Source organism: Acidobacteriota bacterium, assembly GCA_020845575.1.
Lineage (GTDB): Bacteria > Acidobacteriota > Vicinamibacteria > Vicinamibacterales > Vicinamibacteraceae > Luteitalea.
The window spans coordinates 57,672-109,958 of record JADLFL010000018.1; the positions used below are offsets into that span (position 1 = coordinate 57,672).

At 67.9% G+C, this 52,287-nt stretch carries 47 protein-coding genes, 1 tRNA gene and 1 pseudogene (1 of these 49 cut by a window edge); 25 read left to right on the plus strand and 24 right to left on the minus strand.

What is annotated here, in order from left to right; genetic code table 11:
• Together IT182_05505 and IT182_05510 are read left to right on the plus strand one after the other, a co-directional pair.
• Positions 1 to 1,545, plus strand: the 3' portion of a protein-coding gene (locus IT182_05505; GenBank protein ID MCC6162788.1) for a fused MFS/spermidine synthase. The gene continues 597 nt to the left of window position 1, outside the view; only the last 1,545 of its 2,142 coding nucleotides appear in the window; the start codon falls outside the window, past its left edge; it ends in the stop codon at positions 1,543 to 1,545.
• Between the two features lie 29 nt (positions 1,546 to 1,574).
• On the plus strand, positions 1,575 to 2,414 hold the full coding sequence (locus IT182_05510) for a heme-dependent peroxidase (GenBank protein ID MCC6162789.1): 840 nt from the start codon (positions 1,575 to 1,577) through the stop codon (positions 2,412 to 2,414).
• On the opposite strand, the gene deoC is transcribed toward IT182_05510, so the two are convergent.
• Together deoC and IT182_05520 are read right to left on the minus strand one after the other, a co-directional pair.
• Positions 2,408 to 3,295 carry a deoxyribose-phosphate aldolase gene (gene deoC / locus IT182_05515; protein ID MCC6162790.1) on the minus strand — a complete coding sequence of 296 codons (888 nt, stop codon included), beginning with the start codon at positions 3,293 to 3,295 and terminating at the stop codon, positions 2,408 to 2,410. The two genes, IT182_05510 and deoC, sit on opposite strands and share 7 nt — an antisense overlap.
• A gap of 35 nt (positions 3,296 to 3,330) precedes the next feature.
• Positions 3,331 to 3,792, minus strand: a complete 462-nt coding sequence (locus IT182_05520) for an RpiB/LacA/LacB family sugar-phosphate isomerase (protein MCC6162791.1) — start codon at positions 3,790 to 3,792, stop codon at positions 3,331 to 3,333.
• Between the two features lie 196 nt (positions 3,793 to 3,988).
• Here IT182_05520 and hpt point away from each other — a divergent pair, with 196 nt between their 5' ends.
• Positions 3,989 to 4,540: a hypoxanthine phosphoribosyltransferase gene (gene hpt, locus IT182_05525; GenBank protein ID MCC6162792.1), complete on the plus strand. Its 552-nt coding sequence runs from the start codon at positions 3,989 to 3,991 to the stop codon at positions 4,538 to 4,540.
• A 42-nt stretch (positions 4,541 to 4,582) separates the two neighbouring features.
• Here hpt and IT182_05530 read toward each other — a convergent pair whose 3' ends face one another.
• Positions 4,583 to 6,013: an amidohydrolase gene (locus tag IT182_05530; protein MCC6162793.1), complete on the minus strand. Its 1,431-nt coding sequence runs from the start codon at positions 6,011 to 6,013 to the stop codon at positions 4,583 to 4,585.
• Positions 6,014 to 6,022: 9 nt separating this feature from the next.
• The gene (gene ychF, locus IT182_05535) at positions 6,023 to 7,120 is read right to left on the minus strand and encodes a redox-regulated ATPase YchF (protein ID MCC6162794.1); all 1,098 of its coding nucleotides are present in this window, start codon (positions 7,118 to 7,120) and stop codon (positions 6,023 to 6,025) included.
• 14 nt (positions 7,121 to 7,134) lie between these two features.
• Between ychF and upp the strand changes: the two genes are divergently transcribed.
• Complete coding sequence (upp, locus tag IT182_05540; GenBank protein MCC6162795.1) at positions 7,135 to 7,875, plus strand: uracil phosphoribosyltransferase; 741 nt, start codon at positions 7,135 to 7,137, stop codon at positions 7,873 to 7,875.
• Positions 7,876 to 7,882: 7 nt separating this feature from the next.
• Here the strand turns inward: upp and IT182_05545 are convergent, their stop codons facing one another.
• On the minus strand, positions 7,883 to 9,250 hold the full coding sequence (locus tag IT182_05545; protein ID MCC6162796.1) for an acetylxylan esterase: 1,368 nt from the start codon (positions 9,248 to 9,250) through the stop codon (positions 7,883 to 7,885).
• Positions 9,251 to 9,472: 222 nt separating this feature from the next.
• Here IT182_05545 and IT182_05550 point away from each other — a divergent pair.
• From IT182_05550 to IT182_05565, 4 genes and pseudogenes are all read left to right on the plus strand, one after another.
• Positions 9,473 to 9,547 (plus strand) — tRNA-Val (locus tag IT182_05550).
• A gap of 144 nt (positions 9,548 to 9,691) precedes the next feature.
• Positions 9,692 to 9,895 carry a type II toxin-antitoxin system HicA family toxin gene (locus IT182_05555; protein ID MCC6162797.1) on the plus strand — a complete coding sequence of 68 codons (204 nt, stop codon included), beginning with the start codon at positions 9,692 to 9,694 and terminating at the stop codon, positions 9,893 to 9,895.
• Positions 9,896 to 10,166: 271 nt separating this feature from the next.
• Positions 10,167 to 10,268: pseudogene (locus IT182_05560) on the plus strand (DUF2442 domain-containing protein).
• A 133-nt stretch (positions 10,269 to 10,401) separates the two neighbouring features.
• Positions 10,402 to 10,584: a hypothetical protein gene (locus IT182_05565; GenBank protein ID MCC6162798.1), complete on the plus strand. Its 183-nt coding sequence runs from the start codon at positions 10,402 to 10,404 to the stop codon at positions 10,582 to 10,584.
• Positions 10,585 to 10,592: 8 nt separating this feature from the next.
• Here the strand turns inward: IT182_05565 and IT182_05570 are convergent, their stop codons facing one another.
• Positions 10,593 to 12,941 carry a tetratricopeptide repeat protein gene (locus IT182_05570; protein MCC6162799.1) on the minus strand — a complete coding sequence of 783 codons (2,349 nt, stop codon included), beginning with the start codon at positions 12,939 to 12,941 and terminating at the stop codon, positions 10,593 to 10,595.
• Positions 12,942 to 13,152: 211 nt separating this feature from the next.
• Positions 13,153 to 13,725 carry a CHRD domain-containing protein gene (locus IT182_05575; protein MCC6162800.1) on the minus strand — a complete coding sequence of 191 codons (573 nt, stop codon included), beginning with the start codon at positions 13,723 to 13,725 and terminating at the stop codon, positions 13,153 to 13,155.
• Between the two features lie 296 nt (positions 13,726 to 14,021).
• Here IT182_05575 and IT182_05580 point away from each other — a divergent pair, with 296 nt between their 5' ends.
• From IT182_05580 to IT182_05590, 3 genes are all read left to right on the plus strand, one after another.
• A complete protein-coding gene (locus IT182_05580) occupies positions 14,022 to 14,519 on the plus strand; it encodes a c-type cytochrome (protein MCC6162801.1) in 498 nt (165 codons plus the stop codon).
• A gap of 183 nt (positions 14,520 to 14,702) precedes the next feature.
• Positions 14,703 to 15,092, plus strand: coding sequence for a MarR family transcriptional regulator (locus IT182_05585; GenBank protein ID MCC6162802.1), 390 nt, complete (start codon positions 14,703 to 14,705; stop codon positions 15,090 to 15,092).
• A gap of 115 nt (positions 15,093 to 15,207) precedes the next feature.
• Positions 15,208 to 15,756: a YceI family protein gene (locus IT182_05590; GenBank protein MCC6162803.1), complete on the plus strand. Its 549-nt coding sequence runs from the start codon at positions 15,208 to 15,210 to the stop codon at positions 15,754 to 15,756.
• Here IT182_05590 and IT182_05595 read toward each other — a convergent pair.
• The 3 genes from IT182_05595 to IT182_05605 all read right to left on the minus strand — a co-directional run bounded on the left by IT182_05595 (position 15,750) and on the right by IT182_05605 (position 20,257).
• Complete coding sequence (locus IT182_05595; protein MCC6162804.1) at positions 15,750 to 18,161, minus strand: metallophosphoesterase; 2,412 nt, start codon at positions 18,159 to 18,161, stop codon at positions 15,750 to 15,752. The two genes, IT182_05590 and IT182_05595, sit on opposite strands and share 7 nt — an antisense overlap.
• Positions 18,162 to 18,186: 25 nt before the next feature.
• On the minus strand, positions 18,187 to 18,984 hold the full coding sequence (locus tag IT182_05600; GenBank protein ID MCC6162805.1) for a DUF1080 domain-containing protein: 798 nt from the start codon (positions 18,982 to 18,984) through the stop codon (positions 18,187 to 18,189).
• A 181-nt stretch (positions 18,985 to 19,165) separates the two neighbouring features.
• Positions 19,166 to 20,257, minus strand: a complete 1,092-nt coding sequence (locus IT182_05605) for a hypothetical protein (GenBank protein ID MCC6162806.1) — start codon at positions 20,255 to 20,257, stop codon at positions 19,166 to 19,168.
• Between the two features lie 157 nt (positions 20,258 to 20,414).
• On the opposite strand from IT182_05605, the gene IT182_05610 reads away from it, so the two are divergent.
• The 4 genes from IT182_05610 to IT182_05625 all read left to right on the plus strand — a co-directional run bounded on the left by IT182_05610 (position 20,415) and on the right by IT182_05625 (position 24,315).
• Positions 20,415 to 20,909 carry a DUF4333 domain-containing protein gene (locus IT182_05610; protein ID MCC6162807.1) on the plus strand — a complete coding sequence of 165 codons (495 nt, stop codon included), beginning with the start codon at positions 20,415 to 20,417 and terminating at the stop codon, positions 20,907 to 20,909.
• A 429-nt stretch (positions 20,910 to 21,338) separates the two neighbouring features.
• Positions 21,339 to 22,244: a YhgN family NAAT transporter gene (locus IT182_05615; GenBank protein ID MCC6162808.1), complete on the plus strand. Its 906-nt coding sequence runs from the start codon at positions 21,339 to 21,341 to the stop codon at positions 22,242 to 22,244.
• 83 nt (positions 22,245 to 22,327) lie between these two features.
• A complete protein-coding gene (locus tag IT182_05620; protein ID MCC6162809.1) occupies positions 22,328 to 23,815 on the plus strand; it encodes a DNA-3-methyladenine glycosylase 2 family protein in 1,488 nt (495 codons plus the stop codon).
• A complete protein-coding gene (locus tag IT182_05625) occupies positions 23,812 to 24,315 on the plus strand; it encodes a methylated-DNA--[protein]-cysteine S-methyltransferase (GenBank protein ID MCC6162810.1) in 504 nt (167 codons plus the stop codon). The genes IT182_05620 and IT182_05625 overlap by 4 nt, the downstream gene beginning before the upstream one ends.
• A gap of 116 nt (positions 24,316 to 24,431) precedes the next feature.
• Here the strand turns inward: IT182_05625 and IT182_05630 are convergent, their stop codons facing one another.
• From IT182_05630 to IT182_05640, 3 genes are all read right to left on the minus strand, one after another.
• Positions 24,432 to 25,706, minus strand: a complete 1,275-nt coding sequence (locus tag IT182_05630; protein ID MCC6162811.1) for a hypothetical protein — start codon at positions 25,704 to 25,706, stop codon at positions 24,432 to 24,434.
• A gap of 105 nt (positions 25,707 to 25,811) precedes the next feature.
• The gene (gene serA, locus IT182_05635; protein MCC6162812.1) at positions 25,812 to 27,068 is read right to left on the minus strand and encodes a phosphoglycerate dehydrogenase; all 1,257 of its coding nucleotides are present in this window, start codon (positions 27,066 to 27,068) and stop codon (positions 25,812 to 25,814) included.
• Between the two features lie 55 nt (positions 27,069 to 27,123).
• Positions 27,124 to 28,719, minus strand: a complete 1,596-nt coding sequence (locus IT182_05640) for a peptide chain release factor 3 (protein MCC6162813.1) — start codon at positions 28,717 to 28,719, stop codon at positions 27,124 to 27,126.
• 147 nt (positions 28,720 to 28,866) lie between these two features.
• Here IT182_05640 and IT182_05645 point away from each other — a divergent pair, with 147 nt between their 5' ends.
• The 4 genes from IT182_05645 (at position 28,867) to IT182_05660 (ending at position 34,435) form a co-directional block, all read left to right on the plus strand.
• A complete protein-coding gene (locus tag IT182_05645; protein MCC6162814.1) occupies positions 28,867 to 29,406 on the plus strand; it encodes an NfeD family protein in 540 nt (179 codons plus the stop codon).
• Between the two features lie 15 nt (positions 29,407 to 29,421).
• Positions 29,422 to 30,966 carry a flotillin family protein gene (locus IT182_05650; GenBank protein ID MCC6162815.1) on the plus strand — a complete coding sequence of 515 codons (1,545 nt, stop codon included), beginning with the start codon at positions 29,422 to 29,424 and terminating at the stop codon, positions 30,964 to 30,966.
• Between the two features lie 38 nt (positions 30,967 to 31,004).
• Entirely contained in the window at positions 31,005 to 32,660 is a 1,656-nt protein-coding gene (locus IT182_05655) for an amidohydrolase (protein MCC6162816.1), read from the plus strand.
• 122 nt (positions 32,661 to 32,782) lie between these two features.
• On the plus strand, positions 32,783 to 34,435 hold the full coding sequence (locus tag IT182_05660) for an amidohydrolase (GenBank protein ID MCC6162817.1): 1,653 nt from the start codon (positions 32,783 to 32,785) through the stop codon (positions 34,433 to 34,435).
• Between the two features lie 72 nt (positions 34,436 to 34,507).
• Here IT182_05660 and IT182_05665 read toward each other — a convergent pair whose 3' ends face one another.
• The 6 genes from IT182_05665 to IT182_05690 form a co-directional block, all read right to left on the minus strand.
• A complete protein-coding gene (locus tag IT182_05665) occupies positions 34,508 to 34,963 on the minus strand; it encodes a hypothetical protein (GenBank protein ID MCC6162818.1) in 456 nt (151 codons plus the stop codon).
• A 118-nt stretch (positions 34,964 to 35,081) separates the two neighbouring features.
• On the minus strand, positions 35,082 to 36,122 hold the full coding sequence (locus IT182_05670) for an MCE family protein (GenBank protein MCC6162819.1): 1,041 nt from the start codon (positions 36,120 to 36,122) through the stop codon (positions 35,082 to 35,084).
• Positions 36,123 to 36,126: 4 nt separating this feature from the next.
• The gene (locus IT182_05675) at positions 36,127 to 36,975 is read right to left on the minus strand and encodes an ATP-binding cassette domain-containing protein (protein ID MCC6162820.1); all 849 of its coding nucleotides are present in this window, start codon (positions 36,973 to 36,975) and stop codon (positions 36,127 to 36,129) included.
• Between the two features lie 3 nt (positions 36,976 to 36,978).
• Positions 36,979 to 37,689 (minus strand): ABC transporter permease, encoded by a 711-nt coding sequence (locus IT182_05680; GenBank protein MCC6162821.1) that lies wholly within the window; start codon positions 37,687 to 37,689, stop codon positions 36,979 to 36,981.
• A 74-nt stretch (positions 37,690 to 37,763) separates the two neighbouring features.
• Positions 37,764 to 39,785, minus strand: a complete 2,022-nt coding sequence (gene uvrB / locus IT182_05685) for an excinuclease ABC subunit UvrB (protein ID MCC6162822.1) — start codon at positions 39,783 to 39,785, stop codon at positions 37,764 to 37,766.
• A 79-nt stretch (positions 39,786 to 39,864) separates the two neighbouring features.
• Positions 39,865 to 40,824 carry a VWA domain-containing protein gene (locus IT182_05690; protein MCC6162823.1) on the minus strand — a complete coding sequence of 320 codons (960 nt, stop codon included), beginning with the start codon at positions 40,822 to 40,824 and terminating at the stop codon, positions 39,865 to 39,867.
• A gap of 183 nt (positions 40,825 to 41,007) precedes the next feature.
• Here IT182_05690 and IT182_05695 point away from each other — a divergent pair, with 183 nt between their 5' ends.
• Positions 41,008 to 42,459 (plus strand): DHH family phosphoesterase, encoded by a 1,452-nt coding sequence (locus tag IT182_05695; protein ID MCC6162824.1) that lies wholly within the window; start codon positions 41,008 to 41,010, stop codon positions 42,457 to 42,459.
• A gap of 6 nt (positions 42,460 to 42,465) precedes the next feature.
• Here IT182_05695 and IT182_05700 read toward each other — a convergent pair whose 3' ends face one another.
• Genes IT182_05700 through IT182_05710 form a run of 3 tightly spaced genes read right to left on the minus strand, consistent with a single transcriptional unit; the run spans position 42,466 to position 45,525 of the window.
• Positions 42,466 to 43,635: an aminotransferase class I/II-fold pyridoxal phosphate-dependent enzyme gene (locus IT182_05700; GenBank protein MCC6162825.1), complete on the minus strand. Its 1,170-nt coding sequence runs from the start codon at positions 43,633 to 43,635 to the stop codon at positions 42,466 to 42,468.
• On the minus strand, positions 43,632 to 45,023 hold the full coding sequence (locus IT182_05705; protein MCC6162826.1) for a hypothetical protein: 1,392 nt from the start codon (positions 45,021 to 45,023) through the stop codon (positions 43,632 to 43,634). The genes IT182_05700 and IT182_05705 overlap by 4 nt, the downstream gene beginning before the upstream one ends.
• 34 nt (positions 45,024 to 45,057) lie before the next feature.
• Positions 45,058 to 45,525 (minus strand): transcription elongation factor GreA, encoded by a 468-nt coding sequence (locus IT182_05710; protein ID MCC6162827.1) that lies wholly within the window; start codon positions 45,523 to 45,525, stop codon positions 45,058 to 45,060.
• A gap of 128 nt (positions 45,526 to 45,653) precedes the next feature.
• On the opposite strand from IT182_05710, the gene IT182_05715 reads away from it, so the two are divergent.
• The 5 genes from IT182_05715 (at position 45,654) to IT182_05735 (ending at position 49,566) form a co-directional block, all read left to right on the plus strand.
• Positions 45,654 to 46,469, plus strand: a complete 816-nt coding sequence (locus IT182_05715) for an RNA methyltransferase (GenBank protein MCC6162828.1) — start codon at positions 45,654 to 45,656, stop codon at positions 46,467 to 46,469.
• A gap of 76 nt (positions 46,470 to 46,545) precedes the next feature.
• Positions 46,546 to 47,832: a replication-associated recombination protein A gene (locus IT182_05720; GenBank protein ID MCC6162829.1), complete on the plus strand. Its 1,287-nt coding sequence runs from the start codon at positions 46,546 to 46,548 to the stop codon at positions 47,830 to 47,832.
• Between the two features lie 49 nt (positions 47,833 to 47,881).
• Entirely contained in the window at positions 47,882 to 48,151 is a 270-nt protein-coding gene (locus tag IT182_05725; protein MCC6162830.1) for a UPF0175 family protein, read from the plus strand.
• On the plus strand, positions 48,148 to 48,636 hold the full coding sequence (locus IT182_05730; GenBank protein ID MCC6162831.1) for a DUF3368 domain-containing protein: 489 nt from the start codon (positions 48,148 to 48,150) through the stop codon (positions 48,634 to 48,636). The genes IT182_05725 and IT182_05730 overlap by 4 nt, the downstream gene beginning before the upstream one ends.
• Positions 48,637 to 48,789: 153 nt before the next feature.
• Positions 48,790 to 49,566 carry a methyltransferase domain-containing protein gene (locus tag IT182_05735; GenBank protein MCC6162832.1) on the plus strand — a complete coding sequence of 259 codons (777 nt, stop codon included), beginning with the start codon at positions 48,790 to 48,792 and terminating at the stop codon, positions 49,564 to 49,566.
• 71 nt (positions 49,567 to 49,637) lie between these two features.
• Here IT182_05735 and mutL read toward each other — a convergent pair whose 3' ends face one another.
• Both mutL and IT182_05745 read right to left on the minus strand, forming a co-directional pair.
• The gene (gene mutL / locus IT182_05740) at positions 49,638 to 51,479 is read right to left on the minus strand and encodes a DNA mismatch repair endonuclease MutL (protein ID MCC6162833.1); all 1,842 of its coding nucleotides are present in this window, start codon (positions 51,477 to 51,479) and stop codon (positions 49,638 to 49,640) included.
• Between the two features lie 151 nt (positions 51,480 to 51,630).
• The coding region (locus IT182_05745) for a pyruvate, phosphate dikinase (GenBank protein MCC6162834.1) at positions 51,631 to 52,287 on the minus strand (657 nt) is incomplete at its 5' end.

The following is a 52,287-nucleotide window of genomic DNA, read 5'->3' on the forward strand; positions in this document are numbered from 1 at the left end:
GTCGCATTCGCCGCCGCCATGCTGGCGTGCGCGTGGATGGCGGGGACGGATCCGGGCACCGGGCACCGGGCAGCGGGCACCGGAACACGGCCGGACACCGGGGACGGGACAGTGCGCACCGGAGAACAGTCGGGCACCGGCAGCGCGGCGGACGCTCGTGGCGGTGCCGCGGCGATGGCGCTCGCGGCGGTGCTGGCGGCCGTGCCGGCGGCGCTGCTGCAGGCGACCACGACCCTGCTCACGCAGGACATCGCGGCGGTGCCCTTCCTCTGGATGTTGCCGCTGGCGGTGTATCTCCTCACGTTCATCGTGGCGTTCGAGCGCCCCGCGGTGTGCCCGCGCGCGCCGCTGGCCATCGCGCTGGCCATCGGCGGTCTCCTGTCGATCTGGCGAGGACCGGCAGGCGTGGCGCTGGTCCTCGCGCTGGCCACCATGGCAGTCGCAGGGTTGGCGCTGCACGGTGAACTCGCACGCCGGGCACCACCAGCCGACAGGCTCACGCGGTACTACCTCGCAGTCGCGGCGGGCGGCGCGGGCGGCAGCGCGCTCGTGGCGTTCGGCGCACCGCTCACGTTCGCGCGCGTCATCGAGTATCCCGTGACCCTCGTGGCGGCGCTCGTCACGCTCGCCCTCGTCGTGTGGAGCGACAGGCACACGTCATCACACCCGCAGAAACAGCGCCTGCTTGCGCAAGGGTTGATGCTCGCGGCACTGGTGCTCACTGCAGCGACCGATATCGAATCCCGACTGGTCGCCATGCAGACGACGCACGCGTCGCGCAGCTTCTTCGGCACCGTTCGCGTGCGCGATCTCCGTACCGCCGACGGCGCGCACATACGACACCTGATCCACGGCACGACGCTGCACGGCATGCAGATACTGGACGACAATCGCCGGCTCGAACCGACGGCCTACTTCAGGCCCACGAGCGGGATCGGCCGCGCGATGGCGGCGCTTCGCGCGCGCCGCGAGCCACTGCGCGTGGTGGTCGTCGGTCTCGGGATCGGCACGCTGGCCGCATACGGCCGCGAGGGCGATCGCCTCACGTTCATCGAGATCGATCCGCAGGTCGCGGCGTTGTCGGCGGGCCCGAGTCCGGCGTTCACGTTCCTGCGCCAGGGGCCGGCCACGACCGACATCGTCGTTGGCGACGGACGGCTCGTGCTCGAACAGCAGCCGCCCCTTCACGCCGATCTCCTCGTCGTCGACGCGTTCAGCAGCGACGCGGTGCCCGTGCACCTCATCACCGTCGAAGCACTCGGGCAGTACGAACGGCATCTGCGCGACGCACGAGGGCTCATCGCGATCCACGTATCCAACCGCTACCTCGACCTCGTCGACGTCGCCGTCGCCACCGCGCACGCGCACGGGCTGACCGCCGTCCACATCGAGGACGCAGCCACGACACTCACCAGTCGCGCGTCGGACTGGGTCCTCCTCGCACGCGATCCCGCCAGTGTCACGCCCTTTGGGGCCGTCGCCTCGTCCAACGCACACCCCTGGACCGACACATGGAGCGCCCCGTGGCAGGCCAGGAAGCGGTGAGCGGCATCACTCGCGCTACCCTATCCCCGATGCTGACTGCGCCTGAATCGCTCGAAGGCTGGTGCCTGCTGCACCAGATGTTCCGCGTCAACTGGTCGTCACTGCAGGACGCGACGCCTCACGACTGCGCCACGCTGGCGAGCGGTCTCCAGGACTTCCTCACGGGCGTCACGCCCGACGATGGGAGCTCGATCGCCGTGGCGATGCTCGGACACAAGGCCGACCTGATGCTCGTCCACGCGCGGCGCTCGTTCGACGCGCTCGTGCAGGCGCAACTCGACGTGGCACGCCTGCCGATGGCCGAAGTGCTCGAATCCGCGACGTCGTACGTGTCGGTCGTCGAGCTCGGCATGTACGAGATGACGGCCAAGATCGACGAGCAGCTGAAGGCGCGCGGTCTGACGCACGGCTCCGACGAGTATCGTGCGGCGATGAAGGAGGCGATGGACGCCCAGCACGGACGCGTGAGCGGGCGCCTGTTCGCGCCGTTCCCGGCACGCCGCTACGTCTGCTTCTACCCGATGGACAAGCGGCGCGGCGAGATCAAGAACTGGTACGGCGCGCCGTTCGAGAAGCGCGCGGCGATGATGCGTGAACACGGACACATCGGCAGGCTGTACGCCGGCGCCGTGACGCAGATCATCTCCGGATCGATCGGGTTCGACGACTGGGAATGGGGCGTGGACCTGTTTGCCGACGACCCGATCGTGTTCAAGAAGCTGATTTACGAGATGCGCTTCGACGAGGCGAGCGCCGACTACGGCGAATTCGGCCCGTTCTACACGGGGGTGCAATTCTCCGCGTCGCAGGTCGCGACATGGCTGGAGGGCCGGACGCCCGCGCTCCTGCCTGCAGGCGCGGGTCAGTAACCCGACGCGCCGCTTACCGGCGCAACGGTCGCGCCCTTCGATTCCTGCACGATCTTGACGCCGGCGCTCGCGCCAATGCGCGTGGCGCCGGCCTTGACCATCTCCTGCGCACCGCTCAGGTCGCGCACGCCGCCAGCGGCCTTCACGCCCATCTCCGCGCCCACCACGCGCCGCATCAAGGCGACGTCGGCAGGCGTCGCGCCCGCACGCGCGAAGCCCGTGGACGTCTTCACGAACGTCGCGCCCGCGGCCTTGGCGAGCGTACAGGCGGTGACCTTTTCCTCGTCGGTGAGCAGCGCCGTCTCGATGATCACCTTGCTCACCACACCTGCCGCGCGGCACGCGTCGACCACGGCATCGATGTCCAGTTGCACCGTACGCACGTCGCCGGACTTGAGCGCGCCGATGTTGATCACCGTGTCGACCTCAGTCACGCCGTCGAAGATCGCGCGACGCGTCTCGTACTGCTTCACGTCCGGCGTCGTGGCGCCGAGCGGGAATCCCACCACCGTACACACGCCCACGGGACTCCCGTGCAGCAGGCGCGCCGCGAGCGTGATCCACGTGGGATTGAGGCACACCGTCGCGAAGCCGTGTGCGCGCGCTTCGGCGCACAGCGTCTCGATCTCGGCCTGCGTCGCGTCGGCCTTCAGCAGCGTGTGGTCGATCAGTCCGGCAACGGTCCCCGCCGGCGCACCTGACGCCTGCAGCCCGAGGCGGCTCGCGCCCGCATCGAGCACGCCGCGCAGTCGATCCGGGCAGCAGTCGACGTGCACGCTGTGGCACGTACACCTGCCCCCCGGCGCACCGCCCGTCGCGCGCAGCACTTCCTCGGTGACAATCTGCACCAGCCGTTCGATGTCCAGCGTCGAGTAGCTCATTCCGTATCCGGTACGACCACGCTCGGCGAGCGGGCCTACCCGTCCAGCCGTTTCAGTTTCAGCACTCTCCGGATGTAGCGCGGTTCGGTCATGGACGTCGTGAAGAACGTCACGGCGATCGCCAGCGCATCGCTCGTGGAGACGAGCGTGGCCCCGAGCGCGAGGACGTTGGCGCCATTGTGCTGCCGCGCGTAGCGGGCCAGCGTCTCGTTGAAACACAACGCCGCACGCACGCCCCGCACCTTGTTGGCCGCCATCGTCGATCCGAGCCCGGCGCCGTCGATCACGATGCCCGCATCGGCCTCGCCACGCACCACCACGAGGCCGACCTGCTCGGCGATGTCCGGGTAGTCGACGGGCGCTGGCGATGCGCCCTCTGGTCCGACAGCCTGTACGGCAAGTCCTCGCCCGCGCAGCGCAGACACCAGGAACTGCTTCAGCGCCACGCCCGTGTGGTCGCTGCCAACGACGACACGCCTGACGTCGGCCACGGGCATGAGATCCGCGCCGTCACCGTCGACGACCTGGTCGGCGCGCAGGACCGTGATCCGCCTGTCGCGTAGGGTGTCGGCGGCCAGCGGCGTGACGTGGCCGCCCGGCAACAGCTCCACCGTGCTGCCCTCGGGCAGCATGCGGGCGTCGGCCTCCGTGATCATCGCGAAACGTGCCATGTGTGCTAGCCTGCGCCGGCCGATGACTCTCGATCCCGAGTCCCTGCCCGACCACCCTGCCCCGCTGCTCACGCAGGAGGCGATCGCCATCAGGGTCGCCGAGATCGCCGCGCAGATCCGCGCTGATTATGCCAGCACCCGCGACCTCCACCTGATTTGCGTGCTGAAAGGCGCCTTTGTCTTCTTCTCGGACCTGGTCCGCCAGCTCGATCGTCCGGCCACGCTGGACTTCATCGTGGCGTCGAGCTACCACAAGGCGACGCGGTCGTCGGGTGAAGTACGCCTGATCAAGGACCTCGACACCGGCATCGAAGGGCGGCACGTGGTGATCGTCGAGGACATCGTCGACACGGGCCTCACGCTCACGTACCTGCAGGACATCCTGCGCGCGCGCGGCCCGGTGTCCGTGAAGACAGCGTGCCTGCTCAGCAAGCCGTCGCGGCGCGAGGTCGACGTGATGGTCGACTACACGGGATTCACGATCGAGGACCGCTTCGTGGTCGGCTACGGCCTCGACTACGCCGAGAAGTACCGCAACCTGCCCTACATCGGCGTCCTCGACGCCAGGACCTGAGCGGCCGATGAGAGATGGAGCGAACGGGCGTCAGTCCGCTGGTCAGCGCAACGCCGCGCGCACGCGGTCGGCCATGCGTTGGGCGTCGGCGAGGACGGCCTTCGCGTCGAGCGTCCTCACGATGCGGTCGTGCATGAGGATGCGGCCGTTGACCACCGTCGTGCGCACGTCGCTGGCCTTGGCAGCGTAGACCACCTGCGCGATTGGATCGAACATCGGCTGCAGGTGCGGCTGCGTGGTGTCCACGACGATGACGTCGGCGCGGCGCCCTGGCGTGATCTGTCCCAGGCGATCGGCCATGCCGATGGCCCTCGCGCCACCGCGCGTGGCCATGTCGAGCACGAATGACGCTGGCGCGACTGTCGGATCCGCGCGCACCACTTTCTGCAGAAACGCCGCCTGTCGCATCGCCTCGAACATGTCGAGGTCGTTGTTGCTCGCGGCACCATCGGTCCCGAGACCGACGGTGACGCCCGCCGCGGCGTAGTCGCCGAGCGGCGCGGTCCCGCTCGCCAGCTTCATGTTGCTTTCGGGATTGTGCGAGATGGCCGTCCCCGACTCGGCCACAAGCCGGATGTCGTTCGGGCCGAGCCACACACCGTGCGCACCGATCACGTGAGGTCCGAGCAGCGCCAGCTTCGCGAGATATCCGGTCGGCGACAGCCCGAGCGTTCTGATTGCGTCTTCGCGTTCGGTGCGCGTCTCTTCCAGATGGATCAGCAACGGCACTCTCCGCTCGCGTGCCAGACGATCGGTGGCACGCAGCGTGTCGGCGCTGAGCGTGTACATCGAATGCGGTGCGACGGCCGGCGTCACGAGCGCGTCGCCCTTGTACCTGGCGATGAACGTCTGCGCGCGTGCGAGTGCCTCCTCGGGCGTTCTCGCGTCTCCGACCGGGAACTGGATGATCGTCTGGCCGAGCACACCGCGCAGACCGGCTTCCTTCGCCGCTTCGGCGACCTCCTCCTCGAAGTAGTACATGTCGACGAAGGTGGTCGTGCCGCCGAGGATCATTTCGAGCGCCGCGAGGCGCGTGCCCGCGCGTACGAACTCGGGCGACACCGTCTTCCCTTCCGCCGGGAAGATGTACTTGGACAGCCAGTCCTGCAGGTTCAGGTCGTTGCCGAGCCCGCGATACAGCACCATCGCGGCGTGCGTGTGTGTATTGATGAGCCCCGGAAGCACGACCTGCCCTGTCGCGTCGACCGTCTCGGCAGGTGAGAATGCCGCGGCAATCTCCTCCGGTGTCCCCACGCCGACGATGTCGGTACCCGCAACGGCGATCGCCCCGGGCGAGAGGACATGCCGCGCATCGTCCATCGTGACGATGGTGCCGCCGGTGATGACCAGCGACGCCAACTGTCGTCCGTCCTGCGCATCGGCGGCCGGCCGGCACGCACTACCCGCTGCCATGGCGAGCGTCGCGACCACCCGCAGGCACACACGCGTCAACGCGTTCCGCTCGATGCGCATCATGCGTCCCTACACGTTGAAGCGGAACAGAAGGACGTCGCCGTCCTGCACGACGTACTCCTTCCCTTCCGATCGCACCAGCCCCTGCTCGCGAGCCGGCTTCCAACCACCCACTCGCACGAAGTCGTCGTACGCCACGGTCTCGGCGCGGATGAACCCCTTCTCGAAGTCCGTGTGGATCACGCCGGCGGCGGCCGGTGCCTTGTCGCCCGCGTGGATCGTCCAGGCGCGCACTTCCTTCTCGCCCGCCGTGAAGTAGCTGCGAAGGCCGAGCAGGATGTAGGCCGCGCGCGCGAGCCGATCGAGTCCTGATTCCTCCAGCCCGAGCGACGAGAGGAACTCCAGGCGATCCGCCGCGTCGAGTTCGGCCAGTTCGGCCTCCACCTTCGCGGAGAACACGACGACGCCGGCGTTCTCGTGCTCCTCGGTGATGCGTGCGCGGAGTTGCTCGACCAAGGCGTTGCCCGTCGCGGCCTCGTCTTCGCGCACGTTCGCCGCGTACAGCACGGGCTTGGACGTCAGCAGATTGAGCGCCTTGAAGGCAGGCACGAGTTCGTCCGACGGCTCGTACAACCGCGCCGGCTTGCCGGCTTCGAGCAGCGTCTTGACGGCCTCGACCATCGCGACTTCGGCCTTGGCCGCGGCGTCGCCCGATCGCGCCATCTTCACCGACTTCTCCAGGCGCTTCTCCACCGTGGCGAGATCCGACAGCCCGAGCTCGATGTTGATGATTTCGCGATCGCGCACCGGATCGGGTGCGCCCATCACGTGCTGGATGTTCTCGTCCTCGAAGCAGCGCACCACGTGGACAATCGCGTCGACCTCGCGGATGTTGTGCAGGAACTGGTTGCCCAATCCCTCCCCCTGACTCGCGCCCTTCACGAGGCCGGCGATGTCCACGAACTCCACGGACGCCGGCACCACCCGTTCCGGCGATACGAGCTTTTCGAGGCCGGTCAGGCGCGGGTCCGGCACCATCACGATGCCCGTGTTCGGTTCGATGGTGGCGAACGGGTAGTTGGCGACGAGCGCGCCGGCCGAGGTGAGGGCGTTGAAGAGCGTGGACTTGCCCACATTAGGCAGGCCGACGATACCGAGTCGAAGCATGTGCGGGTGACGTGATGGCCGCGACGGACAGCCCATCTGCCCTCGCGCGAACCTCCAATCCTAACGCAGGCCGCGCCAGACCTGTCAGGAAGCGATTGCCGACCGCCGCCGCGCTTCAGTACAGTGCGCGCGTGCCGGTCCATCGCATCGACCACCCCGTGGCCCAGGAACTGCTCACGCACCTGCGCGACGCGCGGACGCCCTCGCCGCTCTTCCGGCAGTATGCGCAACGCCTCAGCGTGCTGATCGCCACCGAGGCCATGCGCGACATCCCTACCGAGCCTGTCCTCGTCGAGACGCCGCTCGGGCCGGCCGACGGTGTACGTGTTGCGGCGGACGTGGTCGTGGTACCCGTGCTGCGCGCGGGGCTCGGCATGCTCGACGCGGTGCTGAGCGTGGTGCCGCACGCGCGCGTCGGGCACATCGGCCTGCAGCGCGACGAGGCGACGGCCGTGGCGTCGCAGTACTACGCCAAATTCCCTGCGAGGCTCGAACAGAGCCTCGTCGTGCTCGTCGACCCGATGCTGGCGACGGGCGGCAGCGCCGTCGCATCGCTCGATCTCCTGATTGCTCGTGGCGCGCGCGACATCCGGCTGCTGTGCATCGTCGCCGCACCGGAAGGGATACGCGAGGTGGAAGCGCACCACCCGCACGTGCGTATCTTCACACCCGCAATCGACAGCCACCTCAACGCGCGCAAGTTCATCGTTCCGGGTCTCGGCGATTTCGGCGATCGCCTGTTCGGCACGACGTGACCGGCCCCTACCGTGCTTCGGTCGGTGGCTGGGGAATCCCTGACGGCGCTCGCCCTGTCGTCAGCGCGGTCTCCATCCAGTGTTCGAGACGACGCGTCTGCTCCAACGTCGTGTTGTGGCCCGTCGTCAACGCGAGCATCCACACCTTCGGGGCCGTGATGACGTTGAACGCCGAGAAGATCGACGTCGGTGGACACGTCTCGTCGTTGTAGCCCCAGGTGTAGATGCCCGGCGCCTTCACGCGACGCGCGAAGTTGACGACGTCGTAGTACGGCAGCGTCGCCAGCGCCTCGGGCGTCGCCTTCGGACCGGGTCGCGTGGGATGGAAGAAGTGCGGCCAACCGCCGGCGCGACCGCGCGCGTATCCGGTGAGATCCGAGAGCGCCGGATACGTCGACGAAAGCGCCTTGACGCGCGGATCGAGCGCCGCCGTCACGATCGCCAACGCGCCGCCCTGGCTCCCGCCAACGACACCGAGGTTGGAACCGTCGTAGCCTGGCAGACTCGTGAGCACGTCGTTGGCGCGCACGGTCGACAGATACACGCGTCTGAAGAAGAACCTGTCGCGATCCTCGACGTTGTTCATGAAGTAGCGCGAGAGGCTGCCGGCACCCAAACCCGTGTAGACGACCGGATCGAGCGTGACGGGCAGGCCGTGGATGCCGATCTGCAGCGTGATGATGCCGCGCCGGCAGGGCTCGATGAGGCCGCGATACGGTCTGACACCCGCGCCGGGCACCGACAGCAGCGCCGGGTGCGGTCCCGGCGTCGTCGGCTCGCACAGGATGCCGTACATGCGACTCGTCGTGGTCGCGTCCGGATCGAGGCCAACGGTCTGGAAGCTGACCTGAGACACGCTGATGCCGGCCCCGCCATACGTAGGCAACGGCTCACGCGTCAGATCGACGGGGATGCGTGCGAGCCTCTCCTTGCCGGCGCGCCAGAACGTGTCGAAGTCCACCGGATCCGACACTGTCGGTCCGATGCGCGACGGATCGAATCCCGCCGTACCGACCCCGCGATAGCTGCGCCCTTCGTGGTCTGCCGTTCCGATGCACCGCAGGAATCCCGGGGATGTCATCGTGCCGGCCTCCACGACGACCAGCGCCGCGCCGCTCGTGACCTCGCGCGTCACCGTCGGTGGCAGCATCTCGGGACCGCACCGCACGGTCACCGTCACACCCGGCAGCGACCGTCCATCGCGCCGCACGTCGACGCTGAACGCCGCCGGCGCCCCGACGGCATACGTCCACGTCGGATTGGTCGGCGTGACGACGATGTCGAGCGCGCCCGTGACGACGTCCTGCGCGCGCACCCCTGAAGCCAGGAACACGCCCCCCAGAACCACTCCCGCAACCTGCACCAATGTCCGCATGAGCGCAGATCCTAGTGCAGGACCGGCGACCACCGGCAACCGGCAACCCGGCAACCGGCCAACCCGGCACCCGGCAACCCGGCAACCGGCCAACGGGCGGGCCGGGCAAGCGCGGCCCGCCCTCCCCCGTCCTCGGCTTGTCGACGAACGGCCGATACGCTATAGTTCGTGGTTCGGGCTGGTCATCAGATGATGATCGGAAGCGAGCACTCCTCTCGGCGTGCGCAGTTGGCTCAGCGGTAGAGCACCGCCTTCACACGGCGGGGGTCACTGGTTCGAATCCAGTACTGCGCACCATCATTTTCCTAATGAATTCGACGGTGTCCAGACTGAGTCGCGCCGGGCTCTGAGCCAGGAGTCGTGGGTTCGAGTCCTGCCTGAGGAGCAGCACGGCCGCCGCCGATAAACCTAAGCATCTTGGGTTATAGTGGTGTCTACGCCATGAAGGTGCGCGACATCATCAAGCGACTGCAGGCGGACGGCTGGATCCTCGAGACGCAGCGCGGTAGCCACCGCCAGTTCGTCAACCCGGCGTTCTCCGACAGGAAGGTCACCGTGAACGGCAAGCCGGGCAACGACTACTCCGGCGATTTGTTGCGCTGGATCTTCGAGCAGGCCGGATGGGACTGGAAGACGCGCCGCTGATGGCATCCTCCTCACACACAGATAGACAGGAGAAATAGTGATGGATCGCGTGCAGCAGTTGCAGTCGTTGTGTGGCGAACTCTATCAGGTGCTCGGCACGGCTGGTGCGCCGGAGGCCGTGTTGGACAAGGTCTGGGCCGCCGCCGCAGGCAAGCCGATCCCGGACGTGCGCCTTTTGCCGATCCACGTGTCGGACTTCGACGAGATCCGCGAACGACAGGACATGATCGACGCGGTGGCCGCGTTGATGGCCCCGCGCCGTGCCGCGCTCATCGGCGCCGAAGGTGGCCGAAGCACGTCGAAAAAGAAGGCCGCCGCCGCTCGCGCGAACGGCCGCAAGGGTGGACGACCGCGCAAGACGGCGACTGCGTAGGATGTGGAATGCGTGACGCCACGCTTGCCGCGGTGATGTGGGAAGCGCGTCACGCGCTCCTCTTCAACGCAGACCTCGCGAAGCCCGCGAAACGGATCAGGGTGAGGACGACCCGATCGGGAACGCAACAGCCATGACCGACGACGACAACCCGCCGCTGACACCCGTTCTCATGAACCGCATGCGGCCTGCCGCGGACGTGCTCCCGCCGAGCATCGTCGAGCAACTCGGCCTTCGTCAGCGTGGAACTCAGGCGACACCGGCGACGCCGACGAAGGTCTCAGTTCCACTCGCTGAAGCGCTGAAAGGCGAGTGAACGCCGGCTCACGGCAGGCCGAGTTGGCGCGCCAGCTGTTGCAGTCCGGAGTCGTCCGGTGCCAGCACACGAAGACGACCGACATAGCGACGCGCACGTTCGATGTCGCGTGTCTTCTGCGCTACGCCGAGCCCGGCGTCCAGCAGATCGCGGTCGTCGGGATGCCGCGCCAATGCGGCGTCGATCACACCGAACGCATCGACGAAGCGCGACTGCGCGTCGAGGGCCAGCGCGTACGCAAAGGCGTATCGCGGTTCGTCGGGCTCGGCGCGCGCGGCGCGTGCCATGAGATCCACGGCTTCCGCGCCGCGCTGCTGGCGATAGACCGACAGTCCCAGCGCGTACAGCAGCGCGCCGTTCTCCGGTATCGCTGTCAGGCCGCGTCGAAGCGTCTGCTCGGCCTGCGCTTCCCGACCGGCATGGCGCTGGAGCTCGGCGAGATTGACGTACGCCGGGATGAACCACGGCGTGCGACGAATCGCGGTCTCGTAGCGTGCCATCGCGGCGTCGACGCGACCGGCCTTCTCATCGAGTAACGCGATGTTGACGTGGGACTCCGGGCGATCCGCGTTGAATCGTGCCGACGCCTGCACCTCGTCCAGTCCCTTCGCCAACGCCGCCTGTTGTGCGGACGTCAGCCACGCCGCGGGCTCCCCTGCCAGCGCCGACGCGGCTTCCAGACGAATGGCGCGAAGCGGGTCGTCGAGCAGGCGGCCGGCCACGCGCGCACGCGCCGCCGGGTCGAGCGTCGACACGCCCTGAGCGACGGCAAGGCGCACGAGCGGATCGGCATCAGCGGCAAGGGCGTCGAGCGTCGTGTCGAGGCCAGTCGGCGCCACGCGCGACAGCGACTCGATGGCCGTCCCACGAACGATCGCGGGCTGAGCAGCGTCGCGCGCGATCGCTGCGAGTCCGGGACCAGCGTCTGCGCGCCCGTGTCGCGCGGCGGCGACTGCGTCGGCCACCTGCGGCCGCGCGCGCCACCTCGGCGTTCGCCAGCGATCGAGCGCGGCAGCTGCCCACGCCGGCGTCTTGCCGGCATGACACGACGTGCATGTGTCCTTGACGCCCAGCCGTTCCGTGAGATCCGGGCGCGGCACGCGGAAGCCGTGATCGTGACGCGTGTCGACGCCCATGTAGGTTTCGGTCGGCATGTGACACGCCACGCACGACGCACCGGTGCTGCCTGGCGCATGACCGTGGTGCGCACGCACGTCGAACGTCGACGGCAGGTGGCACTGCGCGCACAACGCGTTACCGCCGGCTTTCGGTTTCAGGCTGTGCGGATCGTGGCAATCGCTGCACGTGACGCCGGCGGCGTACATGCGGCTCTGGAGGAACGAGCCGTAGTTGTAGACCTCGTCCTGCATCTGACCGTCGGCGCGATACAGGCCCTCGGACAGAAACGCCGGTGCGTACGCGTCGAGCCATGGCTGCCCGGGCACGTGACCGTCGACTCGCTCCGAGCGCCGCGCGTGGCACGGCGCGCAGATCTCCACCTCATGCCGTCTCGTGTCGGCGGCAGGACTCCGTCTGGCGATGCCCGTCTTCATGTCCATCGCCCACGTCACGTGCCGGCGATCGCGCATCGACGCCGTGAGCTCCATGCCGGCTGGCGTCGCGGGAGCAGGCGCCCCCGCTCGACGCGCGTCAGCCCAGGCCACATGCGCCGACGCGGGTCCGTGGCACGCCTCGCACGAGACGTCCATCTCCGACCAGGTCGTCTTGTAGGTATCCGCATCCGCGTCGTAGCCCTTTCGCAGGTTCGTCGAGTGACACGCCGCGCACTGCGCATTCCAGTTCTGCGCGAACCCGGTCCAGTGCAGGACGTCGCCGTGGCTGACGTTGTCATTCGGATACAGGTGGTACCAGCGCTGCCCGCCGTCGGCTTTCGCGCGCGCGTCCCACACCACGCTCAGCGCCTGGTAGCGGCCGCCCGGGAAGGCAATCAAGTATTGCTGCAGCGGGTACACGCCGAAGACGTACGCGACCTCGTACTCGGTCATCGCGCCGTCCGGCCCATCGGTCGAGACGATGAAGCGCGAATCGCGCGTGGTGAAGCGCGTCGTCACGCCGCCGTAGGTGAAAGAGGTGTTGCGAAAGTCGCCGAGCACGGTGGTCGGCGTCGCCTCCTGCATCGCGAGGTCGTGGTGCGAGCCTTCCCAGCGTCGCACCTCGGCCTCGTGGCAGCGCCCGCACTGCTGGCGTCCGACGTACGCGACATCGGTCGAAGCGACGGCATCTCCCGAGCGATTCCCGCGCGCGTCAGCCGGAGGCGATGGGTCGCGGCGGCACCCGCCGAGTGCCACCACCATGAGCGCGGACAGAAGCCACGCCGCGCCAGTCGCCATACGCATGCGGGAGCACTATAGCCGGCAACGGGCAACGGGCAACCGGCAACCGGACGCACGAGCAGACATCGGGTCCGCCTTCGAGCTGACGCGCTACGGCGCGGCAAGCAAGGACGGAGACGGTCCGGCCCGCCCTACCAATCTGGACGTGGTGCGGCGACACGCCGGGTAGGGGCGGCTCTCCGAGCCAGACCCTCCAGCGGCGCGTCTGGTCGCGCTATGCGCGGCGACGACGCAGGGCGAGGCCAGCGAGGGCTGTGCCGAGCAGGAGCAGCGACGCCGGTTCGGGTACGGCGGTCAGACGCGCCCGAATCTCGCCTCCCGGGAACGTACTCGAGTGGATGTTGAGGTACGCGCGCCCGGTCTGCAGACCAGCAAGCAGGACCGCTTCCGCTCCCGTGGTACCACCGTTGGCCGTGATGAACGAGGGGTCGTACGACGCTGCGTCAGTCATGTCGAACGTGTGAACGTAGGTCCCGCTCGTCACACCCGACGGAAACCCGACGAAGGTCGGAACCTGCGTGGCGACACCGGCGTTGCCGACGCCAGGATCCGTCGTGCAGCAGTGGATGTGCGACACGGTGGTGTTGCCGCTCAACCCCGAGAACGTCGCCTCCACGCGCATCGTGTGCGCAACGGGGTCGAACCAGATATCGGCCCATCCCGTGCCCGGCGCGCCGACAACCTCGGGTGCGAGCGCACCGCTGAACAGGATGGGGGCGGCTGTCGCAGGCGACGCAGCGAACAGCACCGCAGCGGCCAGCGACGTGGGGACGAGGGACTTCCGCAGGCGGAACACGGACGTCAACACGGAGATGCGCATCTGAGCCTCCGAACGGCGCACGGCGCCGACGTAGAGGTGGAAGGACAGGCCTGAGGGACAGCACCTGACTCTACGCCCACCGGATCGGCACGGCAAGCACAGCCGTTGACGCGACAGGGATGGCTCGACGCGCCAGCCGTTCCGCCGTAGCAAACCTGCCCCAGGCCCAGGGACTTGAATTGGGATAGCATCGACCTGTCTGTACAGCCGGCGTTCCGCTCGTCCGCGTCGCGTTGCGTCCGGTTGTCTCAACGGGGGTGTCGATGATGCGAGGTCTTGTCCCGTTCGTGGCGCTGGTCTTCGGCTGCGGTGTGATGGTGGCGGCAGCCGGTCAGACGGGGGTGCAAGCACCACAGGCAACGACTCAGGCGCCTGCCGCGCCGCAGAGTGGTCCTCCTGACGAATGGCTGCCGCCCGCGCCGAAGAACCTCAAGCTGCTGCCGAAGGACATCGAGCCGAAGGCGCTGCTCGCGGTGATGCGCGGGTTCAACGAAGCAATGGGCGTGCGGTGCGTGTACTGCCACGTGGCCGGCCCCGACCCGACGGACATGAGCGCCTTCAACTTCGAGAGCGATCGCAAGGGCAGCAAGGAAGCGACGCGCGAGATGATGAAGTACACCGATGCCGTGAACGAGGTCTTCCCCGCGTCGGTGGGCGACGCACCGAAGCCCGGCGAGTTGCGCGTGACCTGCTACTCCTGTCACCAGGGCCGACGTCATCCTCCCACCTCTCGTCCGGCAAATCAGCCACGAGAGGAATGACAGATGATGAGTGACGGGGCTCGCTGACGACGGGCTGCGGTTGCCCGTTGCCGGCTTGCCGGTTGCCGACTTGACAGTATGTGTTTAAACACACATACTGTCTGCATGCCGTCGCCACTGCAGACCGAACTCAAGCAGACACGGCCTTTCAAGACGCCGCTCGAAGAAGCGTTCGTGGCGATCATGCGGACCGCCGCGGTGCTCGAGCACACGCTCGAAACGGCGCTCAAGCCGCTCGGCATCACGAGCACGCAGTACAACGTGCTCCGCATCCTGCGCGGGGCCGGACATGACGGCCTGTGCCGCGGCGAAATCGGCGCGCGCATGGTCCGCCGCGTACCCGACGTCACACGGCTGCTCGATCGCCTCGAGGACGCTGGCTACATCGAACGCACGCGCGGTGCGGATCGCCGCTACGTCACGACGCGCATCACGCCGCAGGGGCTCGACGTCCTCGCCGGGCTCGACGCCACCATCACCGCGTTCCATCGCACGTATCTCGGCGCGCTGGTGCCCGATCAGGTGCAGACCCTCCTCGACCTGCTCGCCGAGATCCGCCGTTCACCCACGTAGCGCGAACTGACGAACGGGCTGTAGGGGCGACGCCTGCGTCGCCCCTACATGGCCATCGCTCCATGCGTCCATCTGTTCGACACCTCATTCATCCCATCAATACGAGACCAGGCTCATGACCACTGCCAGCGCATCATCCGTCACCACGTATCAGATCGACCCCGCCCACTCCGAGGCCACGTTCACGGTCCGTCACCTCATCACTCGGGTGCGCGGCAGCTTCACCGACTTCGCCGGGACCATCGCCTTCGACGAGGCCGACCGGGCGCGCTCGACCGTGTCGTTCACCATCCAGGCGGCCAGCATCGACACCAACCAGCCCGATCGCGACGCGCACCTTCGCTCGGCCGACTTCTTCGAGACCGAGACGTACCCCGCGATCACCTTCGCCAGCACCGGGATCGCGTCGACGGGTGGTGACGCGTACGCGGTGACGGGCGACTTCACGATCCGCGACGTCACCAAGTCCATTGCGCTCCCCGTGACGTTTCTCGGCAAGGCCAAGGATCCGTGGGGCAACGAGCGCGTGGCGTTCGAGGCCGAGTACACCATCAATCGCAAGGACTACGGCTTGAACTGGAACGCTGCGCTCGAAGCCGGCGGCGTCCTCGTGGGCGACGAGGTGAAGATCGGCCTGTCGATTCAGGCGATTCCCGCTCAGTGAGTCGCGGCAGTGGGCCAGGGCACCACCCATTCGACCAATGCGTCGGTGGCGGTGCCCTCGGGCCGCACGCCCCCTGACATCTCCAGGTCGGACCACCGCAGCCGTCCGTGCACGCCCCACGGCAGCACGCGAACGCGGCCGGCCGACGGTTCGACGCGCACTTCGACGAAGCTCTGGAAGAACGGCGCCTCGTTCGAGTCGAACAACGCCGACAACCATTCCGCCGTGAACGGCCATCCGTGGAGCGCGCGGATCCACCACCAGGCAGGCCGCTTCCACCACGCGGTCGTCGCGTCGATCTTCGCGGCCACCGCGTCGTAGCGCGGGTAGTGCGCCCACGTCGGCGTCGCCGGATCGTCGGGCCACGCCAGAGACGATCCGAGACTCAGGTAGGCCCCTCCCCCACCATTCACCCAGTGATACATCGTCTCTGCCGGCGCGTCGGAGGGACGTTCGACGTAGTACTCGAGATCGTGCGTGTCGCCCGCCATCGCGATCGCCACGCCATGCCGCCGCAGCAGCGCGTGAATGGCCGCGAATCCCGTGGCGTCGGTATCTGTCGCATCGGCGTGATACCGGCCACCGGCGTAGAACGGGTGTCCGAGCACGACCATGATCGCCTTGCCGCGCGCAGCCGTCAGCGCGTCTTCCAGCCACTGCCACTGCAGCGGATCGACGCGCTGCGCGATGCCTGTGTCCAGCGCGATGAGCGCGAATCGCGCCGTCTGAATCTGGAAGAACGGCGCACGCTGGAAACCGACGGGCACGCGATACTCCGCCGCGAGGTGCTGCGCGCGTGCGATCAGGGCCTCGATGTCGGCGTCGGTGGTGCTGCCGATACCTTCATCGGCTTCGATCCGCGCCCGCATCGCCACGCGGGCGGCCGCTGGTTCGAGAAACGTCGCGGCGAAGCCTTCGAGCGCGTCGTACCAATCGTGGTTGCCAGGAATGGCATAGACCGGCACGCGCACGCCCTTGAACGGCAGCCAGAAGTTCGCCTCGTAATTGCGCATCGCCCCTGCCGGATAGACGACGTCCGACGAGATGACGAGGAACCTGACGCCGGGCTGCGCGGTGGCGGCCAGCAGTGAGTCCTTGAGCACGAGCTGCGACGCATCGCCTTCGCCCGTGTCTCCGATCACGATGAATCCGAAGTCGCCATCGGCGGGGAGTCCCGCGGGACTGACGGCGAACGCCTGCGCGCCGCTGCCCACCGGACGCACGCGCGACACCTCGCGCACCATCGCCTCGCGCCACGTGTCGGTGCGCGCCTCGGCCCAGGAGTTCCAGATCCCGGCGGCCCAGTTCTCGGTGTCGAAGTACCAGCTCATGCCCCACACGGGCACCGTTGCGGCGATCACGGCCGCCGCCGGCAGTCCGATGCGCAGGCCACGCCTGAGAGCCGTCAGTGGTGCGTAACGCATCTGGCGCACGCGCACGGCGAATCGGAGTCGCGCCACGAGCCACAGCCTGGCTGCCCGTTGCGCGGCACGCGCCGTCCGTCCCGCCGGCGACACGAGCACGAGCGCCCACGCAGCACGCTCGAGCGGACGCGTGAGCCGCCGGAACAGCAGACGCGCGGGCGTGACGAGGAACGCGGCAATCAGCAGCGCGATGAGCCAGTCGCCGAGCACGGCGATGGCGGGAGAGACCGTGGCGAGCAGGGATCCGTCAAACCCCATGCGCGCCGCGTGCAGGGCGAACAGCGTGGCGGTGAAGCCGACCACCCACTCGCGATCGTACGGTCCGCGGGCGGCCTCCTCCTCCTCGATGCGATCGGCGATCGCCGCCAGTTCCGGCCTGCCGTGCAGACCGAGGTCGACGAGCGCCGTGTCGCCCGCGTCACGCCAGGCGAGCACCGGTGCGCCAAGGACGTTCCACGCCGATCCGAGGATGCGCAGCGACGCCGTGATCGCCACGGTGAGCCACAGGACGCGATCGCGCAGGATCAGGATCACCAGCGCCACGACCAGATTGCCGACGAGCGGGAAGGCCCACGCGCGCCAGTTCAGCGGCGTGATGCCGCGGAGCGCGGCCTGTCCGCGCCAGGCATGACGCCCCGCGTCCAACAGGAACCACGCGCCGAGGATCGCGACGAACACCTCGGCCACGACGGCGGAACTGTTGAGGACGACGAGGCCGATGAGCGCCGTACCGGCGCCGTCGATCGAAGCCGCCCTGACATCTGCGGCGTGGGCACGCCGGAAGCCGTCGTAGACCTCGAGCAAGCCCGCGACAACGAGGAGTGCGCCAACGCGCGCCATCGCGCTCTCGGCCGCGATCGGCGTGACGAGCGCGAGTGCGGCGAGGACGAACAGCAGGATGCCCACGCCGCGCACGTGGCGCCGCGTGGGCAGGGGTTCGGGGAATGGTGTCAGTGGGCCGGAATCCAACGCGTCTGGCACGGCGGTTCCCGGACCGTCGACGCGACTACGGCAGTTCCCGCAGCCAGATGTTGCGGAAGCTGAGCGGCTCGCTCGGGTCGCCGTGCGCCTGCAGCTTGATCGGCGTGGGGCCGTGCACCTTGTAACTGGGCTTGCCGATGTACAGCGTCTGGCCCGTCAGTTGGTAGCCATTCTGGATCAACACGCCGTTGTGCAGCGCCGTGACGCGCGCGGGCGACTTCAACGACCCGTCGGCGTTGAACGTGGGCGCCGCCCAGATCACGTCGTAGGTGTTCCACTCGCCGGGCTTGCGCATCGCGTTCGCGAGCGGAATCGCCTGCTTGTAGATGCTGCCGGCCTGCCCGTTCGAATAAGTGCGGTTGTTGTACGAATCGAGGATCTGCAACTCGTATCCCCCGTCGCCGCCACCGACCGACGCGAGGAACAGGCCGCTGTTGCCGCGTCCCTGATCCTTGCCCGTGATGTTGGCCGGCACGCGCCACTCGATGTGGAGCTGGTAGTTGGTGAACGACTGCTTCGTCTGGATGTTGCCGACGGGCTTGTTCACGACGAAGACGCCGTCGGCAACGGTCCAGCCGGCGGGTGCGCCATCCTTCGCGTTCACCCAGGCATCGAGGTTCTGTCCGCCGAAGAGCACGATGGCGTCGGAGGGCGGCGCGGCGTCTGTCGCACCAGGCGTGACCACCTTCGGCTCCGGCTCCCACACCTCGGTGTCCTTCGGGCTGGGCTTCTGACCGGGAGCCTGCTCTTGTGCGGCCGCCAGGGGAACGACGAGCAGCGTCACGAGCACGCACGCCGCGGAAACACGAGTTCGCTTGGTCATGGCTCCGCGGAAATATAGCAGCTTCGCCGGGCACTCGCGTTCGCGCCTGCGGCGCTACGGCGCGGTGCGCCAGCAGGCGAGCTCAACGACCGCCGGATGAATCCGGCCGCTGGGGGGCCTGTGTCCGGCATTCGTCATTCGTCATTCCACCCGCATTCCCGGCATTGCGGCATTCCCCGCCCTACCGCTTCTTCGCCGCTCTGCGACGTGGAAGCGAGGCACTCGCAGCGGCCGGGACCACCACGCTGCGGCGGCGCGCCGTGGTCCGCGGCCTGACGGGCATCGGTGCGATCGTCAGCGGGACGAGCGACGCCGGCGTGAGGCGGTAGCCGAAGTCCGTGCCCGGGAATGCGACGGCCAGACATTCGTGGACGTCGCTCGGGTGCGTGCCGCCCGTGAATGCGTGCTTGATCAGGTCGAACGTGTGCAACAGCAGGCCGCCGTGTTCGTCGATGTCGGCATCGAGCAGGTACGTGTCGCGGCCGTCGCGCGTCACACGCGCCACCGAGAACTGCAGGTTCGCCTTCCGCTCCGTCGTCTTGACGCTCGCACCGCGGTCCACGCGAGACACGCCGGGAATCGCGCGGAAGTTGTCGAGGTGCAGCCCGACGGGCGCGAATTTGTACCCTGCGGGCCCGCGCGCCGCCAGATCGTGGACGACCGCCCAGCAGGCCTCGTCCACCTCGGCGATGAACCGCTCACGCGTCGCGAGGAGCAGTTCGCGCACGGAGGCGAACCATGGCCGCTGCGTGCCCGGCACCTTCTCCACGCGCAGACGACCGTAGAGATTGAGCAGGCACTGCTTGGCCAGTCCGCGCGATTCGTCGGAGGCATCGATGGCGTCGAACGCATCACCCGTACACTCGACGGGTGCGGAGAACTGACCGACGCGCAGGGCCGGCGAATCGCCAAGCACCGCGCGCAGTGGATCGAACGGATCGGCGAGGCGGCGCCACGTCGTGAAGGAGGGCTGCCAGTGCGAGGGCCGGCGCGGCAGCATCAACTGCCGCATCGGCGTCACGCGACCGTCGCCGTCCGCCGTGCAGGTCACCGCGCCATCGCGATACAGGCGGGGTGTCACGCGCAGAATCAGCCCCGTCGTTGTCGGCGGCCCGTCCTCGATCGCGAGTCTCACGGGTGCGCCTGCGAGGACCACAGTGGCGCTCACGGTTCCAACGCCGCTGGGCGGGCCGAGTCGCACCTGCACTGTGGGATCGTGCACAGGCACATCGGCCACGTCGTGGATGGCGAGATCGAGCGTCAAGCGCGGCATGCAGCCTCCCCAGCCTCTCCCCCCGGACGCAGGGGCTCTGGAGTGGTCAAACGTCGAACAGCCCCGGATTGCACAGGGTTCCGTCAGCGGGGGTGTCACGTTTCACCGCGTCAGGACCACGAATCCGGCAATGGCTTCACGCCTCGAAAGGTCGTCAATGCGTATCCTGGTCGTCATCCTCTCCGGCGTCTGCGCCCTCGCGGCGTGTACGCGCAACCTCAACGTGTCGTCGATTGCGCCGTCGATCACCGAAGGCGTCTCGCGCCAGGTCGGTCTCGATCTGGACAAGGTGACGTGCCCCGGCGAGACACGTCCTGTCAAGGCCGACGACACGTTCGACTGCGTGGGCGACGTCAAGGGCGGAGGCACGCTCACCATCACCGTCACGCAGACCGACGACAAGGGCAACGTCTCGTGGAAGGTCACGCGTACCGAGGGTCTGCTCGACCTTGCCAAGGTCGAGACGTCGATCGTCACGGGTCTGAAGACACAGGCGCAGGTGGATGCGAAGGTATCGTGCGGCGGCCGCTGGAAGGCGGCCAAATCCGGTGACCGCTTCGACTGCAGCGCCACCGCGCCCGACGGCACGCCCATTCCCATCGGCGTCACGGTGACCGACGACAACGGGAACGTGAACTGGGAAACGAAGTAGCCGCACATCCGGCGGGCACCGGTCAGGCGTTCGTGCTTCAATGAGGCATGCGATGCGCCGCGGTGGTGTTCGCGCTGCTCGCGGGGGTCATCGGCCTCCGCGGGCAGGAGCCAGACGGCAATCGCGCGAAGGATCCCCTGCGTGCAGCGTACATGCGCGCGCACTTCGAGCAGACGATGGCCGTGCACGACGCGATCGTGCGTGGTGATCTCCAGACAGCCAGGACGCAGGCCGCGATTCTGGCCGAGCGCAGTCCTCTGGTGCCGATGCCCGTCGGTGCCGAGGCGTTCCACGGCGCCTTCACGCGTACGGCCCGCCAGGCCGCCACGGCCGCCACCCTGGCACAGGCAGCACAGGCAACGGCGTCGGTGCTCGGACTGTGCGGCCAATGCCATCGGGCGATGCGAGTCACGGCAGACGTCCCGCGCGATGGCGCGCCTGCGACGGCGGACGGGCCCGGCGGCCACATGCAGGTGCACCACGAGGCGGCCACGGCGCTCATCGAAGGACTCGTGGCCCCGTCCGAGTCCCGGTGGGCCTCCGGCGTGCGGCTGTTCGCCACCCCACGCGTGGACGAGGCGCAGGTGCCGGCTCGGATGCGTCGCACGATGCGCGACGCCGAGGCCGCACTCGCCACGCTCGCCGGCAGGGCGACGCAGGCCCAGCGCACCAGGGACCGCACCGACGTCTACGGCAGGATGCTCGCCACATGCGGCGAGTGCCACGCGCGGACGAGGCGATAGGCGCGTGGACATCTTCCAGGCTGTCGTCACGCTGTTCATCATCATGGACCCGCTCGGGAACATTCCGCTGTTCCTGTCGGTGCTCAAGGCCGTGCCTGCCGAGCGGCGGCGCCGCGTGCTCCTGCGCGAGATCGCGATTGCCTATCTCGTGCTGCTCGTATTCCTGTTTCTCGGCAACCAGCTGCTGACGTTTCTCGGATTGACCGCCGAGACCATCAGCATCGCCGGCGGCATCGTGCTGTTCCTGATCGCGCTGCGGATGATCTTCCCCGACGAACGACGTCACGCCGGAGAGGCGCCGCAGGGCGAGCCGTTCATCGTGCCCCTGGCCGTGCCACTGTTCGCGGGGCCGTCCACGCTCGCGGCCGTGCTGCTCCTGCAACGATCAGCCGGATCACAGGGTGGAGCCCTGCTCATCGCGGTGACCGTGGCGTGGGCGATCAGCGGCGGCATCCTGATGTCGTCGACGTTCTTCTACAGGCTCCTGCGCGAGCGAGGGCTCATCGCCGTCGAACGCCTGATGGGGATGCTCCTCGTGATGGTCGCCGTGCAGATGTTCATGAACGGCGTGAAGACCTTCCTCGCACGCTGACGCCACACCCCCCTGTCCTCCATCCCGGCATTCATGTCCGAAAACGGCGTATCTGGCCGTCACCACGATGCTAGGCTGCTCGTGTGTCGACCTCCTCGGTGCCCGCATCGTCACTCGATCCTCAGGTCTGCGAACAGGCGCGGCTGAGCCGTGACGCCCGCTTCGACGGGCTGTTCTACACGGCCGTGACGTCGACGGGCATCTACTGCCGGCCCGTGTGTCCGGCGCCGGCGCCGCGGCCGCGACACATCAGGTACTTTGCCAGCGCGGCGGCCTGCGAGGCAGCCGGATTCAGGCCGTGCCTGCGATGTCGCCCCGAACTCGCGCCAGGCGACGGCGCCTGGCGTCACGCCGACGATGTGGTGGCACAGGGCCTGGCCAGGATCGAGGACGGCGCGCTGACCGAAGCGCCACTGCATTCGCTGGCCGACGATCTCGCCTTGAGCGAGCGACACCTGCGCCGGCTGTTCATCGATCGCCTGGGCGCATCGCCGGCCGGCGTCCACGGGACGCGACGGCTGTTGCTCGCCAAACAGCTCCTCACCGAGACGAACCTTCCCATCCTCGACGTGGCGATGGCGGCCGGCTTCAACAGCGTGCGGCGGTTCCAGACGACGCTTCGTGAGGCGTACGGGCTGTCGCCGCGTGACATCCGCCGCTCGGCGCGCGAGACGGCCACGCCCGATGACGGCCTCGTCCTCCGACTTGCGTATCGTCCGCCTTACGCGTTCGAGGCGCTCCTCGCGTTCCTGCGCGACCGCGCGCTGCCCGGACTCGATGTCGTCACCGCCGACAGTTACGCGCGCGCGTTCATCACGGCCGACGGCCCTGCCTGGTTTCGCGTGAGCCCGTGGGATACGTCCGCCGGGTCGAGCGCTCACGCGCTTCGTCTCGAACTCCACGGGGCACGACCCGCGCTGCTCCTGCCGATCGTCGCGCGCGTGCGACGCATGTTCGATCTCGACGCCGATCCATGGGCCATCGCCACCACGTTGCGCCGTACGCCACGACTGCGCCGGGCACTTGCCCACACGCCTGGCATCAGAGTGCCTGGTGCGTGGGACGGCATGGAAGTGGCGGCACGCGCGCTCATCGGACAGCAGGTCAGCGTGGCGGCCGCCAGGACGCTCGCCACGCGCGTCCTGCATCGCCATGGCACACCGCTACCGGAGCCGTTCCATGCACACGGCTTCACGCACGTCTTCCCATCCGCTTCGACGCTGTCTGACGCCGATCTCGATGGCATCGGCCTGACGCGCGATCGCGCCCGAGCGCTGCGCACCGTCGCCCGCGGCGTGGCCGACGGCACGCTGCCGCTCGCACCGGGTACACCGCTCGACTCCCTGGTGGCGCGATGGACGGCGGTCCCCGGCATCGGCGACTGGACCGCGCACTACATCGCCATGCGCGCCCTGTCGCACCCGGACGCGTGCCCCGCCGGCGATCTCATCGTGCGCCGCGCACTCGGCGACAACGGCGATGCATTGACCACGAGCGCGGTGCGGCGCTTGGCCGAAGCCTGGCGCCCGTGGCGCGCCTATGCCGTGCTCTATTTGTGGAGGACCGCATGACCATCACCCATACGACCATCGACAGCCCCGTGGGTCCGCTCCTGCTTGCCGCCTCCGATGCCGGCCTGCACGCGGTCGAGTTCAACGCGTCGACGCACCCGGTCCTGCGTACGTCCGACTGGCAAGAGGGCTCGCACCCGCTGCTGGACGTGGCGACCGCGCAACTGGCTGAGTACTTCGTCGGCGCGCGCCGGACGTTCGACCTGCCACTCGCGCCTGTGGGGACGCCGTTCCAGACGCAGGTGTGGCTGACGCTCGCGACGATCCCCTATGGGGAAACGATCAGTTACGCGACGCTGGCCACCCGCGTCGGACGTCCCGCCGCATCACGCGCCGTCGGAGCCGCGAACGGGCGCAATCCCCTGCCCATCGTGCTCCCCTGCCATCGCGTGATCGGCACGGACGGCTCGCTGACTGGCTTCGGCGGCGGCCTGCCGACCAAGCGCTTCCTCCTCGAACTCGAAGGCGCGCTGCCGGGCTCGCTGTCGCTCGGGAGCTAGATCCGCGGGATGAATCCCATCGGAAGCGACCGGCAGGCGTCGCCACTCCGGCAGGGCTCTCCGCCCTTCGGCACGCTCAGGGCGACCTGAGCGGAGTCGAAGGTCGAGCCCGGCGCTCATGGGGTGGAGCGTTTCAGTTCCTGCCACTGCTGGTCCTGGAACACGGCGCGCGGATCGAATGACGGGGAGTTGCTGAGGATGTAGCTGCCATCGCCACGGCTCCAGGCCTGGTCGTAGCCGCTGCTCAACTCGACCTTGCCATCGCCGCCCTGCCATGTCTGCACCTCGCGGATCGACTGCACGAACGCCGTGTGCATCCGATCCTGGCTGCTCTGCTGCGCTTCCCAACTCCGCATGTTGGCGTCCATGGCGGCCATGCGCTGTTCGAACCGCTGCGTATTGGCGGCACCCTGCCGCTGGATGTCAGCCATCCGCTGCTGATGCGCGCGCGTGTTGGCCGCCGTCTGCGCGGCGAGCGCCTGCATGCGCTGATGGTGGAGTACGTCCTGCTGCTGGCGCATCCGCGCGAAGTAGCCGTTGATCGCCGTCTGCCACTCCGGGTTGGTGCGATGGCTGGACTTGATGTTGGCGAGGATCGCCTCGGCTTCCGCGCGGCGCGACGCCGGGAAGCGGAGCACGCTTCGCTCGGGCGCGTTGCTGTTGGTCAGCTGCTGTGCCATCCCCGCATACGGATTCACCGTCGTCGTCACGCCATTGAACACGGAGACGAGCGCGATGCCTTCTGTGCCATCGGGCCAGGAGAGGTTCGCGATGACGGCATCGGCCGAGAATTCCGATCGCCCACCGGCGTTGTATTGCGTGAGCGCGGCGTAGTTCTGCCGGATGCCGTCCCGCAGCGCCTGCGTCGCGGGTGCGTTGTCGCGCACGTCGACGATCGTGGCGCCCTGCAACTCACGCGGCACGAACACCTCTCGCAGGTACTGCGTCGCATCGACGACACCGCCCACTTCGCAGCCGCCCTGCTGTTGCGCCATGCGCATCAACTGGAGGTGCGTCGGATCGGACGCCGAACCCCAGACGTGGACGGGCAACACCTGATAGCGGATCGCGCCATCAGGCGACGTCGCACTCCAGCGCGCCCCCACCATCTCGCCGCGACACTCCTGGAGGCCCTTCCACACCACGCCGCCCTCGTGCACCCACCCGCGCGGCAGCAGCACGCTGAACGCTTCGGCCGGCTGCTCGAACCCGGCCTCGTCCATGAAGCGCACGCGCTCCAGCACCGTGTAATCGCGGCCCTCGACGAAGTTCGCGGCTGTCGCAGGACCGGACGACGAGCCGTCGTTCGTCCCGCCGGAATCGCCGTTCCCGCCACACGCCGCCATCACGAGCGTCAACGCGACCGGCACTACTGCAGCAACTGTTCGCATGACAGGAATCCTCGCACCTGACGAACGGGCTGACGTCCGTTCGCTCCATTCTGGAGATGACGCAGTTGGTATGGAGGCCAGGGGTTTCAACCCATGGCGCATCCGTCAGTAGATCGCTCTCGAGCGGATCGTACCGTCGAGAGCGGCGAGCTCCTTGCGCAGCGCCTGCGTGTCGGTGTCGGGACCGGCGTCGATGTCGATCACCACGTAGCCGATCCGCGGGTTGGTCTGCAGGTACTGGGCGGCGACGTTGACGCGATGGTCCGAGAACACGTCGTTGATGCGCGACAGCATACCCGGGCGATTGTGGTGGATGTGGAGCAGCCGGTGCTTGCCGGGATGCCCGGGCAGCGCAACCTCCGGGAAGTTCACCGCCGACAGCGTCGAGCCGTTGTTGCTGTAGGTGAGCAGCTTCTCCGCCACTTCGACGCCGATCGCTTCCTGCGCCTCGGCGGTGCTCCCGCCGATGTGCGGCGTCAGGATCACGTTGTCGAGGCCGCGCAGATCGGATCGGAACTCGTCGCCGTTGGATTCGGGTTCCTGCGGGAACACATCGAGCGCGGCACCAGCAAGGTGATCGGCACGCAGCGCGTCGGCCAGCGCGTCGATCTGCACGACGGTTCCGCGCGACGCGTTGATCAGATGTGCACCGGGACGCATCGCCGCGATCTGCGTGGCGCCGATCATCCCCTGCGTCTCGGACGTTTCAGGCACGTGCAGCGTCACGACATCGGACGCCGAGAGCAGCGCATCGAGCGACCGCACCGCCTGCGCGTTACCAAGCGCCAGGCGCGTCACGATGTCGTAGAACTGCACGCGCATCCCGAGCGCCTCGGCCAGCAGGCCCACCTGCGTCCCGATGTGTCCGTACCCGACGATGCCGAGCGTCTTCCCACGTACCTCGAACGATCCGGAAGGCGACTTGTCCCACTCGCCGCGATGCGCCCGCGCGTTGCGTCGGGGCACGCCGCGTAACAGCATCACCACTTCGGCGATCACGAGTTCGGCCACGCTCCGGGTATTGGAGAACGGCGCGTTGAACACGGGGATCCCCAGGTGCTCCGCCGTCTGGAGGTCCACCTGGTTGGTGCCAATGCAGAACGCGCCGACGGCGATGATCTTCGGTGCCGCCGCGAGGACGTCGGCCGTGAGCTGCGTGCGCGACCGGATCCCGACGATGTGCGCGTCGCCGATGGCGTCCTTCAGGGCCTGCCCCTCGAGCGCGCGCGGGTGCTGATGGACGTTCACGTACCCGTCGGCGTGCAGGGCATCGACGGCACTGCTGTGCACCGATTCGAGCAGGACGACCTTGATGAGCGACTTGTCGAACGATACTGACGCGGAGGCGGCGGCCACTGCCATCCGGAGATCGTCGCTCCCCGTGGCGGCGGTTGTCAAAGGAGCGACGGCCGCCGCGTCAGGCCATCGCCAGGAACTGCACCTTCGGGTTCTCGCGTTCGCAGAACTGGAGGTCCCACTCGGACGGGAACAGCAGCACGCGCCGTTCCTGTCTGTCGGTCGTCGACAGCACGTTGTTCGGGAGCGTGAGCCGAGCGCCAGCGTCGGCCTGGACCCACCGCGCCGCCACGTACGACAGCTTCTCCACGCGACACGCCACGCCGTATTCCTCGCGCATGCGGGCCTCGATGATGTCGAACTGGAGCGCGCCCACCACGCCGAGAATCGGGTACCGCGCGCCGTGCACGGGGAAGACCACCTGCATCAACCCCTCCTCCTCCAGCTGTCGCACACCATCATCGAACTGCTTGAAGCGGACGTCCTGCAGACGCAGGGCGCCGAAGTGCTCGGCCGGGAAGTGCGGAATCGGCGGATAGACGACAGGCGCGCCCGCGTAGAGCGTGTCACCGATGCCGAAGCGCCCCGGATTCACGAGACCGACGACATCGCCGGGATACGCCTCCTCGATGGTCTCGCGATCGCGGCCGAAGAAGCGGCTCGGACGCGACAGCCGTACGGGCGCCTGCAGACGTGTGTTCACCACCTGCATGTCCTTGGTGAGCACGCCGGAGCACACGCGCACGAAGGCCACGCGATCGCGATGCTTCGGGTTCATGTTCGCCTGGATCTTGAAGACGAACCCGCTGAAGTCCTGCCGGAGCGGATCGATGGGACTGCCGTCGGCGTCGGGACGGATCTGGGGGCACGGCGCGTATTCCACGAGCGCGTCGAGGAACGACTCCAGGCCGAAGTTCGTGAGCGCGCTGCCGAAGAACACCGGCGTCTGCGTCGCGGCGCGATACGCGTCGATGTCGAAATGCGTGCCTGCCGCCGCCAGCAGGTGAACCCCTTCGAGCAGTTCATCGCGAGCCTGCTCGCCGATGAGGCCGACCAGTTGCGGATCGTCGGCGCCGGTCACCGTGACGGGCGCCCGGCGTGCGCTCCGCGCGATGCGCTCGTAGAACAGCACTTCGTTGCGGCGCAGGTCGTAGACGCCCTTGAAGCGATCGCCGGTGCCAATCGGCCAGTTCATGGGTGCCGCGGACACGCCGAGCACGCGCTCGATCTCGTCGAGCAGGTCGAGCGGATCGCGCCCAGGCAGATCGAGCTTGTTGACGAACGTCAGCATCGGCAGCTGACGACGGCGGGCGACCTCGAACAGCTTCCGCGTCTGCGTCTCGATGCCCTTGGCCGCGTCGATCACCATCACCACGCTGTCGACGGCAAGCAGCGTGCGGTAGGTGTCTTCGCTGAAGTCCTTGTGGCCGGGGGTGTCGAGCAACGTCACACGGCGGCCGTGCAGCTCGAATTCGAGCGCCGCCGATGTGATCGAGATGCCGCGTTCCCGCTCGATGTCCATCCAGTCGGACACGACATGCCGCTGCGACGCGCGGCCCTTCACGGCGCCCGCCAGCTCGATCGCGCCGGCATACAGCAGCGTCTTCTCGGTGAGCGTCGTCTTGCCGGCGTCGGGGTGCGAGATGATGGCGAAGGTGCGCCGCCGCTCCACTTCGCGCCGCAGCACCTCGGAGACGGCCGGAACGGGAACAGACATCCGACCATTGTGCCTTAACCTCGGCCAGGCACCGGGCACCGGGCGCCGGGCACCGGGCGCCGGGGCGAGGGGCCGGCGGCTTCACCATGGTTGCCATCGACGCGCTGGCGCTGGTGGAGGCTTGCGGGCTAGCATGTCGGCCATCGCATGCTGACACTCACGTACGCGGGCCTGGCGATCGCCGGTTGCGGCTACGTCGCCATCGCGTTGGTCCTCGGCCAGGCCTTCGACATCGACGATGGCGGGGCGGCGGATGGGACGTTCCACATCCCGCTGTTCTCTCCGCTCTCGCTGGCCACGTTCTGCGGGGCTCTCGGGGCGATCGGCCTCGGGGCGATCTTCGGCCTGCAGTTGTCCGATCCCGTCAGCCTGGCTGTGGCCATTCCCGGCGCGTTCGCCTTCACGTACGTGGTCACCTACGTGGCCTGGCGGCTGCTCGCCTCGTCCACGGGCACGCAGACAGTCCGCGAGAGCGATCTCCTCGGCGCGACGGCCGAAGTCCTCACGCCCATCCCCCAGGATGGCCTCGGCCAGGTGGCCGCGATGGTGCGCGGACAACGCCACACCGCGCCTGCTCGCACCCCCGATGGCACGCCCGTGTCGCGCGGCACGATCGTGTCGGTCGTGCGCGTGGCGGGCGCCACACTCATCGTCGAAGGCGATCCCGCCCCAGTACGCAAGTCCTGACGAGAGGCCCCACACGTGCCCGAACTGTTTCTCATCTCCGCTGTCGTCGCGCTGGCCGGCCTGGCGGCGGGCCTGGTCCTCGCCTATCTCGCGTTCCTGCGCAAGGCGGGCCCCAACGAGGTCATCGTCGTATCCGGCCGTGGCCCCGTACGGTTCATCACGGGCGGCGCCGGCGTCGTGGTGCCGCTCTTCTCCACATGGAATCGCCTGTCGCTCGAGATCATGACCCTCGACGTCAACACGCCCGAGGTCTACACCTCGCAGGGCGTGCCCGTGCTCGTGGACGGCGTGGCGCAGATCAAGATCAAGAAGGACGAGCCCTCGCTCCACGCCGCGGCGGAACGCTTTCTCGGCATGAAGCCCGAGGAGATCATCAAGGTCGCGCTCGACACGGTGCAGGGGCACCTGCGCGCCATCCTCGGCACGCTCACCGTCGAGGACATCTACAAGAACCGCGATCAGTTCGCGCAGAAGGTACAGGAGATCTCGGCCGGCGACCTCGCCAACATGGGGCTCGGCATCGACTCGTTCACCATCCGCGACATCCGCGACAAGCATGGCTATCTCGAAGCGCTGGGCAAGCCGCGGATCGCGGAAGTGAAGCGGACGGCGGCGATCGCCGAAGCCAACGCCCTCAAGGAAGCCTCGATCGCGCAGGCGGACGCCGAGCGCGAGACGCGTGAACGCCAGGCCGAAGCGCTGAAGCTCGCGCAGGAAGCGGAAGCACGCCGTGACGCGTTCGTGGCCGAAGCCAACGCCGAGAAGGACCGGCGTCAGCAGGAAGCCGACGCGGCGGCGCGGCGGGCATCGGAGATCGCCAACTACCAGGCCCAGCAGGCGATCGCCGAACAGCAGAGCATGGCGAACCGGAAGCGCGCCGAGGCCGAGATGGCGTACGAGCTCCAGAAGAAGACGATGGAGATCGAGCTCCAGGAACAGGAGATCAAGCGCAAGGAGAAGGAACTCGACGCCACGATCCGCCGGCAGGCCGACGCCAAGCGTTACGAGACCGAGACGCTGGCCGAAGCCGCGCGCAAGCGCGTGGAGACCGAGGCCGACGCCGAACGGGCGCGACTGGAACGCCTTGCCGAAGGCGAACGCGCGCGCGGGCTCGCCGCGGCAGCCGTGTCGCAGGCGCAGGGTGAGGCCGAAGCCGAAGTCGCCAAGGCCCGCGGTCTTGCCGAGGCGGAATCGCGCAAGGCGCAGGGACTGGCCGAGGCGCTCGCGATGGAGAAGAAGGCCGACGCCTGGCAGCGGTACAACGAGGCGGCGGTCCTGCAACTGCTCGCGCCGATCCTCCCCGAGATTGCGCGTGCCGTCGCCGAACCGCTGTCGCGCATCGACAGGATCACGCTCGTCAGCACCGGATCGGGCAACGACGGTCAGGTGTCCACCATCACCAACGAAGTCACGAAAGTGATCGCGCAGATGCCTCCCGTCATCGAGTCGCTGACGGGATTCAAGCTTGAACAATTGCTGTCCAAGGTCGCCGCGCAGAGGCAGGGTTCCGGCACACCCGCGTCGCCTGATGCGCCCGCGTCATCCGACACGTCATCGTGAGGCCGCCCGAGGCCCACCCCACCGGAGGTCGTTCGCGCATGTCCCTGTTCCGTACCACCTGCCTCGCTGCGCTCGCGGCACTCGTCTCCGGCGCCGTCGCGCTGCAGGCCCAGGCACCGCGGCGCGCCACATCGTCGAAGGCCGTCGCGACCGCCACCGCCGAAGACGCACGCATCGCCCGCATCAAGGCGGCCGTGGCCGCCGACGTGAAGTCGCAGGCGATGTTCGATCTCGGCCAGCAGATGAACGACATGGTGTTCAGCTTCGCGGAGCTGGGCTTCCAGGAAGTCGAGACATCGCGCTACCTCACAGGCATCCTCGAGAAGGAGGGCTTCACGATCGAGCGCGGTGTCGCGGACATCCCCACGGCGTGGGTCGCACGCTGGGGTTCGGGCTCTCCTGTCATCGCGCTCGGTTCCGACGTCGACTGCATTCCGCAGGCGTCGCAGAAGCCGGGCGTCGCGTATCGCGATCCCATCGTCGATGGAGCACCAGGCCACGGCGAGGGCCACAACTCCGGTACGCCGCTCAACATCGTCGCGGCGATCGCGGCCAAGCGCGCGATGGAGCGCGAGCGGTTGACGGGCACGATCGTCATCTGGCCCGGCATCGCCGAGGAGCAGCTCGGCACGAAGGCCTACTACGTGCGCGCAGGGCTCTTCAAGGACGTCGACGCGGTGCTCTACAACCACGTCGGCACCAACCTCTCGACGAGTTGGGGCGACGGGCGCATGAGCGGGCTCGTGTCCGTGGAGTACACGTTCCTGGGCGAGTCGGCCCACAGCGCGGGCGCGCCGTGGCGCGGCAGGTCCGCGCTCGACGCCGTGGAGTTGATGAACACCGGCTGGAATTTCCGCCGCGAGCACCTGCGGCTGCAGCAGCGGTCGCACTACGTGATCACCAACGGCGGCGACCAGCCCAACGTGGTGCCGCGCAACGCCAGCGTCTGGTACTTCTTCCGCGAGACCGACTACGACGGCGTGAAGCGCATGTGGGCGATCGGCGATGAGATGGCCAGGGGCGCGGCGCTCATGACCGACACCACCTGGACGTCGCGCGTACTCGGATCCGCATGGCCCGCGCACATGAACAAGGCGCTCGCCGAAACCATGTACGCCAACATCCAGTCCGTCGGCCTGCCTGAATGGTCGGAGGCCGATCTCACGCTCGCACGCGCCACTCAGACCGAGCTCGGCGTGCCCGTCGTCGGGCTCGCGACGACGATTCCGTCGCTGAGCGGGCAGGAGTCGATTCCCGACGGGGACAAGCGCGGCGGCGGATCCGACGACATCGGCGACATCGCGTGGAGCGTGCCGACCGTGTCCCTGAGCTATCCGGCGAACTTCCAGGCGGGACCTGGCCACAACTGGGCCAACGCGATCCCGATGGCCACGCCCATCGCGCACAAGGGCGTGAACGCCGGCGCACAGGTGCAGGCGCTCACCGTGATCGATCTCGTCCTGCGTCCATCGGTCGTCGCGGCGGCGAAGGACTACTTCACGAACGTGCAACAGAAGACGCGCACGTACGAGCCGCTGATTCGTCCGCAGGACCAGCCGGCGACGCACCTCAATCGCGCGATCCAGGAGAAGTACCGCCCGGAATTGCGCAAGTTCTACTACGACCCGAGCCGGTACAAGACGTACCTGGAACAGCTCGGCATCACCTATCCCACGGTGAAGCCGACGAAGTAGGCGCCAGGGGCTGAAGCCCCTGACCTCCATCCTGCTCTTCCAGCCTCACACGCGGTGCGTCCGCGACATATGACAGGCAGGCACCTCGTCCTCCGGGAGCGAGTACGCCAAGATCTCGGCGTATGACGAAAGCGCTCCTTCCTCTTCTCGGCGTCGCCGCGTTGGTGTGCGCGCCACTCCAGGCACGGGCTCAGGCCCAGACCACGACGCGCACGACCCGATCCGCGGCCGCGCCGGCGGCTGTCGATCAACGGCTCGCTGGCCTCAAGGCCGCCGTCGTCGCCGACGTGAAGTCGCAGGCCCTGTTCGACCTCGGCCAGCAGATGACCGACATGGTCTTCAGCTTCTCCGAACTCGGGTTCCAGGAGTTCGAAACGCAGAAGTACCTGACCGGCATCCTCGAGAAGGAAGGCTTCACCATCGAACGCGGCTACGGCGGCATCCCGACGGCGTGGGTCGCGCGCTGGGGATCCGGCAAGCCCGTGATCGCGCTCGGCTCCGACGTCGACTGCATCCCGCAGGCCTCACAGAAGCCGGGTGTGGCCTACAGGGATCCGAACGTCGATGGCGCACCTGGTCATGGCGAGGGCCACAACTCGGGGACGCCGCTCAACATCGTTGCCGCCATCGCCGCCAAGCGGCAGATGGAGAAAGCGAAGCTGCCGGGAACGCTCGTGATCTGGCCTGGCGTTGCCGAGGAAGTCGTCGGCACCAAGGCGTACTACATCCGCTCCGGGCTGTTCAACGACGTCGACGTCGTGCTGTACAACCACGTCGGCAGCGACCTCGTGACGTCGTGGGGTGAAGGCCAGGGCAACGGTCTCGTCTCGGTGGAGTACACGTTCCTCGGCGAGTCGGCCCACAGCGCCGGCGCGCCGTGGCGCGGCAGGTCGGCGCTCGATGCCGTGGAACTGATGAACGCCGGATGGAACGCCAGGCGTGAGCACCTGCGCCTGCAGCATCGCTCGCACTACGTGATCACCAACGGCGGCGACCAGCCCAACGTGGTGCCGCGCAATGCCAGCGTCTGGTACTACTTCCGCGACACCACCTACGAGCAGATCAAGCGGCTCTGGGACATCGGCGACAAGATGGCGCAGGGTGCGGCGCTGATGACCGACACGACGTTCACGTCGCGGCTGCTCGGTTCGGCGTGGCCGCAGCACTTCAACAAGCCGCTCGCCGAGACGATGTACGAGAACATCAAGACCGTGGGTCTGCCGACGTGGACCGATGCCGACGTGACGCTCGCCAGGGCGACGCAGACCGAACTCGGCGTGCCTGTCATCGGCCTGGCCACGAAGATCGCCGAGTTGAAGGGGCAGCGGGAGATCCCAGACGAGGAAAAGCGTGGCGGCGGGTCTGACGACATCGGCGACATCTCGTGGACCGTGCCGACGGTGACGCTGCGCTTCCCCGCCAACTTCCAGGCCGGGCCGGGCCACAACTGGGCCAACGCGATCCCGATGGCCACGCCCATCGCGCACAAGGGCGTGAACCATGGCGCCCAGGTCATCGCACTGACGGTGCTGGACGTGCTGCTGCGGCCAGACGTCGTGGCGGCCGCGCGCGATTACTTCACCAACGTCCAGACGAAGGACCGTACGTACACGCCGCTCATTCGCGAGACCGATACGCCGGCCATCGAACTGAACGCCGACATCATGCAGAAGTACAAGCCGGAGTTGCAGAAGTTCTATTACGACCCGAGCCGGTACAAGACGTACCTGGAACAGCTCGGCATCACCTATCCGACAGTGCGCCCAGCGATGTAAGCGAGGCAGGACGGCCGGGCCCGGAGCCCGGCCCACCGTGACCGATGGAGCGAAGGGGCTTCAGCCCCTTCGTCAGCCGATGAAGAGCGCGTCGTCCTCGTCGCGACCCGATGGGCGACGACGCGTCGTGCGGCCCTTCCTGATCGATCCAACGGCGGCACGCACGGCCGACGCCAGCGCCATGCCCTCGCGCGCGGGGGCGACGACGGCGTTCTGCACGACGGCCAGCGTCTGATCCAGGCGCCGCGCCGCCGACGTGACGGCCACGTCGGCCTTCTCGGCCTGCTGGACGGCCAGCGCGGACAGGCGCGTGGCGTCGGCGCCGATGACCTTCAGCTGCTCGACGAGCGGCTGCACCTGATCGACGAGCGGCTCGACCTTCTCCTGCAGGCGCTTCTCGACGCTCGCCAGCCGGGCCTGCACCCTGCGCGCCGCAATCGCCCCGGCCACGATCGCTCCGACCTGCACGAACGCCATGACGAGCGTCGACACCGCGATGATGGCAAGCCAGACGTTGGAATCGTTCATCTGTGTGTCTCTACAGTCGTTCGGCGTCGGCAACCGGCAATCGGCAAGCCGGCAACCGCAAGGCTGCCGCGAGGGTGATGTTCGGTTGCCGGTTGCCCATTGCCGGTTGCCGGCGCTGTCAGAAGATACTCACCTTGACGTTGAGGTACTTCTTCGGATCTTTCTTGATCTCCGCCAGGAGGCTGCGCAGTTCCGTCGCGGCGGCGTTCATGTTGTCGTAGAGTTGCTTGTCCTGCAGCAGCCGACCCGCCGTGCCTTCACCACTGTTGAGCGAGGTCATCAGCGTGTCCAGGCGCTGCACGACGGAGTCCAGTCGATTATAGAGCGCGTTGTCGGTCAGGAGCTTCCCCGCGGTGCCCTCGCCGTTGCGCAGACCTGCGCTGACGGCCCGCAGGTTCTCCGTGGTGCTCGAGAGCGACTTCGCGAGCGCATCGTCTTTCAGCAGCGTTCCCAGGGAGCCCTTGCCGGCCGCGATCTCGCTGGTCACCTGGTCGAGATTGGCGAGTGCACGCTCGAGGTTGCGCGCCGACGCGGCGTCGTTGAGCAGCGTGCCCGCGGGCCCCTTCGCCTGACGGATCGACAGGAGGACGTCGTTGGCCGACCGCACCACGGTGCTCAACTGGTCGTAGAGTTCGTCGCGCGTGAACATCTTCCCGACGGCGCCCTTCCCCGCCCTGACGTCCTCGATGAGCGCGGCCGCCTGCGCGAGCGTCTCGGTGGCGTTCTCCGCCACGTCGGCGATCTGCCCCGGCGTCTTCGCCGAGCGGATGTAGGCCCAGTCCTCGAGCGGCGTCCCCTGCAGCGACGGCGTGATGTCGACAGCCCCCTCGCCGAGCAGGCTCACCGATCCCACCTGCGCGAGCGAGTGCTCGGTGATCTTGTTCTTCACATCGGGACGGATCCGCAGCACCACCTCGACGACGGCGCCATCGAGGTAGACCTCATCGACGGCACCGACGTTGACGCCGGCGAGCCTGACGAGCGACCCCGACTGGAGGCCCGCGGCGTTGGGGAAGCGCGTCTTGAGGTGATACCGGCCCGAGAACAGGCCTGCATCACCGCCGACGGCGAAAATCAGCATCGTCGCGAGCACGAACGCGGCGACGGCGAGGATGCCGATCTTGAGCTGGGACCAGGCAAGAGAGCGTGTACGTGGCATCGGATCAACTCAGGAACAAACGGAGGTACGGGTCGGTCGACGCGCGCAACTCGCGCGCCGTGCCCTCGAAGTGCACCAGCCCATCACGGAGCATCACGAACTCGGCCTGCTCCAGTTTCTCGGGCGTGGCAGGGACGATGTCGACCCTGCCGTCGTCGCGGCGCACGGCCATCTTCTCGGTCACCCAGAACGCGTCGCGCAACTGGTGCGTCACCATGATGGAACTCACGCCCTCGATGTCGCGCAGCTTCACGATTTCGTCGTCGATCGTGATCGACGTGATCGGGTCGAGGCCGGTCGTCGGTTCGTCGTAGAGCAGGATGCGCGGCTGGAACGTCATCGCACGCGCGATGGCGACGCGCCGGCGCTGGCCGCCCGAGAGCTGCGACGGCATCTTGTCGATGTGCTCCTCGAGTTCCACCCAGCCGAGCACGTCCTCCACGCGCTTGTGGACGTCTTCGAGCGGCGTGTCGGTCTCCTCGTACAGCTTGTAGCCGACATTCTCGCGCACCGTCAGGGAGTCGAAGAGCGCGCCTTCCTGGAACACCATCCCCACATCGTCGCGCACCTTCATCATGTCGGTTTCCTTGAGCTCGTCGATGCGCACGCCATTGACCCAGATCTTGCCGGCCTGGGGCTTCAGGAGCCCGAGGATCAGCTTGAGGATCGTGCTCTTGCCGGCGCCGCTCGCTCCGAGGAACACCTTGGTGTAGCCCGCGCGCAGTTGGAAGCTGACGTCCTTGAGGATGACGTTGTCGCCGAACGCGAGGAAGACGTGCTCGAAGACGATGATCGGCTCGCCGGGCGTCTTCACGCGCGACAGCCGCGTCTCGAGTGGCGTGGGCGTCCCCATGGCTCAGTACAGGAGGCTGATCAACAGCTTGGTGATGATGAAATCGATCACGAGCACCGCGACCGATCCCGCGACGACGGCCTGCGTGGTGCTGCGGCCGACCCCCTGCGTGCCGCCCGTCGTGCGCATGCCCACGAAACACGCGATGCTCACGAGCGCGAACCCGAGGAACACCGGCTTGATGAGCCCCATCCAGATGTCCTGGATGTACAGGCCCATGACCACCGAGTTCCAGTAGACGCTCGACGCCACGTGCAGCTGCGTGACGGTGGTGACCCACGCGCCGACGATGCCGACGAAGTCCGAGATGATGGTGAGAATCGGCACCATGATGACGCCGGCGATCACGCGCGGCAGCGCCAGCTTCCGCAGCGGGTCGGTCCCGAGCGCGCGCAGCGCGTTGAGCTGGTCGGTCACGGCCATCGACCCGAGTTCGGCGGCGATGCCGGAGCCCACGCGACCGGTGACCATCAGCGCCGTCAGCACCGGACCGAGTTCCTTGATCATCGACGCGCTCACCAGCCGCCCGACGACGGACCGCGCGCCGAACTGATCGAGCGTCATCCCCGACTGCAGCGCCAGCACGGCGCCCGTGAACCCGCCCGTCAACAGGACCACCGTCAACGACCCCACGCCGATGGCGTCGAGTTGCTCGACGATGTCGCGGATGTAGATGGGCCGGCTCGTGAGCGCGCGGCCGAGCGCCGCGCACATCCTCACGTACTCCTGCACCTCGAAGAACGCCTTCTTCGCCCCGCCCGTCGTCTTCTCCCAGAATGTCAGGATGATCACGCGCCAGGCGCCTCCACGCCTGCCAGCGCCAGTCCGGGACGACGCAGGGTCCTGATCTGATCGCGGAGCGTTGCCGCCTTCTCGAATTCGAGGTTGGCGGCCGCCGCACGCATCTCGCCTTCGAGACGCGCGATGTGGGCGACCCGTTCGCCTTCGTTGCGGAATGCGAGCGTCCCGCGCTCGACGGGCACCGTCAGGTAGTCCTGCTCCTCCACCGCGCCCATGCCCTCGTCGATCGCCCGACGCACGCTGGTGGGCGTGATGCCGTGCGTCTCGTTGTAGGCCACCTGCACCTCACGACGCCTGTTGGTCTCGTCGAGGCAGCGGCGCATCGAGTCCGTGGTGGCGTCGGCGTAGAAGATCGCCCGTCCGTCCACGTGCCGCGCCGCGCGCCCTACCGTCTGGATGAGCGAGCCCGCGGAACGAAGGAAGCCTTCCTTGTCGGCGTCCAGCACGGCCACGAGCGACACTTCGGGAAGATCGAGCCCTTCACGCAGCAGGTTGATGCCGATGAGGACGTCGAAGGCGCCGCGACGCAGGTCGCGCAGGATCTCGATGCGTTCGAGCGTGTCGATGTCGCTGTGCAGATAGCGGACGCGCACGCCCAGCTCGTGGTAGTACTGCGTGAGATCCTCGGCCATCCGCTTGGTGAGCGTGGTGACGAGCACGCGCTCGCCACGCTCGACGCGCAGGCGAATCTCGCCCAGCAGGTCGTCCACCTGGCCGCGTACCGGACGGATGTCGATCGGCGGATCGAGCAGGCCCGTCGGACGCACGATCTGCTCCACCACCACGCCGGCCGACGATGTCAGCTCGTAGGGGCCCGGCGTGGCGCTCACGAAGATCTGCTGCCCGACGCGCGCCTTCCACTCGTCGAAGTTCAACGGCCTGTTGTCGAGCGCCGACGGCAGACGGAACCCGTACTCGACGAGCACGTCCTTGCGCGCGCGGTCCCCCGCGTACATGCCGCGCACCTGCGGGATCGTCTGATGGCTCTCGTCGACGATCGTGAGCGCGTCCTCGGGCAGGTAGTCGAGCAGCGTCGGCGGCGGCGCGCCAGGCGCGCGGCCCGTGAGGTGTCGCGCGTAGTTCTCGATGCCGTGGCAGTACCCGATCTCCTGCATCATCGCCAGGTCGAACATCGTGCGCTGGTGCAGGCGCTGCGCCTCGAGCAGGCGCCCCTCCTGTTCGAGCTGCGTGCGACGTTCGACCAGTTCCGCCTTGATGGTCTCGATCGCGAGCTTCGTGCGATCGCGCGACGTGACGAAGTGGCTCTTCGGGTAGATGGATACCCTGTCGTGCCGCCTCACGGTGCCGCCCGTCAACGGATCGATCGTCGCGATCTCGTCGATTTCGTCGCCGAACAGCTCGATGCGGATCGCGTGCTCGTCGTACGACGGGTAGACCTCGATCACGTCCCCGCGCACGCGAAAGGTGCCGCGTGCGAAGTCGGCGTCGTTGCGCTCGTACTGGATCTCCACCAGCGTGCGGAGGATCGCCTCGCGCGCGATGGCCTGCCCGCGTTCGAGCGGCAGCTTCAGCCCGTAGTAGGCCTCCGGCGATCCGAGACCGTAGATGCACGAGACGCTGGACACGATGATGACGTCGCGCCGCTCGAAGAGCGATCGCGTGGCCGAGAGGCGCATGCGATCGATCTCCTCGTTGATGATCGCCTCCTTCTCGATGTACGAGTCCGTGGCCGGCATGTAGGCCTCGGGCTGGTAGTAGTCGTAGTAGGACACGAAGTACTCGACGGCGTTGTGCGGGAAGAAGCGCCGGAACTCCTGGTAGAGCTGCGCGGCAAGCGTCTTGTTGTGCACCATGACCAGCGCCGGGCGATTCACGCGCGCGATGGTCTGGGCCATCGTGAACGTCTTGCCCGACCCCGTCACGCCCAGCAGCGTCTGGAACCGGTCGCCGCGTTCGAGGCCGCTGACCAGTTCGTCGATCGCCCGTGGCTGGTCGCCTCGGAGTTCGAAGGACGAGACCAGTTCAAAGCGATCGGATGTGGATGGCATGAGGGCGAAGGCGCAACGAATCCTGCGGATCGTACCACCCTCCGCACATCACGCGGCCGCCGAAGACGGCAAGCGCCGCTTACTCGGGACGGGCCGCGATCGACTCCTGACGCAGGAGCGCGAAGTACCCCTTGCGAGTGCGGATCCGGGCCGACTTGAGGTCCGTCCGGTTGAGCCGCACGTCGAGCGTGCGCCAGGTGCCGTCGTTGGCCTGATTGCTCGACACGTAGCCGAGGAGGTACCGGCCGTCCACGTCGGCCTGGATCTGCCGGTAGGCCTGATCGATGTCCTGTCGCGAGGTCGGGAAGAAGGCCAGGCCGCCTGTCGCCTCGGCAAGCTGCGTGAGCCGCATGCGCTGTTCGAGCTTCTCGCGCGAGCCCTGTCGCTCCAGGAATCCCACCACGTACACGGTGACGTCCGACGCCTTGAGGGCCGTCAGCGCATCACTGAACGACATGACGCTGCGCGTGTCACCCCCGTCGGTATACGCCACGACGACCTTCTCGCCGGACTGGAACGCCGTGCCCTCGAGATACACGCCGAGCGCATCGTAGAGCGCCGTCCAGCCGTCGGGCTTGCGCGTGCGCAGGCGCTCCACGAACCGCGGGAAGTCGGCCGCGCCGAAGCGGGCCACGCGGACCTCGGTGTCGAAGTCCACCAGCGTGATGTCCTCGGCGCGCTGGAGCATGTTGCAGAACTTGACGGCGGCGCTTCGCGCCATCGCCAGATCCGTCGCCATGCTGCCCGAGGTGTCGAACAGGAGTCCGATGTGGAGCGGCGGCCGATCGTCGGCCACGTCCGCCGCGTCGACGCCCTCGCCGGGCCCACCCGTGGCAAACAGCCGGAGTTCCTGTGGTCGGCCGTCCTCGAAGATCGTGAAATCCTCGCGCGCAAGCGTGGCCACCGGCTGGCCGGCCTTGTCGACCACGGCCACGCCGACCCGCACGGTCTCGACGCCGCTGCGGAAAATCTCCTGCGCCATCACCGGCGCAGACCAGGCCCACATGAGTAGTGCTGCCGCCGTCACGAGACGCGCCATGCCATCCCCCGTCGCCACCGGTCCGTCCCCGTGGCGCGCGCCGCGCGGCCGGAGACGGCTCCCTTCGGAAATCCCGCTCAGGATACACCCACACGATGGGGATGCGGACTCCCGCGAGGTCGGGGCGTATACTTGTGGTTTGGCCCGTGGGGGTCGCCGCATGGCACGCTCCCGCTCACACGCATGAAGTGCCTGGCCGTCTGTCAGACCGACCTCGTGATGCGCGCGCTCCACGCCGCGCTCGGCTCGACCTTCGACGTCGAGTTCCTTGTCGACAACCGGCAACTCGCGCGACGCCTCGGCGAGGAGGGCCTGAAGATCACGGCGGCCGACTGCTCGCGCTGCGACTCTTACGTCAAGGCCGACCTGGCCCCGAGCACCTGCGTCATCATCGAGGACACCGGCAAGCGGAGCATCAAGCGCCTCATCAGTGCGGTGCGCGACGCCGGCGGGACCCTGACCTACGTCGTCTCCACGGGCGCCAGCACGAAGCGGGCAGACGAGGCCAAGACCGCCTTTCCCGACATCTTCACGCTGACGCTCGGTGACCTGCTGGGGCCGCAGCTGCACGGCGAACTCGAACGCAGCGCGACACGCGCGCGCGTGCTGCAGTACCAGCGCTTCTTTGCCGACGCCGACCGTGTCCTGATCCTGCTGCACAACGAGCCGGACCCCGACGCGATGGCTGCAGGACTCGCGTTGCGGAACCTGCTCCGCCGCACGAAGACCACGGCGATCATCGGCGCCATCCACGGCGTGAGCCGCCCGGAGAACGTGCGCATGGCGCACCTGCTCGACATCCAGGTCGAGAAGGTGACGCCGGATCAGTTCGCGAGCTTCGGCCGCGTGGCCACCGTGGACGTGCAACCGCACTACTTCGGCGGCCAGCTCCCACACGTGGATATGGTGGTGGACCACCATCCGGAGCAACCGGGCTACAGCGCGGTGTTCAAGGACATCCGCGCCGACTACGGGTCGACGTGCACGATCCTCACCGAGCACCTGCGCGCCGTGGACATGAACGTCTCCGAGCGCGTGGCAACGGCGATGCTGTACGCGATCAAGTCCGACACGCTGTTCTTCGCGCGCCACACGAACCGGCAGGACCTCGACGCGTTCACCTACCTCTATCCGCTGGCCGATGCCGCGCTGATCCGCAAGATGGAAGGCGCCGACATCACGCTGGAGCGCCTGCACACGGTGGTCAAGGGACTCGCCGCGAGCGACATGCGCGGCGACCTGTTCTTCGCGAGCCTGGACGAGGTGCCGCGCGAGGACTTCATCACCTACACCGCCGACTTCTTCCTCCAGGTCGAGGACACCAAGTGGACGTTCGTCACCGGCATCGTCAACGACATGCTGGTGCTGTCGGTGCGCAACCTCGGGTACTCACGCAACGCCGGTGAGTTCGTGCGCAGGTACTTCGGCGACATCGGCAGCGCCGGCGGTCACCGTGCGATGGCCAAGGCCGTCGTCCCCTTCGCCGCCTTCGCCAAGCGCCACGGTGCCAGAACGCCCGCCCAGATCAACGCCGCCGTGGCCGCCATGGCCGAGCAGTTCATTCACGACACGCCCGCCGGCAAGAAGGACGAACAGAGCAAGAAGGAAGAACCGAAGGCCGCACTCGTCCCGTGAACGGCGCTACCCCAACGCCTGGTCGACGTCGGCGACGAGATCGTCGACCCCTTCTATTCCCACAGACAGCCTGACCATGCCGCGTGTCACGCCGGCACGCGCGAGTTGATCGTCAGTCCAGCCGTACTGCGACGACAACACCGGCAGGCTGCACAGGCTCTCGACGCCGCCGAGGCTCGCCGCGCGCTTGAAGACGGTGAGGCGATCGAAGAACCGCGCGGCAGCGTCGAAGCCACCCGCGAGATCGAGCGTGACCATGCCCCCGAATCCGCGCATCTGCGCGGCGGCAATGGCGTGATCCGGATGACTCGCGAGACCGGGATACGACACGGCGGCCACGCGCGCGTCGCCCTCGAACGCCCGCGCGAGCGCCAGTGCGTTGGCGTTGTGCCGCTCCATGCGCACGTCGAGCGTCTTGAGGCCGCGAGCCACGAGTGAGGCGGCGCCGGGATCCATCAGCGCGCCCACCAGCTTGCGTCCAGGCAGGAGACCGTCGATCAGAACGCGCGAGCCCATCACGGCCCCGCCCGTCACGTCGCTGTGTCCGTTCAGGTACTTGGTGACGCTGTGCATCACCAGGTCCACGCCGAGCCTGAGCGGGCGCTGGTTGTACGGGGTGGCGAACGTGTTGTCGATCACCGACGTCACGCCGGCCGCACGACACGCCGCCGCCACGCGTGCGATGTCGAGACACCGCAGCGTCGGATTGATCGGCGACTCGAACCACACCAGCCGCGTCTGCGGTCCGATGACGAACGTCGGATCGCGCATCTGGTCCAGTTCCACGAACCGCGTCGTGACGCCGAACCGCGTCAGGAACGACTGCAGCAGGTGGAGCGTGCCGCCGTAGATGGCCGCGCTGCACACCACCTCGTCGCCCGCAGACACGAGGCTCATGATGGTCGTCGCCACGGCGCCCATCCCCGACGAGAAGACCATCGCGGCTTCGGCGTCTTCGGCTTCAGCCAGCTTCATCTCGAGCGACCGCAGCGACGGGTTGTCGTACCGCGTGTAGAAATAGCGATCGGTGCCGCCCTCGATGTAGGCCTGCACATCGCGCGTCGACTCGAAGACGAACGTGGTCGTCTCGTAGACGGGCGTCGTGAGCGGACACGCCCCCGGCATCGCCCCTTCGGCCGTGTGGATCAGACGTGTGGAAAGCGCCGGACGAGTCATGTCAGCGGGAGATCGTCCCCAGGGGCGATGGGTGCGAGGGGAGGCTGATCCAGCCCCTCCGCGCTGCCACCGATGACCGGGACGATGAACTGGGCGTACGCGTCGTCGTAGCCGCGGCGGACGAGCTCGTCGAGGACGGCGTGCCGATCGGATCGGGCGTCGCGCGTGCCAGCCATGTCGAAGGGGCCGAGCGGATTGTGCACGGGCTGCACGTGATACACGGTCGTGAAGCGATCGAAGAACGCCGTGGCGCCGTCGCGCACGCTGGCGCTCTCGTGCGCGGCGATGGCCTGCCCGAGCCAGGCGCGCGGCGAGGCGCGGCGCGCGGTGAGGCCGTGCGGCCCAGGCAGGGGCGACGCGGCACTCACGAGAATCACCTGCTCCGCTCCCGCGGCCGAGACTTCTTCCAGCAGGCGGATCAGCGACTCGGGTCGATCGGTGACCATGTGCGTCTCGCCGCGCCAGGCGCTATCAAGCGGGAACGTCAGCGCGTGCGGCTCGGCGGCGAGCGGCACGGCGAGCGACGCGCTGAGGCCGTCCATGGCGAGATCGCGGCCCGCGCCGAGCAGGTCGATCACTTCCGCGACGCGCACGCCCGCCGCATCCTCGGTGAAGAAGCGGCGCCGCCACGGTTCCTGCAGCGCGGCGAAGACGAGATCACGGCGCGCATCGAGGTCGTGCGCCACCACCAGCAGTTCCGCGGAGCCGGGCTGACCGAGCCCGTCGGCGATCATCTCCACGTAGCGGCGACTGAGCTCGCGGCGATCCGTGGTCCGCGAGCCGCCCGCGGCGGGTCCGGTCCAGAGCGCCTGCGCGAAGTGCGCCACCGCGCGATGGGCATCGAGTGGTGCCCCGAGCGCGATCCACCACGGCGGACCATCCCAGCCACGGCGGCCCTGTCCGCGCGTGCGCAACACGTATTCGCCGGCGAGGAACAGCGCCGCCGCCAGCAGCGACAGCACCGCCACACGCGGGATCACCTGCGCGAAGAGCGTGTGGCTGAACGTGGCGGCAATCGTCTGGACGAAGAGTGCCGCGATGCGCCCGTCGCGATCGAGCCCCGTCAACTGGACGGCATACGCGAGCGGGTACAGCAGCATCGCCAGGACCTGCACCAGCACCGGAATGGCGAGCACGCAGAAGGACGCGGCGAGGGCCCAGCCGAGCACGCGCCACGACAGGCGCCAGCCGTACAAGGCCGCGGGGCGCGCGCCGCTCCAGGCGCCGGACGGCTGCCACAATCGCGTGCCACCGTCGATGGCCGCGAGCATCGCACTCACGGCACCCATGCCGCGGCCGGCCACGAGGTCGACCTTCACGCCCGCTTCGGCGAGCGCCTTCATGACGCCGGCGTGATAGGCACCCGCCGATCCCGTGCCCGTGAACACGAGTGCCGTGCGCAGGCGCGGCGCGTAGGGCGGACTAGTCGTGGATGGTGACGAGTTTGACGAGCTCGAAGATTCGCTGGCCATTGGGGGTGGGCACGGTGACATCGTCGCCCTCTTCCTTGCCGAGCAGGGCGCGGCCGATCGGGGATGCCGTCGAAATCAGTCCCTTGGCGGCATCGGCGTCTTCGGGCATCACGAGCTGATACACGACCGTCTCGCCGTTCTCGCGCAGCGTCACCGTGGAGCCGAACGCCACACGGCCCTGCGGGATCTTGTCGAGGTTGATCAGCGAGATGTCGGCCATGCGCTTCTTCAGCATGCCGATGCGCGCCTGCAGGAACGTCTGGCGTTCCTTGGCGGCCTGGTACTCGGCGTTCTCGCGCAGGTCGCCGAGCTCTCGGGCACGCTGGATCTCCTTCGGGAGCTCGGTCTTGAGCTCACGATCCAGAGCGGAGATCTCGTCCTCGAACTTGCGGAGCAACTGCGCTTTGACTTCTAACACTGCGGCGATCCAGGCGATGGCATGGCGGGTCCACGCAGGCCCACCATGAGCCTGCCAGCCCGCGTCAGTTGGGCCAAGCGACGCCGAAATCTTACCATAGGGGTTCGCGCGATCCGCGCGGGCCAACCATGACCGATCCCACGATCACCAGCCGCCGACACCCGGTCGTCGCGCGGTGCCGAGACGCCGCCGACGGCCATGCCGGCGAGCACCTGCTCGATGGTCCACACCTGGTGACCGACGCCCTTGCCGCGGCGCTCCCGCTGGCGTTCGTGCTGGTTGCCGAAGGTGCCGACGCGCGACAGGAGACCGCGGCGATCGTCGACCGTGCACGAGTGGCCGGCTGCCTGATCCACCGTGTCACGCCTGCCGTGCTCGATGCCGCGAGTCCCACACGCACGCCGGCCGGCATCCTCGCACTCGTCACACTCCACATGCGCGACATACAGGACCTGCTCTTCCCTGCCCCCGCGCTCGTCACCGTGGCTGTCGACGTGCAGGATCCCGGTAACCTCGGCACGCTCATTCGCAGCACGGAAGCCGCTGGTGGCACGGGCCTCGTCGCGGCAGGCCACAGCGCGCATCCGTTCGGCTGGAAGGCGCTGCGCGGTTCGATGGGCAGTTCGCTTCGCCTGCCCATCGCGCGCGCGGCCGACACACGCGGCGCACTCACCGCCCTACGCGACGCCGGCCTGCATCTCGTCGCCCTGGCCGCTGACGCGCCCACGTCGCTGGACGATGCGGATCTGAGTGGACCAGTGGCGGTGCTCGCAGGTTCCGAAGGCGCGGGGTTGTCGACCGAGGTCGCGGCGCTGTGCGACGTGCGCGTACGCATCCCGATGCACGCGGGCGTGGAGTCGCTCAACGTCGGCGTCGCGGCGAGTCTGGTCCTCTTCGACGTCGCTCGCCGCCGGCGTTCACATCAGGAGTTCGCGCGTGAGTGAGCCCACGTTGTTCGAATCCGCGGGCGATGCGCCGGATTCGCCGCGACAGACGGGACATGTGCCCCTCGCCGACAGGATGCGTCCGCGGACCATCGACGAGATCGTCGGCCAGGATCAGGTCCTGGCGCCAGGCCGTCCGCTGCGCGAGGCGATCGATCGCGACGTCCTCCAGTCGGTCATCCTCTGGGGACCGCCTGGAACGGGTAAGACGACACTTGCACGAGCGATCGCGCAGGCGACCGCCGCACGCTATGTGGCGTTCAGTGCCGTGCTCTCGGGCGTGAAGGACGTCAAGGATGTCATGACGACAGCGGCGTATTCGCGACGGCGCGACGGCACGCGCACGGTCGTCTTCGTCGACGAGATCCATCGCTTCAACAGGGCACAGCAGGACGCGTTCCTCCCTCACGTCGAAGCCGGCGACATCGTGCTGATTGGCGCGACGACGGAGAATCCGTCGTTCGAGGTGAACGCGGCGCTGCTGTCGCGATCGAAGGTGTTCGTGCTCCAGCCGCTGACGCCTGACGCCGTGGTGACGATCCTCGACCGCGCTCTGCACGACAGCGAACGCGGGCTCGGCGCGGCGGGCATCGAGGTCGAGGACGGCGTGCTGCAGGCCATCGCGGTCCACGCCAACGGCGACGCACGCAGCGCGCTCAACCTGCTCGAACTGGCGGCAAGCGTGGTGCCGGACACGCAACCGCGCGTGCTCGCGCGCGCGCTCCTCGCGCCGCTCGTGGCGCGACGCACGCTGCGGTACGACAAGAGCGGCGAGGAGCACTTCAACCTCATCTCGGCCCTGCACAAGTCGCTCCGGAACAGCGATCCCGACGCCGCCCTGTACTGGCTGGCGCGCATGCTCGACGCCGGCGAAGACCTGATGTACGTCGCGCGACGACTCGTGCGATTCGCGTCCGAGGACGTGGGCAACGCGGACCCACAGGCGCTGGTGGTCACGGTCGCGGCGCAACAGGCCGCGCACCTGCTCGGCCTGCCCGAAGCCAACACGGCACTCGCGCAGGCGGCGGTATATCTCGCAACGGCGCCGAAGAGCAACGCGGTCTATGCGGCCTACAACGAGGCCGCCGAGTCTGCTCGTCGCGACGAGGCCGAACCCGTCCCGCTCCACCTGCGCAACGCACCGACGCGGCTGATGAAGCAGCTGGACTACGGCAAGGGCTACGAGTACGCCCACGACGCCGCTGATGCCGTGACCGGCATGGACTGCCTCCCGCCCGCCCTCCAGGGCCGCCAGTTCTATCGCCCGACCGATCGCGGCTTCGAGAAGGAGATCGCGAGGCGACTGGAAGGCTGGCGCGAGATCAAGCGAAAACGCCGCGCCCCCACCGACACCGAGCGCTGACCGCTGTCGCCCAGACTCCTCTCGACGCGAGACGGCGTAAGATGACTGCATGACGAGAATCGCGGTCGACGTGCCAACAGACATCGCGAAGCGTCTGGAGTCGGCCTGGCGCGACGTGTCGCGTGGGACGCTCGAAGCGCTCGCAGTAGAGGGTTACCGTGACGGAACGCTGAGTCGGGAACAGGTCGGGAGGATCCTCGGGTTGTCGTTCGGAGCGACCGAGGCGTTCCTGAAGGCACGTCAGGCGTACCTTGCATATGACGGGGACGACCTCGAGAAAGACCTCCAGGGACTTCGCCAGCAGCTCGGCTCTCGATGATCGTTGTCTCTGACACGTCCCCGATCAACTACTTGGTATTGATCGAGTGCCAGGAACTGCTTCCGACGCTGTTCGAACGGGTCCTCATTCCAGAGGCCGTTCGGCGCGAACTGCAGGACAGCGAAACGCCAGAACCAGTCAGACAGTTCATCGCAGCCGGTGCGGACTGGCTTGAAGTCCGACCCGCGCCAGATATTCCCGCCACTCTCACACATCTGGATGCGGGCGAACGCGAGGCCCTCGCGCTGTCGTTGAGCGTCGGAGCCGATTTCGTGCTCATCGACGAGCGGCCTGGACGGCAAGCCGCCGAAGCGCACGGGCTCGAGGCCTACGGAACACTCGGTGTCATTCTGGTTGCTGCCCGACGGAGGTTGATCAATGCGGATGAGGCACTCGACCGTCTGCAGAAGACCAACTTCCGCGTCTCGCCGCGCCTGCTCAGAAGCGTGCGTGAAGACGCGTCGAACCGCCAGCCGGAGATCTGACGTGGCCCCACCGACGCGGAACGCTGGCCGACTTTACGGAGGCGTAGGCGTCGGACTTGTCCGACGCACGGCAAGAAACAAGGATCTCGAAGAGATGGAGAGTGGCGAGTGAATCCTGGCGGGCCGTTTGTGCGGGCGGCGATCCGACGTGGCGTGTTGACCGCGTGGTTCGTGGTGGCGCTGGGCGGCGCGGCGTGGGCGCAGAAGTCCGAAGGACGACTTGCGTTCGAGGCGTTCGACGCGTGGCGGACGCAGCCAGTCCATGCGTCGCTCTCGTGGGACGACACGCTGCGGCTGTATCGACAGCAACTCCTCGATGACGGGCTCACACCCGACCAGGCAGACAGGACATTGCGGTTGGCGCTCGCGCACGACGAAGGTGTCCTGTACGACCGCGTCTACACCGCGCAGCAATCCGAGTTCAGGCTCGAGCCGACGGCGCTGCTCGTCAAGGCGGTGGCTGGACTGAAGCCAGGGAAGGCACTCGACGTGGGTATGGGCCAGGGCCGCAACGCCCTGTTCCTGGCCGAGCGAGGGTGGGACGTGACAGGGTTCGATGTGTCGGCGGTTGGTCTCGCGACGGCGCGGGATGTGGCCGCGGCGCGCGGTCTTTCCCTGCGCGCCCTGCAGATGTCGGACGAGGAGTTCGACTTCGGCACGCAGCAGTGGGATCTCATCGCCGTGCTGTATGCGATCGAGAAGCGCAGCGTGTTCCGCGTGAAGAACGCCCTCAAGCCGGGTGGCCTCGTGGTGGTCGAGGGCGCGCACCGCGAGGTCAGCGGTGGTGAGTGGGAGTTCGAGACCAACGAACTCCTGCGCATCTTCGATGGCTTCACGATCCTGAAGTACGAAGACGTGATGGACAGCTACGACTGGGCCCCGGAGAAACAGCTCCGCATGGTCCGCCTCGTCGCCCGGAAGCCGCATTGACCGCCTGCCCGGCTCCTACCTCCAATCGCAGCGTGTCCGGTTGCCCGTTGCCGGTTGCGGGTTGCCGGTCTTCAGATCCTCTCGAAACGCTTCTCGATCTCGCGGCGCGTGAGTCGCAGCATGACGGGGCGGCCGTGGGGGCAGACGGTGGAGTACGCCGTGGCGTGCAGTTCGTCGAGGATGAACTGCATCTTCTCGAGCGGCAGCGGATCGTTGGCCTTCACCGCGGCATGACACGCCATCGTTGCCGCCAGGTGCTTGAGGACATCGTCCACGCGGCCGGCCTTGTCGAAGCCGTCGAGATCCTGGCCGAGCGCGCGCAGGGCCGGCTCCACGTCGCCGAGGCCGATCAACGCCGGCATGGCGCTCACGCGGACGGACTTGCCGCCGAAGGGCTCCACGTCGAATCCCAGTCGCTCGAGGTCGTTCGCATGCGCTTCGATGCCGGCCAGCTGCGCGGGATCCATCTCGAAGACGAGCGGCGTGAGCAGACGCTGGCTCTGCAGGCGGCCCGACGACAGGCGCTCATAGATGCGCTCGTACAGCACGCGCTCGTGCGCCACGTGCTGATCGATGATCGCGAGGCCATCCTGATCGACGGCGAGGATGTACGTGTGCCGGAACTGACCGAGCGGCTTCATCGGCAGCAGCGTGTCGGCAGGCGGCGGCAGCGCGCCAACGCCCACTGACAACGCGTCAGTGGTCGTCGACGCCGCCTCGCTCGTTTCCGAAACGCCACGCTCCCACGGAGCCAACGGATCGCCCTGCGACGAGGCCGCACCAGGATGTGGCTGCCCGTCGGCACTCCCCTGCGCAACGGGACGCCACGGTTCCTGCCTGAACGTCGGGTCCGGACGCAGCACGCCGGGCAGCATCGGCATCGCCGGCAGCGCGATGGGCGCGACCGACGCCTGAAGCCGCAGCTCCGGCGCGGGACCGGCGCCGAGCGCATCGCTCAACGCGCGGCGCAGTACTTCGTGGACGAGGCTCTGTTCGAGGAAGCGGACCTCTGCCTTCGTCGGATGCACGTTGACGTCGACACGCTCGGGGGGCATCTCGATGAAGAGATGCACCTCGGGGCTGCGCTCCTTGACCGTCGCCACGGCATACGCCGCCTGGATCGCGTGCGCGATGGTCTTGTCGCGGACGATGCGTCCGTTGACGTAGATGTTCTGCGGCCCGCGTCTGGGCCCCTGATCGGCGAGCGGCGCGATGTACCCATGGACGCGTAACCCGCCACCTTCGCGTCGCACTTCCACGAGATCGGGCCGCGCCTGGTAGACCTGGTAGAACCGTTCCGCCATGTCGCTGGCGGGTGGGCAATCGAGCAGCCTGCGTCCACCGCTCGTCAACGTGAAGCCGACCGACGGCGAGCCCAGTGCGAGCTGCGTCATGAGCTTGGACACCTGCGCCGCTTCAGCGGACTCGGCCTTCAGGAATTTCCTTCGTGCGGGCAGGTTGTAGAAGAGGTCTCGCACCTCGATGGTGGTGCCTTCCGGCGCGCCCACGTCATGCGACGCCGCGAGCTGTCCGCCGTCGATGCGCAGCTCGAATCCCGTCAGCGCCCCACGCGCACGCGTGCGCAGCGTGAAGTGCGAGACCGATGCAATGCTGGGCAGTGCCTCGCCGCGGAACCCCAGCGTACGAATGCCGTCGAGGTCCTCCGCGACGCGGATCTTGCTCGTCGCGTGCCGATGCACCGCAAGGCGTGCATCCTCCGGCGACATCCCCTCCCCATCGTCTTCGACGCGGATGAGACCACGTCCACCCTGTTCGATGGCAACGACCACGCGACGCGCCCCGGCATCGAGCGCGTTCTCGACCAGTTCCTTGACGACCGAGGCGGGGCGTTCGACGACCTCACCAGCCGCGATCTGGTTGGCGAGAGCGGGAGGAAGAATCGCGATTCTCACGGTGCGGGCGCCGGGTAGGACCTGAGAGAGCCTGGCGTGGCCGATCTGCCGGACAACTTGTCCACCGCAGCCCGCAGGGCGAAGGTGGAAGTCCGGCAGCGACGACTGTCTCAGAGGAGCGAGCACGATGCCCGCCCCTCTGTGAAACAACCTACTTACGCGATGCCGCGATGGCCGCCTGCGCCGCCGCGAGCCGCGCGACGGGCACGCGGAACGGCGAGCAGCTCACGTAGTCGAGTCCGAGCACGTCGCAGAACTTGACCGAGTCAGGCTCGCCACCGTGCTCGCCGCAGATCCCCAGCTTGATGCCCGGGCGCGTCTGCCGTCCCTTCTCGACGGCGATGCGCATCAGCGCGCCGACGCCAGACTGGTCGATGGTCGCGAACGGGTTGCGCTTGACGATCTCGGCTTCCTCGTAGTGCGGGAGGAACGAGCCCGAATCGTCGCGCGACATGCCGAGCGTGGTCTGCGTGAGGTCGTTGGTGCCGAACGAGAAGAATTCCGCCGTCTCGGCGATCTCGTCGGCCGTGATCGCGCCGCGCGGCACCTCGATCATGGTGCCCACGCTGTAGGCGATCGTGGTCTTGCGCTCGGCCTGCACCTTGCGCGCCACCTCGTGGACGATCGCCACCTGCAGGTCGAGTTCCTTCTTGAAGCCGACGAGCGGGATCATGATCTCCGGCTTGGCCTTGTAGCCCTTCTTGTTGGCGTCTGCCGCCGCCTCGAACACCGCGCGCGCCTGCATCGCGGTGATCTCGGGATAGCGGATGCCGAGACGGCAGCCACGGAAGCCGAGCATCGGGTTGAA

Coding starts and splice junctions, on each gene's coding strand:
- IT182_05510 (MCC6162789.1), top strand. CDS start 1,575: ATGCTGACTGCGCCTGAATCGCTCGAAGGCTGGTGCCTGCTGCACCAG.
- deoC (MCC6162790.1), bottom strand. CDS start 3,295: ATGAGCTACTCGACGCTGGACATCGAACGGCTGGTGCAGATTGTCACC.
- IT182_05520 (MCC6162791.1), bottom strand. CDS start 3,792: ATGCCCGTGGCCGACGTCAGGCGTGTCGTCGTTGGCAGCGACCACACG.
- hpt (MCC6162792.1), top strand. CDS start 3,989: ATGACTCTCGATCCCGAGTCCCTGCCCGACCACCCTGCCCCGCTGCTC.
- IT182_05530 (MCC6162793.1), bottom strand. CDS start 6,013: ATGCGCATCGAGCGGAACGCGTTGACGCGTGTGTGCCTGCGGGTGGTC.
- ychF (MCC6162794.1), bottom strand. CDS start 7,120: ATGCTTCGACTCGGTATCGTCGGCCTGCCTAATGTGGGCAAGTCCACG.
- upp (MCC6162795.1), top strand. CDS start 7,135: ATGGCCGCGACGGACAGCCCATCTGCCCTCGCGCGAACCTCCAATCCT.
- IT182_05545 (MCC6162796.1), bottom strand. CDS start 9,250: ATGCGGACATTGGTGCAGGTTGCGGGAGTGGTTCTGGGGGGCGTGTTC.
- IT182_05555 (MCC6162797.1), top strand. CDS start 9,692: ATGAAGGTGCGCGACATCATCAAGCGACTGCAGGCGGACGGCTGGATC.
- IT182_05565 (MCC6162798.1), top strand. CDS start 10,402: ATGACCGACGACGACAACCCGCCGCTGACACCCGTTCTCATGAACCGC.
- IT182_05570 (MCC6162799.1), bottom strand. CDS start 12,941: ATGCGTATGGCGACTGGCGCGGCGTGGCTTCTGTCCGCGCTCATGGTG.
- IT182_05580 (MCC6162801.1), top strand. CDS start 14,022: ATGATGCGAGGTCTTGTCCCGTTCGTGGCGCTGGTCTTCGGCTGCGGT.
- IT182_05585 (MCC6162802.1), top strand. CDS start 14,703: ATGCGGACCGCCGCGGTGCTCGAGCACACGCTCGAAACGGCGCTCAAG.
- IT182_05590 (MCC6162803.1), top strand. CDS start 15,208: ATGACCACTGCCAGCGCATCATCCGTCACCACGTATCAGATCGACCCC.
- IT182_05600 (MCC6162805.1), bottom strand. CDS start 18,984: ATGACCAAGCGAACTCGTGTTTCCGCGGCGTGCGTGCTCGTGACGCTG.
- IT182_05605 (MCC6162806.1), bottom strand. CDS start 20,257: ATGCCGCGCTTGACGCTCGATCTCGCCATCCACGACGTGGCCGATGTG.
- IT182_05610 (MCC6162807.1), top strand. CDS start 20,415: ATGCGTATCCTGGTCGTCATCCTCTCCGGCGTCTGCGCCCTCGCGGCG.
- IT182_05615 (MCC6162808.1), top strand. CDS start 21,339: ATGGCGCGCCTGCGACGGCGGACGGGCCCGGCGGCCACATGCAGGTGC.
- IT182_05625 (MCC6162810.1), top strand. CDS start 23,812: ATGACCATCACCCATACGACCATCGACAGCCCCGTGGGTCCGCTCCTG.
- IT182_05630 (MCC6162811.1), bottom strand. CDS start 25,706: ATGCGAACAGTTGCTGCAGTAGTGCCGGTCGCGTTGACGCTCGTGATG.
- serA (MCC6162812.1), bottom strand. CDS start 27,068: ATGGCAGTGGCCGCCGCCTCCGCGTCAGTATCGTTCGACAAGTCGCTC.
- IT182_05640 (MCC6162813.1), bottom strand. CDS start 28,719: ATGTCTGTTCCCGTTCCGGCCGTCTCCGAGGTGCTGCGGCGCGAAGTG.
- IT182_05645 (MCC6162814.1), top strand. CDS start 28,867: ATGCTGACACTCACGTACGCGGGCCTGGCGATCGCCGGTTGCGGCTAC.
- IT182_05655 (MCC6162816.1), top strand. CDS start 31,005: ATGTCCCTGTTCCGTACCACCTGCCTCGCTGCGCTCGCGGCACTCGTC.
- IT182_05660 (MCC6162817.1), top strand. CDS start 32,783: ATGACGAAAGCGCTCCTTCCTCTTCTCGGCGTCGCCGCGTTGGTGTGC.
- IT182_05665 (MCC6162818.1), bottom strand. CDS start 34,963: ATGAACGATTCCAACGTCTGGCTTGCCATCATCGCGGTGTCGACGCTC.
- IT182_05670 (MCC6162819.1), bottom strand. CDS start 36,122: ATGCCACGTACACGCTCTCTTGCCTGGTCCCAGCTCAAGATCGGCATC.
- IT182_05675 (MCC6162820.1), bottom strand. CDS start 36,975: ATGGGGACGCCCACGCCACTCGAGACGCGGCTGTCGCGCGTGAAGACG.
- IT182_05680 (MCC6162821.1), bottom strand. CDS start 37,689: ATGTGCGCGGCGCTCGGCCGCGCGCTCACGAGCCGGCCCATCTACATC.
- uvrB (MCC6162822.1), bottom strand. CDS start 39,785: ATGCCATCCACATCCGATCGCTTTGAACTGGTCTCGTCCTTCGAACTC.
- IT182_05690 (MCC6162823.1), bottom strand. CDS start 40,824: ATGGCGCGTCTCGTGACGGCGGCAGCACTACTCATGTGGGCCTGGTCT.
- IT182_05695 (MCC6162824.1), top strand. CDS start 41,008: ATGAAGTGCCTGGCCGTCTGTCAGACCGACCTCGTGATGCGCGCGCTC.
- IT182_05700 (MCC6162825.1), bottom strand. CDS start 43,635: ATGACTCGTCCGGCGCTTTCCACACGTCTGATCCACACGGCCGAAGGG.
- IT182_05715 (MCC6162828.1), top strand. CDS start 45,654: ATGACCGATCCCACGATCACCAGCCGCCGACACCCGGTCGTCGCGCGG.
- IT182_05720 (MCC6162829.1), top strand. CDS start 46,546: ATGCGTCCGCGGACCATCGACGAGATCGTCGGCCAGGATCAGGTCCTG.
- IT182_05725 (MCC6162830.1), top strand. CDS start 47,882: ATGACGAGAATCGCGGTCGACGTGCCAACAGACATCGCGAAGCGTCTG.
- IT182_05730 (MCC6162831.1), top strand. CDS start 48,148: ATGATCGTTGTCTCTGACACGTCCCCGATCAACTACTTGGTATTGATC.